The 57,671-nt window shown below is 70.2% G+C and carries 50 protein-coding genes (1 of these 50 running past the window's edge); 21 read left to right on the forward strand and 29 right to left on the reverse strand.

The features are described from left to right. Positions 1-1,578: 1,578 nt before the first annotated feature. The 7 genes from ABH941_RS22880 to ABH941_RS22910 form a co-directional block, all read right to left on the reverse strand. Positions 1,579-2,040, reverse strand: coding sequence for an NUDIX hydrolase (locus ABH941_RS22880; RefSeq protein WP_370131293.1), 462 nt, complete (start codon positions 2,038-2,040; stop codon positions 1,579-1,581). Positions 2,041-2,061: 21 nt separating this feature from the next. Continuing rightward, the gene (locus ABH941_RS22885; protein ID WP_370131294.1) at positions 2,062-2,541 is read right to left on the reverse strand and encodes a carbamoyltransferase C-terminal domain-containing protein; all 480 of its coding nucleotides are present in this window, start codon (positions 2,539-2,541) and stop codon (positions 2,062-2,064) included. Then, a complete protein-coding gene (locus ABH941_RS22890) occupies positions 2,448-3,680 on the reverse strand; it encodes a carbamoyltransferase N-terminal domain-containing protein (protein WP_370131295.1) in 1,233 nt (410 codons plus the stop codon). The genes ABH941_RS22885 and ABH941_RS22890 overlap by 94 nt, the downstream gene beginning before the upstream one ends. Beyond that, entirely contained in the window at positions 3,680-4,546 is an 867-nt protein-coding gene (locus ABH941_RS22895) for a hypothetical protein (protein WP_370131296.1), read from the reverse strand. Before ABH941_RS22895 ends, ABH941_RS22890 begins: the two co-directional genes overlap by 1 nt. Before the next feature lies 1 nt (position 4,547). After that, complete coding sequence (locus tag ABH941_RS22900) at positions 4,548-5,579, reverse strand: Gfo/Idh/MocA family protein (protein ID WP_370131297.1); 1,032 nt, start codon at positions 5,577-5,579, stop codon at positions 4,548-4,550. Beyond that, positions 5,576-6,217, reverse strand: a complete 642-nt coding sequence (locus ABH941_RS22905; RefSeq protein ID WP_370131298.1) for a sugar phosphate isomerase/epimerase family protein — start codon at positions 6,215-6,217, stop codon at positions 5,576-5,578. Before ABH941_RS22905 ends, ABH941_RS22900 begins: the two co-directional genes overlap by 4 nt. A 258-nt stretch (positions 6,218-6,475) precedes the next feature. Beyond that, complete coding sequence (locus ABH941_RS22910) at positions 6,476-7,720, reverse strand: methionine adenosyltransferase (protein WP_370131299.1); 1,245 nt, start codon at positions 7,718-7,720, stop codon at positions 6,476-6,478. A 114-nt stretch (positions 7,721-7,834) separates the two neighbouring features. Between ABH941_RS22910 and ABH941_RS22915 the strand changes: the two genes are divergently transcribed. Then, entirely contained in the window at positions 7,835-9,190 is a 1,356-nt protein-coding gene (locus ABH941_RS22915; protein WP_370131300.1) for a transcriptional regulator, read from the forward strand. Between the two features lie 12 nt (positions 9,191-9,202). Here ABH941_RS22915 and ABH941_RS22920 read toward each other — a convergent pair whose 3' ends face one another. Then, positions 9,203-9,376 (reverse strand): hypothetical protein, encoded by a 174-nt coding sequence (locus tag ABH941_RS22920; RefSeq protein ID WP_370131301.1) that lies wholly within the window; start codon positions 9,374-9,376, stop codon positions 9,203-9,205. Positions 9,377-9,744: 368 nt separating this feature from the next. After that, complete coding sequence (locus tag ABH941_RS22925; RefSeq protein ID WP_370131302.1) at positions 9,745-10,107, reverse strand: hypothetical protein; 363 nt, start codon at positions 10,105-10,107, stop codon at positions 9,745-9,747. A gap of 427 nt (positions 10,108-10,534) precedes the next feature. Here ABH941_RS22925 and ABH941_RS22930 point away from each other — a divergent pair, with 427 nt between their 5' ends. Further along, positions 10,535-10,993, forward strand: a complete 459-nt coding sequence (locus ABH941_RS22930) for a hypothetical protein (RefSeq protein WP_370131303.1) — start codon at positions 10,535-10,537, stop codon at positions 10,991-10,993. 113 nt (positions 10,994-11,106) lie between these two features. Here ABH941_RS22930 and ABH941_RS22935 read toward each other — a convergent pair whose 3' ends face one another. Beyond that, the gene (locus ABH941_RS22935; RefSeq protein ID WP_370131304.1) at positions 11,107-12,150 is read right to left on the reverse strand and encodes a serine hydrolase domain-containing protein; all 1,044 of its coding nucleotides are present in this window, start codon (positions 12,148-12,150) and stop codon (positions 11,107-11,109) included. Between the two features lie 1,302 nt (positions 12,151-13,452). Here ABH941_RS22935 and ABH941_RS22940 point away from each other — a divergent pair. From ABH941_RS22940 to ABH941_RS22950, 3 genes are all read left to right on the forward strand, one after another. After that, positions 13,453-13,857, forward strand: a complete 405-nt coding sequence (locus ABH941_RS22940) for a hypothetical protein (protein ID WP_370131305.1) — start codon at positions 13,453-13,455, stop codon at positions 13,855-13,857. 472 nt (positions 13,858-14,329) lie between these two features. Then, positions 14,330-17,167, forward strand: a complete 2,838-nt coding sequence (locus ABH941_RS22945) for a DEAD/DEAH box helicase (protein ID WP_370131546.1) — start codon at positions 14,330-14,332, stop codon at positions 17,165-17,167. Continuing rightward, complete coding sequence (locus ABH941_RS22950; RefSeq protein ID WP_370131306.1) at positions 17,164-18,444, forward strand: SWIM zinc finger family protein; 1,281 nt, start codon at positions 17,164-17,166, stop codon at positions 18,442-18,444. The genes ABH941_RS22945 and ABH941_RS22950 overlap by 4 nt, the downstream gene beginning before the upstream one ends. Before the next feature lie 66 nt (positions 18,445-18,510). Here ABH941_RS22950 and ABH941_RS22955 read toward each other — a convergent pair whose 3' ends face one another. Beyond that, a complete protein-coding gene (locus tag ABH941_RS22955) occupies positions 18,511-18,648 on the reverse strand; it encodes a hypothetical protein (protein ID WP_370131307.1) in 138 nt (45 codons plus the stop codon). A 344-nt stretch (positions 18,649-18,992) separates the two neighbouring features. Between ABH941_RS22955 and ABH941_RS22960 the strand changes: the two genes are divergently transcribed. Continuing rightward, complete coding sequence (locus ABH941_RS22960; RefSeq protein ID WP_370131308.1) at positions 18,993-19,307, forward strand: hypothetical protein; 315 nt, start codon at positions 18,993-18,995, stop codon at positions 19,305-19,307. Between the two features lie 563 nt (positions 19,308-19,870). Beyond that, entirely contained in the window at positions 19,871-20,353 is a 483-nt protein-coding gene (locus tag ABH941_RS22965) for an NUDIX domain-containing protein (RefSeq protein WP_370131309.1), read from the forward strand. Between the two features lie 304 nt (positions 20,354-20,657). On the opposite strand, the gene ABH941_RS22970 is transcribed toward ABH941_RS22965, so the two are convergent. The 7 genes from ABH941_RS22970 to ABH941_RS23000 all read right to left on the reverse strand — a co-directional run bounded on the left by ABH941_RS22970 (position 20,658) and on the right by ABH941_RS23000 (position 28,580). Continuing rightward, entirely contained in the window at positions 20,658-21,473 is an 816-nt protein-coding gene (locus ABH941_RS22970) for a hypothetical protein (protein ID WP_370131310.1), read from the reverse strand. 148 nt (positions 21,474-21,621) lie between these two features. Next, a complete protein-coding gene (locus tag ABH941_RS22975; protein ID WP_370131311.1) occupies positions 21,622-21,774 on the reverse strand; it encodes a hypothetical protein in 153 nt (50 codons plus the stop codon). Between the two features lie 111 nt (positions 21,775-21,885). Beyond that, positions 21,886-22,773, reverse strand: a complete 888-nt coding sequence (locus ABH941_RS22980; protein ID WP_370131312.1) for a hypothetical protein — start codon at positions 22,771-22,773, stop codon at positions 21,886-21,888. 162 nt (positions 22,774-22,935) lie between these two features. Further along, a complete protein-coding gene (locus ABH941_RS22985; RefSeq protein WP_370131313.1) occupies positions 22,936-23,607 on the reverse strand; it encodes a DUF6262 family protein in 672 nt (223 codons plus the stop codon). Next, positions 23,604-26,192 (reverse strand): tyrosine-type recombinase/integrase, encoded by a 2,589-nt coding sequence (locus ABH941_RS22990; protein ID WP_370131314.1) that lies wholly within the window; start codon positions 26,190-26,192, stop codon positions 23,604-23,606. The genes ABH941_RS22985 and ABH941_RS22990 overlap by 4 nt, the downstream gene beginning before the upstream one ends. Further along, entirely contained in the window at positions 26,189-27,478 is a 1,290-nt protein-coding gene (locus tag ABH941_RS22995; protein WP_370131315.1) for an integrase, read from the reverse strand. Before ABH941_RS22995 ends, ABH941_RS22990 begins: the two co-directional genes overlap by 4 nt. 16 nt (positions 27,479-27,494) lie before the next feature. Next, complete coding sequence (locus ABH941_RS23000; RefSeq protein ID WP_370131316.1) at positions 27,495-28,580, reverse strand: hypothetical protein; 1,086 nt, start codon at positions 28,578-28,580, stop codon at positions 27,495-27,497. Positions 28,581-28,967: 387 nt separating this feature from the next. On the opposite strand from ABH941_RS23000, the gene ABH941_RS23005 reads away from it, so the two are divergent. From ABH941_RS23005 to ABH941_RS23015, 3 genes are read left to right on the forward strand one after another with little or no spacing between them, the layout of a single operon-like run. Next, positions 28,968-30,332: a hypothetical protein gene (locus ABH941_RS23005; protein ID WP_370131317.1), complete on the forward strand. Its 1,365-nt coding sequence runs from the start codon at positions 28,968-28,970 to the stop codon at positions 30,330-30,332. Next, entirely contained in the window at positions 30,308-34,522 is a 4,215-nt protein-coding gene (locus ABH941_RS23010; RefSeq protein WP_370131318.1) for a DEAD/DEAH box helicase, read from the forward strand. Before ABH941_RS23005 ends, ABH941_RS23010 begins: the two co-directional genes overlap by 25 nt. After that, positions 34,519-35,706, forward strand: coding sequence for a hypothetical protein (locus ABH941_RS23015; RefSeq protein WP_370131319.1), 1,188 nt, complete (start codon positions 34,519-34,521; stop codon positions 35,704-35,706). Before ABH941_RS23010 ends, ABH941_RS23015 begins: the two co-directional genes overlap by 4 nt. Here the strand turns inward: ABH941_RS23015 and ABH941_RS23020 are convergent. Continuing rightward, positions 35,625-36,620 (reverse strand): hypothetical protein, encoded by a 996-nt coding sequence (locus tag ABH941_RS23020; protein WP_370131320.1) that lies wholly within the window; start codon positions 36,618-36,620, stop codon positions 35,625-35,627. The two genes, ABH941_RS23015 and ABH941_RS23020, sit on opposite strands and share 82 nt — an antisense overlap. A gap of 451 nt (positions 36,621-37,071) precedes the next feature. Between ABH941_RS23020 and ABH941_RS23025 the strand changes: the two genes are divergently transcribed. From ABH941_RS23025 to ABH941_RS23035, 3 genes are all read left to right on the forward strand, one after another. Further along, positions 37,072-37,524, forward strand: coding sequence for a hypothetical protein (locus tag ABH941_RS23025; protein ID WP_370131321.1), 453 nt, complete (start codon positions 37,072-37,074; stop codon positions 37,522-37,524). A 117-nt stretch (positions 37,525-37,641) separates the two neighbouring features. Beyond that, positions 37,642-38,493 carry a hypothetical protein gene (locus ABH941_RS23030; protein WP_370131322.1) on the forward strand — a complete coding sequence of 284 codons (852 nt, stop codon included), beginning with the start codon at positions 37,642-37,644 and terminating at the stop codon, positions 38,491-38,493. Between the two features lie 31 nt (positions 38,494-38,524). Next, on the forward strand, positions 38,525-39,199 hold the full coding sequence (locus tag ABH941_RS23035; RefSeq protein WP_370131323.1) for a hypothetical protein: 675 nt from the start codon (positions 38,525-38,527) through the stop codon (positions 39,197-39,199). Between the two features lie 434 nt (positions 39,200-39,633). On the opposite strand, the gene ABH941_RS23040 is transcribed toward ABH941_RS23035, so the two are convergent. After that, entirely contained in the window at positions 39,634-41,781 is a 2,148-nt protein-coding gene (locus ABH941_RS23040; protein WP_370131324.1) for a hypothetical protein, read from the reverse strand. A gap of 696 nt (positions 41,782-42,477) precedes the next feature. On the opposite strand from ABH941_RS23040, the gene ABH941_RS23045 reads away from it, so the two are divergent. From ABH941_RS23045 to ABH941_RS23070, 6 genes are all read left to right on the forward strand, one after another. Next, positions 42,478-43,842 carry a hypothetical protein gene (locus ABH941_RS23045; RefSeq protein WP_370131325.1) on the forward strand — a complete coding sequence of 455 codons (1,365 nt, stop codon included), beginning with the start codon at positions 42,478-42,480 and terminating at the stop codon, positions 43,840-43,842. Positions 43,843-43,847: 5 nt separating this feature from the next. Beyond that, positions 43,848-44,966, forward strand: coding sequence for a helicase associated domain-containing protein (locus ABH941_RS23050; RefSeq protein WP_370131326.1), 1,119 nt, complete (start codon positions 43,848-43,850; stop codon positions 44,964-44,966). A gap of 135 nt (positions 44,967-45,101) precedes the next feature. Continuing rightward, a complete protein-coding gene (locus ABH941_RS23055; RefSeq protein WP_370131327.1) occupies positions 45,102-45,353 on the forward strand; it encodes a hypothetical protein in 252 nt (83 codons plus the stop codon). 19 nt (positions 45,354-45,372) lie between these two features. After that, positions 45,373-46,167 (forward strand): hypothetical protein, encoded by a 795-nt coding sequence (locus ABH941_RS23060; RefSeq protein ID WP_370131328.1) that lies wholly within the window; start codon positions 45,373-45,375, stop codon positions 46,165-46,167. A gap of 40 nt (positions 46,168-46,207) precedes the next feature. Next, positions 46,208-46,330, forward strand: a complete 123-nt coding sequence (locus ABH941_RS23065; RefSeq protein ID WP_370131329.1) for a hypothetical protein — start codon at positions 46,208-46,210, stop codon at positions 46,328-46,330. Between the two features lie 502 nt (positions 46,331-46,832). After that, positions 46,833-47,948 (forward strand): hypothetical protein, encoded by a 1,116-nt coding sequence (locus ABH941_RS23070; RefSeq protein ID WP_370131330.1) that lies wholly within the window; start codon positions 46,833-46,835, stop codon positions 47,946-47,948. A gap of 166 nt (positions 47,949-48,114) precedes the next feature. Here the strand turns inward: ABH941_RS23070 and ABH941_RS23075 are convergent, their stop codons facing one another. Beyond that, the gene (locus ABH941_RS23075) at positions 48,115-48,285 is read right to left on the reverse strand and encodes a hypothetical protein (RefSeq protein ID WP_370131331.1); all 171 of its coding nucleotides are present in this window, start codon (positions 48,283-48,285) and stop codon (positions 48,115-48,117) included. A gap of 12 nt (positions 48,286-48,297) precedes the next feature. Between ABH941_RS23075 and ABH941_RS23080 the strand changes: the two genes are divergently transcribed. Further along, complete coding sequence (locus tag ABH941_RS23080) at positions 48,298-49,104, forward strand: phosphotransferase (protein ID WP_370131332.1); 807 nt, start codon at positions 48,298-48,300, stop codon at positions 49,102-49,104. A gap of 168 nt (positions 49,105-49,272) precedes the next feature. Here the strand turns inward: ABH941_RS23080 and ABH941_RS23085 are convergent, their stop codons facing one another. Genes ABH941_RS23085 through ABH941_RS23100 form a run of 4 tightly spaced genes read right to left on the reverse strand, consistent with a single transcriptional unit; the run spans position 49,273 to position 53,538 of the window. Then, positions 49,273-49,707 (reverse strand): NUDIX domain-containing protein, encoded by a 435-nt coding sequence (locus ABH941_RS23085; protein WP_370131333.1) that lies wholly within the window; start codon positions 49,705-49,707, stop codon positions 49,273-49,275. Between the two features lie 35 nt (positions 49,708-49,742). Beyond that, the gene (locus ABH941_RS23090; protein ID WP_370131334.1) at positions 49,743-50,534 is read right to left on the reverse strand and encodes an SDR family NAD(P)-dependent oxidoreductase; all 792 of its coding nucleotides are present in this window, start codon (positions 50,532-50,534) and stop codon (positions 49,743-49,745) included. Then, the gene (locus tag ABH941_RS23095; protein ID WP_370131335.1) at positions 50,531-51,643 is read right to left on the reverse strand and encodes a hypothetical protein; all 1,113 of its coding nucleotides are present in this window, start codon (positions 51,641-51,643) and stop codon (positions 50,531-50,533) included. The genes ABH941_RS23090 and ABH941_RS23095 overlap by 4 nt, the downstream gene beginning before the upstream one ends. After that, entirely contained in the window at positions 51,640-53,538 is a 1,899-nt protein-coding gene (locus ABH941_RS23100) for a nucleotidyltransferase domain-containing protein (protein ID WP_370131336.1), read from the reverse strand. Before ABH941_RS23100 ends, ABH941_RS23095 begins: the two co-directional genes overlap by 4 nt. 166 nt (positions 53,539-53,704) lie before the next feature. On the opposite strand from ABH941_RS23100, the gene ABH941_RS23105 reads away from it, so the two are divergent. Continuing rightward, positions 53,705-55,033: an XRE family transcriptional regulator gene (locus ABH941_RS23105; RefSeq protein WP_370131337.1), complete on the forward strand. Its 1,329-nt coding sequence runs from the start codon at positions 53,705-53,707 to the stop codon at positions 55,031-55,033. Between the two features lie 342 nt (positions 55,034-55,375). Here the strand turns inward: ABH941_RS23105 and ABH941_RS23110 are convergent, their stop codons facing one another. From ABH941_RS23110 to ABH941_RS23125, 4 genes are all read right to left on the reverse strand, one after another. Then, on the reverse strand, positions 55,376-55,756 hold the full coding sequence (locus tag ABH941_RS23110) for a hypothetical protein (protein WP_370131338.1): 381 nt from the start codon (positions 55,754-55,756) through the stop codon (positions 55,376-55,378). A 387-nt stretch (positions 55,757-56,143) separates the two neighbouring features. Next, positions 56,144-56,650, reverse strand: coding sequence for an SLOG family protein (locus ABH941_RS23115; protein WP_370131339.1), 507 nt, complete (start codon positions 56,648-56,650; stop codon positions 56,144-56,146). Then, positions 56,647-57,489 carry a hypothetical protein gene (locus ABH941_RS23120; protein WP_370131340.1) on the reverse strand — a complete coding sequence of 281 codons (843 nt, stop codon included), beginning with the start codon at positions 57,487-57,489 and terminating at the stop codon, positions 56,647-56,649. The genes ABH941_RS23115 and ABH941_RS23120 overlap by 4 nt, the downstream gene beginning before the upstream one ends. 170 nt (positions 57,490-57,659) lie before the next feature. Next, a protein-coding gene (locus ABH941_RS23125) for a hypothetical protein (protein ID WP_370131341.1) crosses the window boundary here: on the reverse strand, positions 57,660-57,671 show its end. 273 nt of this gene lie beyond the right edge of the window; only the last 12 of its 285 coding nucleotides appear in the window; the start codon falls outside the window, past its right edge — the gene reads right to left on this strand; it ends in the stop codon at positions 57,660-57,662.

Below are 57,671 nucleotides of genomic sequence, written 5' to 3' on the forward strand. Positions count from 1 at the left end.
CAGGCGCGGCCGCCATGGCGTCGACCACAGCCCTCGCCCAGCGCGGCAGGGCCCGCACCCCGCTCCAACTCGCCCCGCAGCCCCGGGAGCAGCACAGCACCGCAGCCAGCCCGCAAGGCACCGCAGGCCCAGGACGCAACGGCGACGGGCACCGCCCAGGCCTGCTCCCGCGCACTGTCGTGCCAGGCCAGCCAGAGGACACCACCTCGACAAGAGCAACGCAACCAAGCAGGCTGACCCCGCGCACCGACACGACCAGGACCAGATTCCGGAAACCAAGCCCCTCCGCGCTCCCGGCCCCGGCCGCGGCCGCCGGTACGCGTACCGGTCCGACCACCGGAACCACCATCGGCACATCGGCCCGCCCACCGGTCCGACCATCAGAACCACCATCGGCATACCGGCCCATCCACCGGTCCGACCATCAGAACCACCATCGGCATACCGGCCCGTCAACGGCCCCCGGGCCGCGTGTCGACGACGGCGTTCCGGCGGGCCCGGCGGCACGATGCCGCCACGGCGACCTACGCCCGCTGCACCGACGGCTGCACCCCGGGAGACGCACGCACCGCCTCCCGGACCCTGTACAGCAACTGCTTCAACCAACCCCGCCAACGCTGTCGCACAGCCCCGGCACCCGAACCCCCAGACCCCCGCACTCAACACCCGCCCCGGCCCTCCGACCACGAGCCGATGGAACGCGGCCACCACGAACCCAAAACCCGCGACCCGGAACACACCACCCACCACGACCACACCAACGCCCCGCCACACCCGACCCGACACCCCGCCACCAGCCCCACCAGCCACCACCCGGGAGCAGCCGGGAGCAGCCGGCCACCGGCGAGGAACGGCCGCGCGACCCGGGCGACCGGGCCCGCCCCACCCGAGCAACGAACAGCGGCACGGCAGCGCCCGCCACCACCAGCACCCGACCCCCGGACGCCCGACCACACGAACCACCCCCGCCACCGCGACCACCACCCCGGCCCGCATGGCAGCGCGCTAGGACAACGCGCTGTACCAGCACGCTGCACCAGCACGCTGGCCTGGCCGCCGCACCCGAACACCGAACAACACCACACCCCAGCCACGCCACCACCAGCACCCGACCACCACCACCAGGCCCCACCGGCCAGAAAACCCCCACCCACGCGCAACCACAACGCGCTACTACAACGCGCTATGACAGCGCGCTGTCCTGCCACACCGGCACAGCGAACAGCACCCGCGCGACCCGGGCGGCCGGGCCCGCGGCAAGCCCACCCGCGCCGCCCGGCCCGCCCGGACACACGAACCTGCGCTCCGCGCTCTTCTCCGGCGGCGTGAAAGATCCCAACACCGCCCCGCACCGAAGACGACACTCAGCACCACCAAGAACCGCACAGCAACCACGGCGACCAGAACCAACCCCGCACCGCGGACCCGACACCCGACGCCCGAACCACGACCACCACCGCGATCCGGGCAGGAGTACGCGCAGCATCATCGCGCCATGGCAGCGCGCTAGGACAACGCGCTGTACCAGCACGCCGCCACACCCCAACCCGCCACCTCCAAGCCGCGCACACGGAGCGTTCAACCAAGGACGGTTGGCTTCTCCGGCGTGCCGTGCTTAAGGAGATCAGCGATCAGGTCGGCAAGGCCGAGGGGATATATCGTCTCGCCGGTGTCGCGGAGTTCTTCGAGCGTCCACCAGCGGCTGCTTCGGATGTTGTCGGTCTGGTTCGCGCGGGCCGGGTCAAGGTCAGACACCTCGACGCGGGCGAGGAAGTATTTTTCGACCTGGCGGACCTGGCGGCCGCCCACGGGATGGACCTGACGGCGTTCAGCGACCTGAGCGACCAGGGTGACATCCGTAGCTCCGAGTTCTTCGCCGAGTTCCCGCAGGACGGCCGTGGGGTAGTCCTCGCCGGGTTCCAAGCTGCCGCCGGGGGTGGCCCAGAAGCCGCCGTTCTCGTCGTAGGCCAGCAGCAGGACGCGCTGGTGGGAATCGAGAACGACGGCTCGGGCCGCCTCGCGGAGGGGCAGAGTGCTCATGGGTTCAGTCTGGCAGGCACGTCACTCCCGCTCGACCAGATAGTCCCCGATGCACACGGCGTCCAGGTCGCAGGCCTGGAACGTGGCAAGGGCGTGAGCGGGGGTTTCCACGATGGGTTCCCGGTCGTTGAAACTCGTGTTGAGTACGACGGGGGTTCCGGTGATCTGGTGGAAGTACTCGATTAGGGATGCGAAGGCGGGGGCCGTGCTTGGATCGACGGTCTGGACACGGGCGGTCCGGTCGACGTGGACGACACCCGCGAGTTTGTCCGTCCGGCCCGCTCTGACCGGTGGCGCGAGCAGCATGAAGGGGCTGGGCACGTCGAGCTCGAACCAGTCGCGTGCGTGGTCAGCGAGGACGGCCGGCGCGAAGGGCCGGAACGGTTCGCGGTGCTTGATGCGTTGGTTCAGCGCGGCAGAACTGGACGTCGTGCGAGGGTCGGCAAGGATGCTGCGACCGCCAAGCGCGCGGGAACGAGTTCGCTGCCGCCCTGGAACCAACCGATGATCCGTCCGTCCGCGATCATCTGCGCAGCCGCGGCGGCGATGTCGCTCTCCCGTCGCCATCGGTACGGCGTCCGGCGGCGCTCGACCAGTCCGGAGCGCGGGTCACGGGTGAGGGCCTGCTCGATCTCCCCGTCCGAGTAGGTGCGGCCGAAGTAGTCGTGAGCGAGCGGGCGGCGGGGAATTTCGCCGGTCATCCGGTGCCATGCGTAGAGGGCACAGCCGAGTGCCTGGCCCCGGTCGGAGGACGCTGGCGGTGCGAAGTATCCGCTGACCGAGTCCTGGCGGCGGAGTTTGTCGGCGGCGACGCAGTTGAGGGCGACGCCTCCGGCGAAGCACAGGTTTCTCAGACCGGTGGCGGCGATGGTCTGTTCGGCCAGGGCGCCCAGGGCCTGTTCCGTCTGAGTTTGGACGTACGCCGCGGCGTCAGTGCCACGTGGATCGCCGCCCCGACTGTCGGGCGGCCCGAAGTCGGCACCGGTTCGTTCCGCGAGTTCGGCGACGCCTGCGGCGTGGGTACGGGTGAGGCGCCCGCGGACGGTAGCGCCATCGGCGTCGAACAAGGGAGTCCGGTGGGCGCCGGGGTCGCCGTAGGAGGCGAGGGCCATCGTCTTCCCGGCTTCCTGCTCGTGCCAGCCCAGCCAGTTCGTGAACGCCTCGTACGTGGCGCCGATGCCGCCCGCGCGGGGCCGCTCGGGTGGGTTCCCGCCGAGTCGTTGGATGCCGTCCCGGGTGGCTGCGTAGTACGTCTCGGTATCGTGGTTGTTGCCGCCGCCGTCGACCACCAGGACGGTCGCCTCGTCGTACGGGCTGAGGCAGTAAGCGGTGTACGCGTGGCTGAGGTGGTGGTCGACGGCGACGATCCGGGCCGGGTCGACGCCGAGGTGGGTCAGGCCGGTCTCGCCGGCGGCGGGCGGATGGTGACCGATGCCGCTGACCGTGATCAGGTCGACGTCCTGAAGCCGCACCTGGGCGGCACGCAGGCAGTACAGGAGTGCAGCCTGCCAACCGGGGCTGTAGCGGGTGCGGTTGAGACGTTCCTCGCTGATCGCGACCATCGTGGTGTCGGTGATGAGAGCTGCGCCGCCGTCGTGGCCCAAGTTGATGCCGACGACGACGGGGGCGTGGGCGGTCATCAGACGGCCCCGCGTACGGGTTCGGCCAGCAGGTCCCAGAGGCCGGTGTGGCCCGCCGGGTCGCGGTACAGGGCTCCAAGCTGGCAGAGCTGGACTGTGCCGCCGCGGTGGTCGAGCGGTTCGGTGAAGGGGTGGCCGAAGGACTCCAGTCCGCCCAGTGCGTCGTAGACGCCCCGGAATCGGGCGTCCAGTTCCGGCCGTACGTCCGGAGTGAGGGCAGTAGTGAGCTTCGCGGCGGTGTCGGTGAGACCAGCGTCCGCCAGGAGGCCGCTGACCTGGGCGAGGACGGTGTCCGGCGTGGCCCCGTCGGTCTTGATGATCAGCGGTGGGGTGGGGCACAGGGTCGGGGCGATGTCGGTGTAGAAGGTGTGCAGCCGCTCTAGCAGCCCTTCATCGAACCACTGCTTCCAGCGGGGCCGCTCGGCCACGTTCCCCCGGCGATTCAGGCTCTCACCGGGGCTGACCAGGAGGATCGCCGTCAGGACCGGCGAGGGCAGGGCGGGGGCGATGTGGCGGGCGTAGAAGTCCCGGGCCGTGCGGTACGGGAGGCTGTCGTCCGCGCGGGTCGTCCAGCAGTAGGCCAGGGCGCCGAGGTGGTTGCGGTCGGAGATCAACAGCCGGGTAGCGGGGTCGGTGGCGAGCTGGGCGGCGGCGCGGGCCTTGTCCAGTTCGTGCCGTAGGAACCACAGGCTGTGTCCGGCGGTGGAGGGGTGCACAGGGGCCCGAAGGCCGGTGCTCAGCCGTGCGTTGGGCTCGGTGAACCACAGGCACTCGTCACCCAGGACGGGCACCATCCGCGCGAGCAAGGAGGTCTTGCCGGCTCCGGGAGGCCCGTCGAGTACGAGGACAGGGGCGTCGGTGGGCATTTCAGTCCTTCCGCGGGTGCGGGCCGGGGCGGCAGATGGCGGCTAGGGCGAGCGCCAGGTCTTCCACCCGTACCGCGAGGGCGGCGCTGGTGGGCAGATCGGCCGGGTACTGCCCGGACAGCCGGTCGCTGACGGCCTGCCACATGGCGGCGAACGGGTCGGTGAAGCCGTTCTGCTCGCCAGTGGTGGTGGTGAGGCGCGTCGCGGAGGACGACTCGTAGGGGCGGGCGAAGTCGACCGTGGCTGCCTCGGACGGTCCGCTGACGTGGATCTGTTCCAGGAAGCGGCCCGGCGGGGTCGCGCTGATGACCAGCGTGAAGGTCTCGGCGGCCGGACCGTGCAGTACGGCGTGGAGAGACTGGCCGTCGGCGTCCAGGGTGCACACGGCTGGCGACACGCCGGGGACCGCCAGAACTAGCGCGGTCAGCAGGTGGTAGCCCTGCCACAGGAGGATCTGGAGTGCAGCGACCTGGTTCGGGTCACCAAGCTGCTCGGGTGCGGTCTGGGGCGGGTCGTCCGCGAAGGTGTACGGGTTGAAACCTGGCGGCAGCAGAAGCCGCCGGGCGGCCTCGTCCACGCCGTCGGCCTTGATGAGCCAGCCGCCGGACGGGTCGGGGACCGCCGCGAGGGCGGCGTGCAGGGCCGGGTCGTGGGCGCGCATCGCCCCGACCTCCAGCAGCAGCCCCGCCTCCTTCGCGCGGGCGGCCAGTTTGCGGGTGCCGACGACGTCCAGTCCGACCGGCTTCTCGGTGAAGACGTGCACGTTCGCGTCCAACGCTGCCTCGATCAGGTCCTCGTGGACGCCGGTGAGGATCACCAGCATGTCCACACCGTCGAGCAGGTCCCTCGTGATCCCCGCGACGCGGGGTACGGCGAAGCGAGCGGCGGCGGCGCGGGCCCGCACCGGGTCGCGGTCGGCCAGTGCCGTCACCTCGAAGGCGGGGTGGGAAGTGAGCAGAGGGAGGTGGAGACCGAAGGCGGCGGCGCCGCATCCGGAGACGGCCAGCCTCCACGGCCGGGTCTGCGGGCTCATCGGGATGTCTCCTCGGGGGTCCAGCAGCCGGTGGCCGCGTGGTAGGAACGGGCGGCGATCTCGTCCTCGGGCAGGGCCCTCAGAACGGGGTTGAACAGCTCCACCGAGGCGGTCCCGGTGTAGCTGACCTGGGTGAGCGCGTCGGCGAAGGCGGACCAGTTGAGGGCGCCGTCGCCGGGGAACAGCCGCAGACCATCCGTCCAGCCGTGCGGGGTGCCGACGTGGGGGATGTCCGCGACTTGCAGGTGGCCGACTCCGCCTGTGCCGAGACCCGTGATGTGACCGGGGTCGGCTCCGGCGACCGCCCAGTGGAAGGAGTCCACCAGCACCGCGGCGTTTTCCGTGCCGCTCTCGTGCAGCAACTCGGCGACGGCGGGCAGGGTGGCGGCCACCGGTTGGGGACCGTCGAGTTCGGGAGGCAGTCCGTCCACGACGCTGACCGCCTCCACCGCGAGGCGCACGCCGTAGTCGGCGGCGGTGTCCGCGAGTCGGGCGATCCGCTGGCGCGCGAGGGCCAGCGCTTCGACCTGGTCGAGCGGGGAGAGGGGGTTGAGGACGGTCGTGGCGACGGGGCAGCCGAGTTCGGCGAACGTCTTCAGCCGCTGGCGCAGGGTCAACAGGTGCTCGTCGTACGCCACGGCGTCGATCAGCAGCGGGGCGGGCAGTACGGGGCCCGGCGGGCAGGATGCCGCTAGCGGCGGCCACTATCAACCCGTGCTCGGCCAGCAAGTCGCGTACTCGGGCGGCGCCCACGGCTTGGGCCTGCTGAATAGACAGCTCGACCGCCTCGAACCCGGCGGCCGACGCCAGGGCGAGGAAGTCTGGCAGGTCGACACCGGACAGGGTCGCGGGATTCAGGCACGGCCGGAACGTGGCAGCAGTCTCGCGACGGGCGATCATGCGGTGGCCAGCTTCCCAGCCAGCAGCCGCTCCCGCAGGCCCTCCAGATCCTCCATCACGGCGGTAATGACCCGGCGGGCGTCGGCGGCCAGGATCGGGGTCGGGCCGGAGGTCTGGACGACGGCCTGCCACGGGTCGGCCAGGTCCCGGCCTGCCTGTGAGACGAGTGCGACCGCGCACTCCAGCCCGGTTTCCTCGTGTAGCCGGCGGGCAGCCTCTGTAGCGGCCAGGTTGTAGAGCTTGCCAACGTGGTAGACCGGGTTCTTACCCGAGACGCCTTCGGCCGACCAGGGGCGAAGCATTGAGATCAGCCCGTTGGAGCGGTTGCCCCGGCCGACCACTCCCTCGTCGCCGGACTCGATGGATGAGCCGGTGGCGGTCAGGTAGAGCTCGGGCCGCTGGTCCTGGTCGCGGGTGTTCACGAAGACCTCAACGTCCACGGTCGGAGCGATCCGAGCGGCCGTCTCGATGATCAGCTCCCGGGCCCGGGCCCGGCGGGCGATGTAGGTGTGCAGGTCCGGGGTGTGCCGGGCGATCTGCGGCACGCACGCCGTCAGCCGCACGCGGGTGCCGGTGCGCACGACCATAAGCTTGATGTCCGTGCCGAAGTACGGGTGCTCGGCACGGAAGCTCTCGCTGCTCAGGTGCGTCTCGATGCCAGTGGCGAGCTGTTCCCCGATGCCCAGCGGGGCATAGCCGACCCCGGCGGAGGTGTCGTTGGAGAAGAGGCGGTGCCGCTCGGCAAGGTCGTCCAGACTCCGCGGGGCGAACCAGCGCTGGCGGGACGCCTCCCGGTCGGCGCTCGCACCGGTGGTGACGCCCCCGGGACTCGACGCCTGGGTCAGCCGGGGCTTCACCTGTACCCACCGCTCGGTGTCCAGCAACGGCAGGGCGGCACCCAGGAACTGCCGCGCCGCCGTAGTGACGATGTCCTCGACGGGAATGCTCTGTTCGCCCAGCGCGGTCGTGATCCGCCCGTTGACCAGGACCTGAATCGGCGCGGTCATCTCGCCGTGTCCGAACGCGACGTCGGCGGCGCCGCCCAGCAGCGCGAGCTTGTCGGTGTTGTGGTGCAGGATGGCGCCGACGTGGTCCAGGCAGTACGCGCTGTACGCACGGGAGATCGCTTCTGCCATGCCGTCGGCGAGGGTGTCGGGGTGGCCGGAGCCCTTCCGCTCGATCACCTCGACGGCGTTCTCGGTGGCGGCGGGGTACAGTCCTACGGCCGTGATGACGTCCATCAGCAGGTCTCCTTGGTCTTCTGGGAGGGCAGTGTATTTCGAACCGGTGCCGCCGGGGTGAGCGACTGGCTACTCTCAGCAGCGCACCCCGGCCCCGGTGCGGAGGAGATCCCGATGGCCGCAACGCCGATACGCAACCCCCTGGCCGCGCTGCGCGCCGAACTCGACCTCAGCGGCGAGGAGTACCTAGATCGGCTCGATAACTCCCACCACGCGCTCGGCTACGGCCGGATGGCCAAGCGGCGGGAAAAGGTCTCCCGCTGGGAAACCGGCGTCCATGCCCCCGACGAGCCCACCCGCTACGCGATGGCACACCTCCACGGCATCCCTCCGGCCGCCGTCACCGAACTCGGCTGGCCCGGATTCCTCCTCCTGGCCTTCCCTCGTGACCGCCCGGTTCTCGACAGCCCCTGGTCCCCTGCGGGTACCGTTGCAGCAGTAGCTGCTGCCGCTCGGGGAGGGTCCATGGATCGACGGGGATTCCTGATCTCCAGCGGTGCGGCACTGTCCAGCATCGCGTCCCACTGGAGCAACGCGGTCACTGCCGCTCCACTGCCACTCGCGGCCCCCGGCCGCCGCCTCGACCCAGACCTTATGACCCGGCTCGAACGGCGCTTGGACGACCTGCGGCATCTGGACGACGTCCTCAGCGGCAGCGACCTGCTCCCGTCGGCCGTGGAGGAATACCGGCTCCTGAGCGGGTACGCCAGCAACACGACCTGCGACAGCACTATCAGCCGCCGAGTGTTCACCGCACTCGCCGAAGCCTCCCGTATGTGCGGCTGGTTGCACTTCGACGCCGACCAGCACGCACAGGCCCAGCGCTTCTACATCACGTCCCTGCGGGCGTCGGCCTCTGCCGGTGACGCTGAAGTCGGCGCCAACACCCTGAATTTCATGGCGATTCAGACCTACTCCAAGGGCAACCCGCAGGATGCCGTGAACCTCGTACGAACCGCCCAGTCCCGAGTGGCCGGGATGACCACACCCCGCGTCCGCGCGCTCCTCCACGCCCGTGCCGGCCGGGCCCTGTCCAAGACCGGCGACCTGAAGGGATGCGCCAGGGAGTTCAACGCCGCCCGTGACGCCTTCTCTCGGGGCACCCACGACGACGATCCGCCTTGGGCTTACTCGATCACCGAAGGCGAGATCGAGATGCTGGCGGGCTCCTCAGCTCTCGACCTGGGCGATCCGCGCCGTGCCCTGCACAGCTTTGCCGCCGCCCAGCAGGCCGAGTACAGCGCCGCCGGTCACGTACGCGACGGCCTCCTCTACCTCACCCGCACTGCCCGCGCTCATCTCGAACTCGGCGACGTCGATGCGGCCTGCGCCACGGCCGCCGAAGCGCTCCAGCAGAACAGCATCGTCAACTCCGTCCGCCCCTCCGACGCCCTAACTGACCTCCGCGACCAGATGGCACCGCATCGGGAGGTTCGAGCAGTACGTGAGTTTCTGAAGATGAGCGCCTGAACCGGTCAGCCGCTATCCCTCTCGGGTGACGATCAATTGGTGGCTGCCGGACACGTCGGCCCGGACGCTCGTGACGAAACCCCACCGCCGCAGCACACGGCCGATCGCGCCGGCCATCGCCGCGTCGGTCTCGTCCTGCAGTTGCACGTCGCGGTGCTCGTCGACCCGGCCTCCCGGATCGCACACATGATCTAGGCGGGTGCGCCGGGACTGGACGGTGTGGGAGCTGGAGGGGCTGGGCGCGCTGCAGAGGGCCCAGAAGCTGGCGGAGTTGGTGGGTATGCTCGCGGGACCAAGGCGGTGCCCGAGCTCGGAGACTTCTGCACGCAGTGCCCGCCGCGGCCCTCGGACGACGACGAGCCGATGGAGTGCGGCCACTTCGAGCGGGAGGTCTGCGATCTGGAGTGCACCGCCTTCTAGGGCCGAGGCCTCGTGACGCCCGACCCAGCACCGCAGCGACCCGTTGTCGTCCGAAGCCACCTCCGGACGGACGCGCAGAGTGATGGCTCGCGAGCTGAGGGCACCGGCGCCCTCGGCGGCCGAGCCTGCGGACCCTACATCCCTGTGGGGGCAGCGGCCCCCGTTTGGGGATGGAGAGGGCTCTGGGTGTGGCATCCGCAAGAGCAGCCCCAGACCATGCCCCGCTCGGTGAGTTCCAAGCGCATCTGGTGCGGGGCCTCGATGGCCGCCGCTTCCTCGACGGCGTTCAGGAACAGCCGTGCGACGCGTTGCGGGTCGAAGGCGGTGGGCGGGTGGGCATTGCTGCCGACGGCCACTGGGGTGACGTGCAGGGGGGCGGACTGGCCGGTGGCACGCAGGATGAGGAGCCCTTCGTCGGGGAGCCACTGAACCTGGTGAACGCGGTCTGCTCGGATCATCTCGTCGCCGGCGAGGATCCACACGGCCCTCTTGGACATGGCGCCTGCCTCTCGTACCGCCTGGTGGCCGTGACCTACTGTTCCAGGGCGACCCGCCACCTCCTGGATTCAGTGTTCCCGGAATCCGCCGGTGTCCGACGCAACGGCACCGGAACGTGTGAACTGTTCCCGAAGCTGCCCCGGGGGGAAGGAAATTGCTGTAGCAGTAAGCCCGTTGGTGATCATCGCCCCCGTTGCAATGACGACCGGCAGGTAGGTCAGTCTCGAAGGTGAGCAGCACCAGGCCCTCGTGGCGCCCGCCCACCCCGCGAGGGTGCCCTCTCCATGGACCGCCGCCCGGTCGGGCGGCCCGTGCCAGGCACCGCGGCGGACCGATTCTCCGGTCTCGCAAGCAGAACGTGTCGGATTCATCAGTTTGTGTGAAGGCTGGTGTGCCGAAGCCCGGGCTGTTGGGATCCTGTTCGACATGGGCACCGACCGCAGCCGTCCGGCTGGCACCAGGCAGGAACCACCCTTCGGCCTTGTCCTCTCCCGCGCCTACATCGAGCCGGCGGGCTGGCTGCTGAAACTGAGCCTGGAGCCACGCACTGCGGCTGCTGAGTCGGACGACCTGTCCGGACTCGGCTGGCCGATCTGGACGGACGCCCTGGAACGCGATCCGAGATGGGTCGTCTCCCTCGACTCCGGCACCCGCCGCCTGCAGCGGATCGTGCGCCTCAACGACGCGCAGTCCGCCGTCCAGAACGAGTTATTCGACCTGGGCGACGGCATCCCTCTGGACGACCGCCTCTGGTCGGCGGTCGAGGGGATGCGCCCGATCATCCTCTGTGGTCCCCTGCACGGCGAGCCCACCACCGAGGCCATGGAGGCCGCGAAAGCCTCCGGCGCGCTGCGCGGCATCGCCGCCCGCTGCCTGATCTCCTGAGGCCGTTCCCGGCTGTAGCAGAGAATCAAGCGATGAGCCCCACACGAGGAGGCGGCTTTCGCAGATGAGCATGCGCTGCTCGTCCAGGTCCGCACCCATACTCACAAGCGCAGTCAGCTGAAGGCGAGTTCGCAGAAGCTGTTGCGGATGCTGGTGAGCGGTTCGCGGTCGCGGGTGAAGTAGACCTTGTTGGTCAACAGGACCGCCCAGGTCCCCAGTTTGGGGGAGAGCAACATGCCGGTGCCGGTGAAGCCGTAGTGCACCCAGGTTCGTTCGGCAGGGTCGGCGCCAGGGGCCGGGTGCCAGAACAAACCGCGGACGGGCTCTATCGAGCCGGTGTGCACCCTCAGGGACTCCTCAATCCACTCGGGGCCGAAGCCGGGCCGGTGGGGCACCGTAGCAGGATCCAGGAGGTAGCGCAGGAAGACGGCAAGGTCGTCCAGGACGGAGAAGACGCCCGAGATGCCGCACACCCCGCCAAGGAGCCGGGCCGAAAAGTCGTGGACGGTGCCCTTCAGGTGAGTGCCGGTGCCCCGGTCGAGCTCGGTGGGGGCGCTTCGGGCCGCCAGGTCGGTGGGCAGGGGACCAAAGCGGGTGCCTGTCATGCCGAGCGGTCCCCATGCTCGGGTCTGCGCGATCTGGTCCAGGGCTTGGCCGCTGAGGTGTTCTGCGAGGTAGCCGAGGATGAGGGCGGCGCGGTCGGTGTACTCGACGGCCTGGCCGGGCGGCCGGTGCAGGGCCTCGTGGAGCACGCCGGTGCGGATAGTGGCTGGGTCGGTGCCGTAAAGGTGCTTCAGCTGGGCCCGCAGTGGCACTCCGGCGGTGTGGGTCAGCAGGTTGCGGGCGGTGACCCGGCTCAGAGGGTGCCCGTCCACCTCGGGCCACAGACCGCCGAGGGGTTCGTCCAGCGGCAGCAGGTCGTCAGTCCATAGCGCGCCGATGGCCGACCACACGGCGAGGATCTTGGTGAGGCTGGCTACGTCGAAGATGGTGTCGGGCCCCATCACCGCTTCGGGCCGGCGCGGGTCCAGGAGGCCGACGGCACCGCTGGCCAGGGTTCCGGCGGCGTTGCCGTGGGCCCAGACTGCGCCAGGGTATGCCCTGTCGCGGACCCCAGCGTCCAGCAGCTGGTGGATGCGGTCGGTGCTGGGTGTCATCGTCTCCCCGAATCTCGCGTACATGGGCCGCCCTGCCAGCCTAGTGACGCCACGGTGGCGGAGCGGGTTACGGCACGGGGCGGGGCGGTTCGCTGAACTGCTTGCCCAGAGCGTCAGCGCTGACCACAGCAGCGGGCCATGGGAGCAGCACGAGGTCGGGAGCCCCGCGGTGCGGGGCTAAGGCAGTGGACAGCGCCCATGGCCCCATTGCCAGCACGAACGAACCAGAAACCGGAAACCGCGTCGGAGTTCACGGGATTCGGTGAACGAGAAGCCTCGGCCGCCAGCGGAAACCGTGAACCAGAAATCGGAAACTGGGACACGAAAACCGTGAACCGGAAACCGTCGACGCTGGAAACCAGCAGGTGGGGAAACGTGCAGGAGAGTCAACCACGAGAACCGGACCACTGGGCCGGCCAACATCCCCCGCCACCGCGAACACGCTCACGACACCCCCGCATTACGGCCGACCGACATGGGCCAACCTCCGGAGCGCGGCGGTTTCCGGCAACGACAACGCCCACCACCGGTCTCCGGCGCGGGATGGCGCAACGGCGGGCTGTTCGGAAAGCCGCACGGGTGGCGCTGTCCCCACCGCGAGCACGCGGACCGGAAACCGCGAGACGCGACGACAACCACCAGACCTGCTCCCCCAGCCGCCGGAGACAGCCTCCCCTGCGCTGCCAGGCCCATCCGGCCAGGGGCACCGCAACCGCCGAGGAGCAGGCCGGACTCGGGCTCCCAACCGGCACCGAGAAGCAACCCCACGCCCGGACCAGGCCCCTGCCCTGCCCCAGGCCACCGGAGCCCCTGCCGCCCTGGCGGCCCGGCCACTCCCCCACCCGCCCGATGCCGCGGGAATCACGCCTACCTCACCACCTACCTCCCGCTGACCTGCAGTAACTACCCGACAGCTACCCACGCGCTACCAGCCCGGTAGGACACCGACGGCGGACCGCGGAACCAGTCCCACGACCGGGATCCGGGAGCCGTCCACCGCTTCGCGATCCCCACTGCTCACGGCCCCGCGCGGCAGCCTGCGGCTGAGGGGAGGGCGAAACCGTGCAGTCGAACGGGCCGGATCGGATCGGGCGAGTCGGCCCGAGCAGCCGGGGTGCTCCGGTGAGACGTCGTACCCATGGACGACGAAGGCAGTGGAACGTGGCGCGCTGCGTGAGCTCGACCGTAACTCCACGAGACGTGGATGCGCAGGCAGCCACAATGGACCCCCACGTTCATCTGCTAGTTCTACGAGGCCGACGGCTAGGACTCCGAGCACGACCCGCTGTACGGTATCCGGCTGTGACCACCGAGCTCTCCACCGCCCTGATCCCGCTGCTGCAAGCGTCCTGCCCGAAGGGCTGCGGCGGCTACGGCGGCACGTTCTCCGCGTTCATCAGCCCGCAGGCCGCCGAGCAGGCCGGCGGCATCGACTTCCTCCGCACCGCGTTGGTCCAGGCCGCACTCTCACTAGACTGGAAACCCGACACCACCGGCGAAGCGACGATGCACGGCGCAATCGGCGTCCGGGCCACCGACACGCGTAAGATCCCCGCGCCCTACGACACGGCGGTGGAAGCCCACAGGCAGCGCCAGCTGCGCGAAGCCGTGGAAGCCGTCGACGCGGGCCGCCTGGTCCCGGAGCCGAACCAGTACACCCACAACGAGAACTTCATGAACGTCCTAATCGCAACCGGTCTCCTCTAATCCCCGACACGACGAGCGGCGGCCCACCGGCAAGCTGACTCCGTCAGTGGCCCGCCCGCGACGGAACCCCAAGCCCGGTACTTCAGCTCCACCCAGGACGAGCATTGGACCAGTCGGCAGGCCCACCGAAGCTATGGCCTCGGGAAAGGGACTTCTCCCCCGCCCATGGGCGTCCTCAGCCCGGCGGGGGTGACCAGGTCCGCCGGGACCGCGCAGTGGACGAAGGCCCCCGGGCAGTCAGGGAGAGTACCCGGGTCGCCGCCGTTCCCGGCAGAGAGGGCTCGAAGGGGTGGTGTAGACGGGGGTTGTGCCGCGTGCCGATCACGCAACCGCTACGCTGCGTAGCGAAGTTGTGCGTGCTGGTACTCAAGGAGGGCGGCAAGTCGTGGTACCGGTTCCAGCCGTCCAGGCGCCGGCAGGGTTCGGCCCGCCGTCGGCGGACCAGGCGCGCAGGTGGGCCGACTGCGCGGCGGTGTTCCTGCCCGGCGATCCTCCCAGGTCCGGACGGATCGCGTTCTGGTTCCCGGACGGGGTGACGCCCCCGCAGGCCAACGAGACGCTTACCGTGGTGCGCCCGCACGGCACCTCGGCCAGGCGGCGTGAGGTGCGCGCGAACGCGGTCCCGCTGGCGCAGGCCCTGCCGGTCCTCGTCGAGGCGCGGCGGACGCCCGGGGCGGATCCGGCCGCCGCGTTCTGGGGAGCGGCCGCGGTACTCGCGCTGCACCTCGTCGCCCGCGGCAAGGTACTGCCCGGCGTCAGTGCGGGAGAGTTCGACGCCTGGAGGATCGGCCCCTACGACGACGAGGACCGGCAGCGCCTGCGGGCGCTGGCCGACGCGATGCCGCCCGAGGCACGGGCCGTTCCGCTCGAGGCGGCGGGGACGTTGGAGCTGCCGCAGGCCGAGGCTCTGCTGCGGTCCTTCCTGGATGCGGTCGCCGACATGCTGGTGCGCGCTCCGGCGGGACCGGCGGCGGCAGCGGACCGGGCGTGGACAGCACCAGAGCCGCAGGCCTTGACGCCGCGGCACCGGCAGTGGGCGGCCAAGGTCGCCGCCGGGCTGGATACGGGCATCGGCGTTTCGCTGCGGATCGAACTGCCGGACGCCGACGCCTTCGGCCAGCTCCTGGACGGGGCGGACCTGCACGAGGCTGAGGACGAGGACGACTGGCAGGAGGACCGGTTCCGGGCGGTGGTCCAACTGCACCACCTCGGCGAGGGGCAAGTCGCCGACGCGCACGAGGTCTGGTCGCGCTGCGGCACCACCTCCGGCCTGTTCGACGCCCAGGCGCGCTCGGAGGCGTTGCTGGTGATCCGCCGGGCGGCGCGCGCTTGGGAGCCCCTGGCCCGGCTGCTGGCCACGGCGGCCCCGGCCGCGATGGAACTGTCCGACGGCGAGGTGGGAGACCTCCTCGGGCAGGGGGCTGCCGCCCTGGCGGCGGCCGGGGTGGCTGTCCACTGGCCCAAGGCACTGGTCAAGCAGCTCCTGGTGCGCGGCGTGGTCGAGCCGGCCGCGAAGGCCGCCTCCGACATGCCCGCCCTGCTGTCCGCGGACACCCTGCTGGACTTCCGCTGGGAGCTGACCGCTGGCGGCCGCCAGCTCACGGCCGCCGAGGTGACCCGGATCGCCGAGGCGCAGCGGCCCCTGGTGCGGCTGCGCGACAGTTGGGTGCTCGTCGACCCGCAGGTCCTCGCGCGGGCCCAAGACCGCAGGTCCCGGCAGTTCACCGCGGTCGAGGCGCTGGGGGCGGTGCTGGCGGGCCGGGCCGAGGTCGGCGGGGAGCAGGTGGAGGTCTGCGCGGGCGGCTGGCTGGCGGAGTTGAAGGAGCGGCTGGCGGATCCCGAGGCCCATGCCCGGCGGGAGCCGCTGGTCCAGCCGGCTGCGCTGAACGCAGTGCTGCGCGACTACCAGCTGCGTGGGCTTTCGTGGATGCACCAGATGACCGCGCTGGGGCTGGGCGGCTGCCTGGCCGACGACATGGGGCTGGGCAAGACGATCCAGCTGATCGGCCTGCACCTGCTGCGGCAGCAGGATGCGGCGACGACCGGGCCGACGCTGGTGGTGTGCCCGACTTCGCTGCTGGGCAACTGGGCTCGCGAGATCGAGAAGTTCGCGCCCGGCACCAAGGTGCTGCGCTACCACGGCTCCAAGCGCAGTCTCGTCGGCGCTGACGAGGGGTTCGTGCTGACCACCTACACCACCATGCGCCTGCACGCCCCGGACCTGGCCGCCCTCTCCTGGGGACTGGTGGCGTGCGACGAGGCGCAGCATGTGAAGAACGCCGCCTCCGCGACGGCGAAGGCACTTCGCACGCTGCCGGCGCGGGCGAAGATCGCGTTGACGGGCACGCCGGTTGAGAACAATCTCGCCGAGCTGTGGGCGCTGCTGGACTGGACGACGCCGGGGCTCCTGGGCAGCTTGAAGGCGTTCCGGGACCAGTACGCGCGCGGCGCGGAGAGCGGGAAGGACCCTCACGCAGCGGGGCGCCTGGCGGCGCTGATCGCGCCGTTCCTGCTGCGCCGGAAGAAGTCGGACCCGGGCATCGCGCCCGAGCTTCCGCCCAAGCAGGAGACGGACCACGTCGTTGGGCTTTCGAAGGAGCAGGTAGCACTGTACGAGGCGGTGGTCCGCGAGACGCTGGACAAGATCCGTGAGAGCGAGGGCATCGCCCGACGCGGTCTGGTGCTGGGGCTCCTGTCCTCGCTCAAGGCCATCTGCAACCACCCGGGGCAGTTCCTCAAGCAGGACCAGGCCCTGGCCCTGGCGCAGGGCAGCGGCCGGTCGGGAAAGCTGGAGCTGCTGGACGAGCTGCTGGACACCATCCTCGCCGAGGACCGCTCTGCACTGGTCTTCACGCAGTACGTCACGATGGGACGCCTTATCGAATCCCATCTGGCCCAACGGGGCATCAGGGCGCAGTTCCTGCACGGCGGCACGACCGTGGCACAGCGCGAGGAGATGGTGGACCGATTCCAGGACGGGCAGGTCCCGGTGTTCCTGCTGTCCCTTAAGGCAGGTGGAACCGGACTGAACCTGACGCGCGCCGGGCATGTGGTCCACTACGACCGGTGGTGGAATCCGGCCGTGGAGGACCAGGCGTCCGACCGCGCCTACCGCATCGGGCAGACCCAGAAAGTGATGGTGCACCGCCTGATCGCCGAGGGGACTGTCGAGGACCGCATCGCGGAGCTTCTCGCGTCCAAGCGGGCGTTGGCGGACGCGGTCCTTGGCGGGGCCGGGGAAGAGGCGTTTACCGAGCTGTCGGACGCGGAGCTGGCGGCGTTCGTCGAGCTGAGGCGGGTGCGGGGATGAAGCAGACCCGAGGCAGCCAGGACGGGCGCCGACTGGTGTTCGGGACGCTGCCCACCATCCGCGGGCGCCGCTCCTTCGCGCAGTCCTGGTGGGGCCAGGCCTGGATTCGCGCGCTGGAGGGGCCCTCGCCCGCTGCGACCGGTCGGCTGGCCCGCGGACGCACCTACGCCCGCGGCGGCAACGTCGGCCCGATCAGCATCACCCCCGGCCGGGCCGACACCGCGGTCCAGGGCAGCGAACCGGCCCCGTACCGAACCTCCATGGCCGTGCGCCCGCTGTCCCCCGCCCAGTGGGACGGGCTGCTGGATGCCGTCGCGGCCAAGGCCGGACACCTAGCCGCACTGCTGGACCACGACATGCCCGCCGACCTGGTCGAGGACGCCAGCAAGGCCGGGGTACAGCTGCTGCCGTCCCTTGCCGACCTGACCCCGCAGTGCTCCTGCCCGGACTGGGGCAACCCGTGCAAACACGCCGCCGCCCTGTACTACCAGGTGGCCCGGCTGCTGGATACCGACCCCTTCGTCCTGCTGCTCCTGCGCGGGCGCGGCGCGCAGGAGGTGACCGCCGACCTGCACCGGCGCAACACCGCCCTTGTCCCGGCCGCGCCGGCGAGCGCGCCGAGGCCCGGTGGCGTCGCGGCGCGCACCGTCTTCGCTGCTGCCCGCGAGGGGCTGCCTCCCCTGCCCGAACCGCCGCTGCTCACCGCGGTAGGCCCGGTGGCGGACCTTGCCGGGAACGAGGAGCCGTCCCCCGGGCTGGACCCAGCGGCCCTGCAGTTCCTGGCCGAGACCGCCGCCGCCCGCGCGGCCGATCTGTTGGAGCAGAGCCTGCAACCCCACGACCCCGACCGGCCGCCGGTCGACTTCACGCTGCCCGGCCCCGACGAGGACCTCGTGCGCCTGGCGGCGGCCGACCCGCCGGCGCACATCCTCACCCGGCTCGCATGGACGGGGCACCGCACCCCGTCCTCCCTGGCCCGGGCAGCGCGGGCCTGGCGGTACGGAGGGCGCGCGGCGCTGCCCGTGCTGGACGACAGCTGGGAGCCGGAGCCGGCCTACCTTCGTGCCGTCCGCGAGGAGGTCCGCCACGCCTTCGACGGGCAGGTGGGCCTGCGCATCGCAGGGAACTGGCTCACCGTGATCGGCAGCGACGCCCAACTACGCCTGGGCACCGAAGGGCTGTGGTATCCGTACGTCAGGAAGCACGGCGGCTGGTGGCCCGCGGGCCACCCCCACCGGGACGTCACCGCCGTACTCGGCGCCCTGGTCGATCCCTAGACGCGCCCAGCGGCGAGGCCGGGCGCCCGGTCTCCAGGGACAGGTCGGGCTACTCGGGCTCTCGGGTCAAGTCGAGCGTGAGGCGAAGGGCGGTGGAGCTCCGGACCAGGTCGCGGTGTCGTCGACGCTGCCCGGGAACGCCCCGGCATGCTGCCGCTGGCCGACCAGGGCGGTGAGGTCGACGGCGACGGAGGCGCCACGCACGGGCTGTTCCTCGGGGATGGTCACTACGGTGTCCGGTGCGCCATGGTGCGCCGTCGGCCTGCCTGGTGAAGCTGTCCTCGGGGCCACTCGACATGCCACCACCCGCGCTCTCCCGACCCGATCCGGAGTCACCCCGCAGTACACACAGCCGCGTCGTCGTCGAACCTACGGTTGTCACCGCCCGCGGGTATCGACCTCCCCGCGCCGCTTGGTCTAACACATCGCCGAGCACGAGGAGTTCGCGCCGCAGGTGAGCACATCCAACGATCTGACTCGAAGTCCAGCGCGCTCCCGCCGGGCTCTGTGAAGCTGGAAGCGATCACTCCTGACATGAAAGGGACAACATGACCGCCAGCCCCGAGGACAAGCCCCTCAGCGCCTCCGAAAAGGTCAGCCTCTCCGAGTTCGCCGGCACCCTGGTGATTACCGCCAGCGAGCAGAAGGGCGTCCCCTTTCCGCGGGCTGCAGTCTCCGGCACGCCCCAACCACTCAGCGCCCGCGAACGGCGCCAGTACTTCGAGCGGCTGATCCAGCGGGCCGTAGACGCGGGACTTGGCACCAACCCGCACGCACACAGCTTCCTCGCCCATGAGCTCGACTACTTCTCCGGCCGCCCCCGCATCCTCGGCTTCGAGGACGATCCCAGTGCCGACGAATAGCCGCGCGCTCACCCTCAAGTGCGATAGATCTGTGCGAAGTCGGCCTCAGTGAGCAGCCCTCCGATGGTGCCCAGATGGCCCGCTACAGGGCTGGGGACCCCGAGCGAGCCGGGCATCGGCGTACACACCCAAGGCAGCCAGGGAGGGTGCAGCCACCCATCGGTGTCGGAAAAGCTGCCGGGATCCGCGAAGCGGGCCGTCTGAACGCGGAACCGCATCTCCGACAGCGCCGTCGGCCCGGTGGGGGTAGACGGGCGAACCTAGCGCGCAGTTCCTGACTTCGAGCGAATCGCCTGGGACACTATGTCGGCTTTCGCATGACAGCAACGTCTATGTCGTCTTCCCAGGAAAGGTGCTTCCAGCAACAGCCGAGGCGACCCGGCTGGCCGCGAGCAAGCGACCCGCTAGGCCCACGCCGCTGGCGTTCCCCACCTCCAACTGGACTGGGGACTGAATCCGGAAAGGGTCCGATCCTGAGATTGACTACACAGGGAGACGGTACAGTTGCCGCTGCTGATCGTCGCCGTAGCCGCTCAGATCATCATCGGGGAGTACCACCACTCATGGGCGCCACACGCCTGATCGTCTCCGTCATCGTCCACGACAAGGCCGCGGACCGGATCGCTGCGCTGCACTTCGCAAAGACTTCGTGGTCTCTGGAATCCAAATGGACACTCCCCGGCGGGAAAGTCGACGAGGAGCCCATCGACGCAGCAGCGGTTCGAGAATTGCACGAAGAGACTGGGCTGGTCTGCAAGCCCGGCGACCTCAGCCTCGTCCATGTCATCCACGTCGGGGAAGGATCGGACGGGAAGGGCCCGTTCGTCCTGTTTTGCTTTGCAACGAGCACATGGTCAGGTGAGCTGACCAATACTGAGCCCACTAAGCACCTGGCCGTCCGCTGGGTTAGTCCCAGCGCTCTTCCCACCCCCATATTCCCCTCAGCAAAGAAATGCATCGACGCCTACCTCGACGGCGGTCCCGGGTTCGCGCTGCATCTTTGGCCACCAACCGGAACGGGGGGCGACCAAGCCCTCGACCGGTGAGGCGGAGTCACTATGGCTTGGCACGTTGAGAGTGCGATTCCTCCCACGAGCCTTCATCCCCGGTTCGCTCAGGACACCGGCTACAAGGCCAACCGCCTAGTGGAGCCGGGGACCCGGGGCTGACCGGGTCGCTGAAGCACAACAAGAGTGCCCTGGACCAGGTCAAGGTGCGCTGGATCGAGCAGGACGGCTGCCGACGACGTCATGGCCACGCTGGCCAGGCTCGGCCGCCGCGGCATGTTCTCCTGGCACGGCTCGTTCTGCTCACCTCCAAACACAGTGCGTCGGACCTGATGGGAGTGGGTCACAGCCCCAGCAAACTGACCAGCCCCATGAGGCCGTCCAGGCAGGATTCGGCGATGGCGCGACGCTGGCGGCGCGTAAGTGAGCGCAGGTACGGATCGAGCCTCCCGGCATCCAGGTGGGCGTAGTCGCGGGCACCGGCAAGGTAGTCCACCCGCTTCGCGGCCTCCAGGACCGGGCGCGGCACCTCGCCTGCGAGCGTGGAGCGCCAACGCTCGAGGGCCGCCTGCCCCGTCTGACCATGCGCCCGACCTGTGACTTGAGAGCAATTGGCTGCCCAGTTGACCACCAGGGCGATCAGTGCGGGCAGCGACTGTACCGATTCGATCTGCGCGATAGCAGCCTGCTGGCATGGTGAGCAGCGTGCGAGGGTGGCAGCGACGAGCCGGTCCGCCAGGCCCTCGCCCGTTGCCAATCCGTCACGGACAGGGTGGAGGCCACCGGCCGGGCAGCCCACGACAGGGTGGGGAGGCATCGGCTGGGACTCTGGGCGGCCGTGGACCTTCCCGTCCTGGACGACGGTGCTCTCTGAGGCGACCTGGGCCCCGTCGCTTCGAGTGCGCTTGGCAGTGATGGCGTCGAATCGCTCCTTCGACAGCACAGCGGACGGGCTGCACGCCGCGTGCGCCAGGACGACGATCTGGGTGTCCGTACCAGTGGCAAGGACCGAGGCGACGGTGGCGTCCGTATGGGCATGGCCGATCCCGCCACACGCGTAGCACTCGAACTCGGCGGGCAGGCCCTGTCCCGCTCGGAATGCGTCAGCGTTGGGCTTGCCGAGAACGTGCTCCACCTCGGGTGAGATCGTCAACGACACCGTGGCATCTCCTTGTTGAGTAGGTAAGCGATCGATATCCCATCATGCCGCAGCCCTCTGACAGGCCCAACGATCAGCCCATCGGCATGACCGCCGGCCAGTGCGGTTCATGCGGTGGCGCAACCCCTGAGCGGTCATTCTGCGCGGCTCAGGGGTTGCGGAAGCCGCGGTCTGCGTCGCGGGCCTGGTCGGAGTCGAATTCGGAGAACCAGTCGAGGGGGGCAAGGTTGACCATGCCCATCGCCTGGTTGAGTTCACTGCCTGGGTCTTCGAGCCCGTCGAGTCTGTCGTCGAAGAGCATGAGGACGTCGTGGTCCAGTTTTCTGAGTCGCGAAGTGTTCGTGACGCTGTTGACCTGCGAAGGAGCGTCGCGGGCATGTCCGCGACGCTCCTTCGCAGGTCAACGATTCATTCAGGCCGTCTGCGCCGCTCGGGCCCATGCGGTGTAGTCGACGACGATGCTCTTCAGGCGGCTGAGGGCCAGGTCCACTCGGGGGTCGCGCGGCCGGGAGCGTTCGCCAGCGTCGAGCACGTCCTGGATCGCCTTGACGAACTCGGCGGTGGTCCGCACTTCCCCATTCTGGGCGGCCGCCGCGGGGACGCTCCGTGCCTGAACGTGGGCCGCCGTCTCGACCAGCTCGCGGAACGTGGGGTCGACGTCCGGGCTGTAGATCGCCGCGTGGACCAGGGCGGTCAGCGCCCGGCGGAGCGCCGTCTGTCCGTCGCCGAAGAGCATGTTCAGGATCTCGTCGGTGACCCTCACCCGGCGCTGGGTGCCGTCCGCCTCGACCAGCAGTGCGGTGTGGAACGAGACGTCACCGGTCCAGGGGCCGTAGCGGGCCCGGAGGGTCTGGGCGGCGAAACGGTTAGTCTCCGGGTCGGGCGGGTTGAACGGCATGAACGCCGTCTTGTACTGACCCTCGGGCAGCATGTCCTCGGAGCCGAACCACTCGCCGCTGTCCGCCTGGAAGGCATAGACGGCGACCTCGGGCTGCAGGCTGCTCGCGTTGGCACTGGCCTTGGACTGGGCGGCCTTGACCGTGACGATCGGGCCCTGTGAGTCGTACTGCCGCCAGGCGCTCTCCTTGGACAGCCCGAGTGCCTGTCCGATCTGCGCCCAGCTGTGGTTGCCGAGGCACTCGTCGACCGCAGACCGCACCGCCCACGCAAGCTGCGCCTGGGCGTCGGCCAGGATCTGGGCCCGGCGGATCGGGTCCCGCGACGCGGCGGCCATCTGGATCATCTCGGCGACGTTCTGCGCCCGTGCATTCGTAGTCGGGATGTGACTGGACAGCGACATACTCGTCTCCTTAGAAAATCGGGGCAGGAAGCCCCACAAAGGCAACGGTATGCGTTGTGCAGACACAACGCAAGGCATTACATGATTATCGCTGCCCGCCGTCTCGGCGGCATCGGAACGGGCTCGACGGGTTGCTGCCCAGCAAGTCGCGTCACCCTTCCGCTAAGGCGCCTCGTTGACGAGTTGGCCAGCGCGCTGTCGTCGACCGGCTGTTCGCAGAGCCGTCACCTCAGCCACGGCGGCAGCTGACGCGTCCGTGGGTGGGGGTTTCTGCTCCAGGATGCGGATTTCGAGTTCGGCGATGCGCTTGTCGGCGAATCGGAGGTTGGACCGGGCGCCTTCCAAGCGCTCCTGCAGGGTGCCGTGTTCGCGGGTCAGCTGTTGGACGCGGTGCTTGAGGGTGGTGTTCTCGGTGACGAGTGCTTGGACGGACTCGCCGGGGACCATCTGGTCGAAGTCACGCAGTTGCCCAAGGAGCTCCCCGATCCGCTCCCGCTGGGTGAAGACCTCGTTCTGGGTTCGGGTCAGTTGTGCCTCGGCGTTCAGCGCCCTCTCCCGCCAGGTGGCCTCGACCTGGTCATGTTGCTGCTGCTGGTGAATGTCGTGGCGGCTGCGGGAGTCGGCGACGGCGTTCTTCACCAGGGCGCGGGCTTCCGCGTTCTCGTAGAGGAACGTGGCGGACACGCCGGCCCGGGTGGCCAGGCCCCTGACGGTCAGTCGGCCCCGCTCTCGCCGGAGCTGGCCGATGGCGGTGGTGACCTGGCTCAGCTTCTGCTCAGTCTGGCGTCGGCGGGCCTCGATGGCCGCCGCCGTCGGGCCCGTCTCGGCTGTCATGCCACCGCCTCGATGTCTTCGCGATCATGTTGGGCGAGTTCCTGGGCGCGGAAGGCGGAGCTCCAGACCCGTCCGAAGTAGTCCTGCGGCCTGCGCAGGTCGAGCCCGAGTGCGTCGTCGAGCAGTCCGAGTGCTTCCAGGGCGCGCTCCAGGCCGTTGATGGCCCGGGCGGTGGGCTCGAACACCTCGTGCAGGTAGTCGGCGGTCGCGCTGTCGGGGGCGCGTTCGGCCAGCATCCGCCACTGCTCGCGTTTGCGAATCCAGTAGAGGAGGTCGGCCCCTGACATGACGAACTGATCGCATGTGTGGCAGTTCAGGTTCCAGGGGCAGGCGTCGCCGTTGACGACCGGCTGGAAGGTGCAGAAGCCGCCCTCGGCTGGTGTCGAGGTTCTGGAGAGGTCGATCAGGAGGGCCTCAGCGCGTTCCCGGCTCATCGGCTCGGCCCCGGACAGCAGGATGCCGGGTTCGGGTGCCCCGGGCCCGCTCACCCAGACCGCTTCAAGGGCAGCGTTGAGCCGGGGGTCGGTGTTGGCGATGTGCACGTAGTGCTCGGCCATCGCGTCCGAGATCTGCCCGAGGTAGCGCTTGACGTGCGACAGATTCGCGCCGGCCCGCAGAAGGTTCGTGGCCAGCGTGTGGCGGGCCTGGTGGGGAACGGCCCCTCCGACGTCCAGGCCCTTGACCCAGGTGGTGAACAACGTTGAGAACCATCCGTAGGAGACGCCCTTCAGGCCCTTCCGGTTGGAGGTCGCGCGCGGAAACAGCGCCAGTTCCCGCCGCTCGGCGTCCGTCGGCGGACGGCCGGTGCGCTGGATGAACCGGTCGCAGGTCTTGACCTGGCGGGCCTGCAGTCGCTCGAAGAGGTGTTCGGAGATGCGGATGCCCTCGTCGAGGTTCCCGACCTTGGTCTGGTCGTGCCAGAACATCGGGATCGTGCCGTGGCGGTCGATGCACTCCAGGCGGACCTTCAGCACCTCGCTGCAGCGACGTCCGGTGATCACCAGGGCCTCCCAGGCGTCGCGCAGGCCGCGGTCCTCGCTGTCCATGGCTTCGAGGGCGACGAGGTTGTCCGGTGCGGCCAGGGCCTTGGCGACGTCGTCGGAGAACGGCTTGCGGCGGCCGACCTTCTTCTGGACGCGGGGCACTGCGACGATGAAGGCGCGGTCCAGGCCGATGCTCGCCGAAGCGCCCGTCTCCATGGCGCTCCGAAGCAGGCGCCGGGCGCCGTTCAGGTTGTCGCAGGCGATGCCGTCGGTCATCACGCCGGTGCCCTCGCGCCCCTGCTTGCGAAGCCCCAGCGACGGCAGGCCGTTCTGGGCCCGGTGCCGCTGGTCCGCGACGAAGTCGACCATGTGCGTGCCGGTCAAGACGGTGGGGTCCTGTCCGCCTCCCGGAGCGCGGGCCAGTAGGAACGCGGACAGTTCGATGCAGCCGCGCCGCCGGAAGTCGACCGGGTTGCGGGACCGGGACGGGCTGGTGGTGAACTCCGCTGCCAGGTCGTCCCAGAGCAGGTCCCGCAGCCACCGCTGCGAGATCCCGGTGAGGTCGATGTGGCTGTCGGTATTCGGAAAGCGGAACCCGAAGTGCTCGGTCTCGATGAAGCCGGCCTCCTTGGTGTCCTCCCGGCTGAAGTAGACCAGCCGCAGATGCTTGAGCATCGCCCTCGTCACCTGTCGAACGTGCTGGGGGCAGGACTCCAGATCGAGGTCGACCAGGGAATTCACGTCCTGGTCTCGACTGCGGTCAACGACCAGCTGGATCCAGGACAGCGGCCAGGCCGCAGCCTCCTCACTGCCCTGGGCGTGGTCGAAGAGCGTCCACTGGATCTCAGCCTTGGCCAGCGGTCGCAGGCCCAGGAGGGACACAGTGCCGTTCGCGCGCCGCGCCGGGGCCGTTCGCGCGCACCAGCTCCGGAACTCGCCCTCGTCGTCATAGAGAGTCTCGACGTGCCCGTCCTTGGCCAGCGACCTGGACCAGTTCGTCGGCATCCGGGCGCCCCCGGGCCGGCTCTCGCGCTGGTACTGGGCGTGGTGGCGGTAGCACAGACCCATCGGGAAGCCCGCCAGCGTCGGGCAGGACGTGACCTGGCAGTCTCCGAACCCGGGGTAGCTCCTGGCCTGGCCCAGCCAGGTGTCGAAGTCGAGGTCCTGTCCCGTCCGCCGTTTGTAGTCCGTGCGTCGCTGGGACCACTGCTTCTCGTGCAGGTAGCACAGCTGCTGGCCGCTGAAGCACGGGATGCCGGGGCAGACCAGGCAGTCGGGGGGCGCGTGCCATGAGTGCGCCTTCAACGGCTGGACGACTCTCAGGAAGTCGGTGATGGTGCCGCCCGACGCCTTCACCCGCATCCACTCCTTCGTGTGCGTCTGGCAGTGCTCCCTGGTGCCCTCCGCCGCCCGTTGGCAGCCCGCGACCTTGCAGAGCCAGCCGTAGGCGTGGTGGTCGCCCGGGACGCGGATCAGGTCCTCGCGGAAGAGCGGATCGAAGGACGGCCCCGCGATCAGTGCCCGCAGCAGTTCAAGGCGGTCGGTGATCGTGCGCGATGTCCTGCCGACCGAGGTCACCGGCAGCAGGCTCAGAGCCCTCATTCCTCACCCCAGACGCTCTTCAACGCGGCGCCGAACTCCGGTGAGTGCAGGTCCGGGTGGCCGTAGACCTCATCGACCATCTTGGCCGAGGCCCAGTTCCCGGCGGCCTTGGCGACCAGCGGGTCCCCGTCGGAGGCGTCCATCACGTCGTTGGTGAACTGGTGCCGGAACGCCTTGGGCGTGATTCGGCCCGGCAGGTCCGCGCGGCCGCCGGCCCGCTTGAGCACGCCGCGCGCGGCATCCGCGGTCCAAGGCTCGCCGCGGTTCGGCCCCGCCAACTGGATCAGAAGCATCCCGTGCCCAGCGGCGGCGTTCGGCGCGTACTCGGTGGTCATGTACTTGAAGTAGCTGCTGATCATCGCCGGGCTCGCCCGGTAGATCTCTCCGCCGGTGATCACGCCGTCCACCAGGCGCCAGTCCGGCTTGATCTTCGCTGCCGCCCTGTTCGGGTTGCCCCAGCGGTGGCAGACGTGCAGGTGCGGGCTGGGGCACTCACCGCAGTCGGCGTTGTCCCGCAGGTGCAGGTCGACCAGGTGCAGACCGGTCAGGCCGCCGATACGCAGGCTCGTGTCGGACAGCCACGTCACCACCATCTCGTCACGGGCCGTGTTCACCACACCAACCAGCCCCGGCCGGGCCCCCTCGGGCAGCATCTTCGGGTGGCGTCGCCGTGGGCGCCCCTGGGTCTGCCCGTTCTTCGTCAGCGGATTGGCCGGCATCTTGGAAAGCGTGTGCCCGAGCAGGGCGCGATCGCGGTCCGCCTGCGTGGGAAGACGGTGGAGGCTCAGACCGAGGCGCAGTTCAGCATTCACCCCGGAGGCCGTGCAGGAGTGGACGTAGAAGCCCTTCAGGCAGGCCGCAGCCCCCTGGAGCGCCGACGTGCCGTAGGGGCGCTTAGGCGGCAGACGCCACGGCTGCCCGAACGGCATCGGCACGACCGCCCCGACCGCCCCCATGTAGCGCTGCAGGTCCAGCAGCCTCACCGACGCAGTGGTCAATCCCTCGCGAAGGCGCCAGCGGAGATGGTCGACAAGGTAGTAGGCGTAGGTCCGCTGCGTGCCCTGGCCTTCGAACAACCGCAGGAAGCTGTCGGCCTCGTCGACCACGGCTGCGTCCTGATCCAGGATCGTAAAGGTCGCACCGCCGCCAGCGCGCTTCAGTGCCTGGACCCTCAGGTCCTGCAGAACCATCGAACTACGCATCATCGCTCCTGCCCGTACCCCGACCAGTACGTTCCGGATGGTTCCGCCGTAGTTGGTAAATGATGACGTATCAGACCAAAACATCACCCCAATGGAACACCTATGCAGCTACAGCACAGTCGGTAAAGTCCTCGAACAGGACATCCGAGCATCCCTCCCAGTCGTAGTCGCGAGGATCTTCCAACAAGCCAGTCACTGCCTCGGCGACCAGCCGGGGCCTGCCACGGGTGAGGTTCTGGGCCCTGGCGATCGCCAGGTGCAGCGCCATTTCCTCTCCGGTGCTGCGTGGCTCGACAGCGGGCCCGAGCGCGAGATCCGCCGCGAGGTCGTCGAACGTGCGCGCCATCCGCCGCCGCCACTGGTGATCTTGGCCCATGGTCACGGCCGGCAGCGATCCGAAGACACCGCCAGTGCCGCGTGCGATTCGCTCTCCGCCAAGAGCCGCCACTTCCTGCCATGCTTCCGCCGACAACTGCTCCAGGGCCAGGCGCATCACTGCGGCCGTTCGGGCTGTGAGGACTTCGTACTCCTCATCGTCCTCATCGTCCTCGTCTTGCCACCCGTCTTCGCCCCACACCCCGGCGCCGGGCGCGTGAGCGCGGAAGCGCAGTTGCTCGCCTACGCGGTGCGCGGCCTTCTCGATCGCGGCCAGGCTGGTGTCGATGATCTGAAGGTGCTCGGAGAAGGCTTCGGCATCCAGCAGAACGGCGGCCTGGGCGAGCAGCCGCTCCAGGGCAGGGCCATCGGCGGCGGGATCGCGGGGCAGGACGACGGCGTAGAAGTTGTCGGTCAGCCGGTCGATGATGCAGGAGACCACCCCGGCGAGGATCAGCGGGTCTTGCCAGGGCGCTGCCAGATCCAGCAGCTCGACAACGAGGACGCTGCCGGAGCCCTCGGTGAACTCGTCGAACTCACTATTGAATGAGCCGTCTGGGTCGAGCAGTTGCTCGGCGACCAGGGCCAGGAACTCTTGCTCGTCGGTCAACCGGTCGCGCAGGTTGTTGGACTTCCAGTACAGGCCGCGGGTCGCGCGCAGGGCCCCCACGGGCTGCCCCTGGTCCGCCAGGTTGACCTGCCAGGTCTGGACACCGCGATCGGAGATGTCCAGGAACTGGTGGGTGTGGGTGAAGGCCACCGTCAGCCGGGTCGGGTCCACCCTCTCTGTGGCGGTCTGATTGTCGGTCATGGACGTTCCCCTCGGCCTTTGTGTCGCAGTGTGATGCGGCGCGGCCAGCATAGGCGTAGGTGCACCCTCTGGGTTTAGTGACTGCCCAGGGTCCACCCGTCGGTGTGTCGATCCAGCCAGGTCATCCTTGCCAACGGCAAGGGGCTCCCCCCTTTCGAGGGGTATTTCGCTGTTTCTTCGCCGACCGTCACGGTGGAGTGCTACGTTCTGAAATCAGATCCGATCCGGGTGGCTGGCCGTACCAGCCGCACCAGTCGTGGCCATTCCCTGAGTCGATGCCCTGCGGTGTCGGTTTTCCATGCGCCGTCGTCGAATCCGTGCCGCCCGGTCGGACAGCGCTTTGCCGCGTCGTCTGCTCCGGGTGCCCTGTCCCCTCTGGAGCCGGACATGTCTGACCCTGCGGACGATCGCCGAGTTCTGGCCGTCCTGCGCGACTTCCACTGCGAGCACACCGCTAGCAAGAGCCGGGTGCTGGCGCTGGTGGCCCACCCGGACGGACCGCCCTCGCTGAAGGCGGTATTGACCTGCCGTGACGCGGAGCAGGCCCAGCGATCGGCCGAGATCCTGCGGGCGGTGCTCGCGTGCGGCTCCCCGATCGCTCCCGACCTGACAGCCCAGGCGGACGCGCTGGCGCTGGAGATGCCCGCTGCGGTCGGCGCGTCCCTGCGGCAGGCCCTTGACAGCGCGCGCACCGGCGGCTGGCTCGTCGAGGAGGACCAGCTGTCGTGGGAGCAGAGCGAGGAAGCTGAGGCGGCGTTGAACGTCTGGCGCACCCGCCCGGAGGAGTACAACCTGTCCCGGCTGACCAACCCGGTGGTTCGGGTGGTGGGCTTCGCCGAGTATCTGGTCACCGATCCGGTTGCGTTGTTCAACTCGGCTACGAGCATGGGCTGGCGGCCTTCGGGGAGCCTCCAGGGCGGAATCGGTGACCCGGTGCACTTCATGGAGGCGACCGCTTTGCTGGCCGCCCCGAGCGTCGATCTCCCCGGCGCCCAGGTCATCGGGGCCGGCAGCAGCCTGCACGTCCTGGACGCGCAGCGGGGCGACGAGTTGGCTGACTGGAGTCCGGACGGCTTCCAGGTGGGCTTCGGCCCCGGCTGGCGGCTGGAGCGAGACCCCTCGGGTCCCGGGATGACCACCGAGGAGTGGGAGCGGCTGGTTCCGTTGCCGGACTATGCAGGTCTGTTCCAGCTGCAGCGCGCCGCCGACGCGGCTTGGCAGTTCACGCCCCGTACCGCTTACGTCCTGGACGGGCTGTTGTCGACGATTGCCGACGAGGGCGCCCAGGCGGCGAGGGACTTCGGCGAGGAGGTTGTTCGAGAAGAGCACCGTGACCACATGACCGTCTTCACCGATCTGCCCGAGGCCACCTGGGACCAGGGGTATGCGTGGCGGCGGGACTTCGCCCGCGCGGCTGACGATCTGAGTGAGGACATCGCCGCCGGCCGGATTCCCGCACCGCGGTGTGTAGCCGAGCGCGTCGCACTGGACCTGGCCCTTGACGGTGCCCGTGCCCACGCCAAGGGGACCGCTGGCATCACTCCCAGCTACGACCGGCTCCCCCGACACCGCGACGACTCCTGGGATCTGGTCGAGGATGCCCTGCTGCACCCCGACGACGAGGACGTGGAGGGCCTTCCGCCCCTGTGGGACACCGCAGCCGACCAATGGTTCGTCCCTCTGCCGGGCAGCGAACCCCGCAACCCTGACCGCGGCTACCCCGAGCAATGGTCCTCGAGCGAGCAGCAGTGACGGCCGGCCCCAAGGCCGCTCCGGCGCTCGGCCCGGGTGAGGCTGCGGGGTTGCCTCCCGCCGCGGCCGGCGTTGGCGGGCCGCCGCGGTGGGAGCACGCTGAGCTGCTGGCCCGCCTGTGCGCGGCTCCGTCGGCACCGCCGGAGGCGGTCCGCTCGGCTGTGCGGGCCATCTCGGGCGGCGAGCTGGACGCCGATTCTCTGGGGGAGGTCCTGTTCGCGGTGGACCGCACCGGGTGGGAGCCCGCCCGGCGGGCGGCACTCGCCGCGCTGGCCGGGCACGGTGAAGCCGTGCGGATCCTGCACTGGGCGGCCGACCGCCAAGGCGTCACAGACCTCGACACCACGCTCGTGTTCGATTCCTGGGGGCCGACCGGCCTGTTCCGTGCGAGCGTCGCATTGCGGCGAGCCGGGCGGCGCGAGGTCGTGCGCAGCGCGGTCCACCGTTCGCGCAGCGAGGCCCTTCGCGATGCCGCCGTCAACGCGCTGGGGCGCCTGGCCGGGGTCGAGGACGACGGTGCCGGGGAGGTCCCGCCTCCTCTGCACGGGCTGGACTTCGTCGCGAACCCGGCCAAGTCGCTGGATGACTTGCGCCGGGCCGGCGTCCTGGATTCCTTGGAGGTGGTAGCTCTTCCCGCCGGGTCGGGGGCGGCATCGGGGTTCCGCGTCCGGGCATCGTGCTCGGTCAACTCCAGCGTCTTCCGCGCGGAGCGCGTGGCGGTGCTTGAGGCAGAGGCCCGGTGGGGAGCGGTGTACCGGCTTGCCGAGATCCTCCTGGGCCAACCGCATGTGCCGGTCCCCGTTGACCGGCGCCTTCGCCAGCACGCCCGCAGCACCCTAGCTGCGCTGCAGAGCGAGGGGGTGCTGTGGGGACTTCGGGACGCGGCGGAACAGCGGGCCACGGGCCTGGAATTCATTCCGTACCGGCAGGTTCTCTGCGAGGCGTCCGCACAGGCACGCGGTCGCCAGCTCACGACGCGCGCGTGGGACCATGCGGAGAGCCTCGCCCGTGCGGCGGCCTCGTTACGGCTGCTCGGTAGCCTTCTTGGCGAGCAGCCTGCTGCGCTACTCGAGACGGTCGTGCGCCGCTCCCCCGAAGCGCTGCGGGCGCTCGAACAAGAAGGCTTCATTCGCGCGCTGAGCGTAAAGTCCGAGCCGGATCCGGTGGGCGGCGCGGTGGCGGCCTGCGTGGTCTCGTTGGAGACGGCGCAGGGCGATCCGATCATCTGGCACCAGCGGGGCCGGTCCTCCCATCTGAGGGCCGAGGCGGCGCAGGGGGCGCTGCGATGCCTTCGCGCTTGGATCTTCACCGGCTCGCTGCCTGCGGCAGCCGCCGTTGAGCTGGCCGATTCCCGCTCTGTCCCGCCGCGCGGGGCGGGGGCCGCGGATGCCGTCCGCCGGGAACTAGACGCCGGTGCCCGACTGGTGTTCCAGGCGCACCAGCGCGCCGTGTTCCGCCTTGAGCACGGTCGGGCCACCACGGTGCCCGGCAGTGCGGTTCCCCGGCCCGGGGACGGCATCGCGGCCGGTGACTTGAGCGGGCAGGCGGGTGCCGAGCCGTGGCTGGTCACGCTGCCGGTCGCGGCTGCGGCGCTGGCCGGCGAGCCGGGCCCCTGGTCGCAGCACGCGATGGTGTTTCGACAGGTGGTGCTGTTGGCGCTGGAGGCGGTGGCAGCCGGGCAGGTCTACCCGAGCGCCGACAGTTCGAGTCGCGACTCATGGCGTCTGGGCCCCTTGACGGACCACCAGCTGGGTGCGGTTGCCGACATCGCCGCCGTCCTGCCGGCCGATGCCGTTCATCCGCTCCCGATTCATGCGCACGGCGACCGGGGCGCGGATGCCCGCGAGGTGGTCGTGCGGGTCCTGGACGCGGTCGCTGACACCCTGGTCCGCTCTCCGGGCGCCGCCGCCGTGTTCGGAGTACGCCCGTTCACCGCCGCCCAGCCTCGTCCGCTGACCGACGACGCCCTGATCTGGCTGGACACCGTCAGTGAGATCGCCGACGCCGTTCCACCGCCGGGCGTGGTCGTCATGATCGAGCCGCCTCCAAGAGCGCCCGGAGGCGGCGCGCACCTGCTCCACGCCTCGGTCCGGATCGTCCCCGCCGACCGGCCCGGCACCCGGTTGCGCCTGGGCGAGATCCTGGCCGGCCCACTCGCGGACACCCCGAGCGGGCTGCGGGCGCGCCGCGCCCTGCGCAAGGCCGCCTCGGCCTGGCCGGCCCTGCAGTCCTGCCTCGATACCGGAGGCGACTCCTTCCAACTCACCACGCAGGAGGCCGCTCTCCTGCTCGGACGGCAGGGCCTGGCCGTGGGCCGGGCCGGGATCGAGATCGAGTGGACGCACCGGTGGGTGCACCGCCTGCGCACCCGACTGGTCACCGGGCAGGGCTGGGTGCGGGCGAGTGAACTGGGGCTTCGCGGCACCGTCGACTACCGCTGGCAGGTCAGCGCCGACGGTCAGGACCTCACCGCGCAGGAGATGGACCAGGTCGCCCTGCAGCCGGGCGACCTCACGCTGATCCGAGACCGCTGGCACTTCATCGACGACACCGCCGCCGAGCGCGCCGGCGAGCGCACCCACCAGCGCGCGGTCCCGGCCGCCACCGCGGTCGTCTCCGCCCTGCTGGGCACCGTGGACGTCGACGGCCAGCCGGTGGAGCTGCAGGCGCAGGGCGGCATCGCCGAGCTCGTACGTCTCCTGCAGGTCGGAGCCTTCGAGCCGGTCCCCGTGCCGGCCGCCCTGACCGCGCGCCTGCGCAGCTACCAGGAGCGCGGCTTCTCCTGGCTGGCCAACCTGAGCGACCACTTCGGGTGCATCCTCGCCGACGACATGGGGCTGGGTAAGAGCATCACCGCCATCGCGCTGCACCTGCACCACACGCAGCACAGCAGCAACAGGCTGCCGACCCTGGTGGTCGCCCCGGCCTCGATGCTCACCACCTGGGTCCGTGAAGTCGAGAAGTTCGCCCCACAGGTCCCCGTGCACACCTACCACGGCCCCAGCCGATCGCTTGCCGGCGTCCCCGCCGATGGCCTGGTCGTCACCACCTACGGCACCCTGCTGCGCGACCAGGACGAACTGGCGGGCAAGGCCTGGGGCCTGGTCGTCGCGGACGAGCTCCAACAGGTGAAGAACTCCGCGTCCCTCACGGCCAAGGCCCTCGCACGCCTCAACACCCTGCGTCGGGTCGGGCTGACCGGCACGCCTCTGGAGAACCGCCTCAAGGACCTGTGGAGCCTGCTGGACTGGGCCAATCCCGGCATGTTCGGCACGCACGCCGCCTTCCGGACCCTGTTCAGGACGTTGGAGAGCGACCCCGACAGCGACAGCGCGAACCGGCTCATGAAGCTGGTCGGTCAGGTCATGCTCCGCCGCAGGAAGACCGATCCCGAGATCGGCGCCGAACTTCCCGCGGTCATCACCACCGATCGCCCCCTGCAGTTGACAGCCCGCCAGCGCCACCTCTACACGCGTACCGCCGAGAGCGCGCTGTCCGCCATCGCGGGCAGCACCGCCGCAGCGCGCCCCGGCCAGGTGCTGCGGCTGCTTCTGCAACTGCGTCAGATCTGCAACACCCCCGACCACCTCCGCTTCGGCAACGCCCGCGCCGCCGGCCTGCAGACCGCCCTGGCCCACTACGACGCCGCCCTCGCCGCCGAGCAGTCGGCGAAACTGGCGGCACTCGACGACCTGGTCCCCGACATCGTCGCGGCCGGGGAGTCCGCGCTGGCGTTCACCTCGTTCGCCACCATGGCGCTCCTGCTGCAGGCCCACGCCCTCAGCTGGGGAGTGCAGGCGCAGCTGTATATCGGCGGCCAGAGCACCCGGCAGCGCCAGGCCACCATCGACGGCTTCCGCGCCGGGCAGAGCCCACTGCTCATCGCCACCTACGGCGCCGGCGGGACGGGCCTGACCCTGACCAACGCCACCCACGTCATCCTCGCGGACCCCCCGTTGAACCCCGCCCGGGTCGATCAGGCCGTCGGCCGGGCCCACCGCCTGGGGCAGCAGCGAAACGTTCAGGTGCACCACCTCACCACAGTGGGAACGGTCGAGGAGAAGATCATGAGGATGCTGCAGGGCAAGCGCGCACTGGCCGACCTGGTCCTTCCCGACAAGGAGATCAGCCTGGCGGATCTCACCGACCAGGAACTGGCCGCGTTCGTCACCCTCGGGGGCACCTCTTGATCGCCTCGTGGAGGAATCAGTGGGCAGACCGGTTCCAGGAGATCATCTACGGAGGGGCGCCGGGCCACCGGACGGCCGCCGGGCCCGTCCGCAACGTCCAGGTCGGCCCCGGATTCGCCCGCGCCGCCTTCCTCTGGTCCCAGACGGCCCACGAGATCGAGATCACCATGGCCTGCCTGCAGGCCGCAGACGAGGAGCGCTTCGCCCGGGCGCTGGCCGCATCACCGGCCTCCACACCCTGGCTCGCCGGCACCGTGACGGCCCAGGTCCTGGCCCCGGACGCTGTCGGCGGCGTCCGACTGCTTCCCCGACCCGAGGAGGTGACCGCCTCTTGCAGCTGCAGCCCGGACTGCGCGTACCGGTTCGCCCTCCTGCTCCGGATCGCCCAGGACTCGGTGCTGAACCCGGCTCTCATGTTCGAGCTGCGCGGACTGTCCCTGCCCCGCATCAAGCGCAGGGTGGCCGAACTCGTCTGCGCCGAGGAGATTCCGGCCCTGCCAGCGCCCGTCCACCCGCTCGCACCACTACCTGCCGACAGCACCGCCGGACCGTCGGGCACCGCGCCCGCGCCATCCCTTCCGATTCCTCGCGCCCGACAGGCCCGTGCGGTTGCCGTCTCCGTTGCGGTGCCCCAACTGCTGCACGACCAGCCGCTGCCTGCCGTCCCCGGCCAACTGCCGCCCCTGGCGACCCTTCGGGCCCTGGCCCACGCCGGAGCGCGAAGGGCCCGCAGTTGCCTGGAGGGAATCCCGCCTGAGGAGGACCCCCTGGTGAACGCGGTACACCTGGCCGCCACGGCCCACAGCGACCTCGTCCTCGTTGCCCACCACCTGGGTACGGACCCGGACTACCTGCGGTTTCTGGCCACCACCCACCGCAGGGGCGGCTGCGCGGCCGTCGCCGCTACTCACTGCCGGGGACCCGCTGAATCGGCACTCGTCGCACGAGCCGGGTTCCTCATCGACGCCGGAGCCCCCGCTGGAGCCCATCGCCTCCAGCGGGACGCCGACCGCCTCACCGACGTGGCAGGGGGCATCCAGGTTCGCCTCGCACGCGACCACAGGTGGTACGCGTTCCGCCGGGACCGGCTCAGGCGCTGGAGCTACGTGGCAGGGGGCTCGACCGACCCGCTGGAGATGTATCTGGCAGCATCCACGTGCGACCCCCGATGGGCCGCCTGGTGAGCCGGTTCGTGCGCTCGGGAGTCAGGGCCGGATTCTTCAGCTTCAGTGGAATGGGGATCACGCCGTCCCAGGCGGACGTAGGTCCGGTCGTCGAAGCTGCTCGCACCGAGCGTCACCGCCTTCGTCGCGGCGTGTGCGCCGATCCGCAGCGGGTCATCCGCTAGGGAGGTCGCCAGCTCCTGCTCCGCCGCTTGCAGGTTAGGAGCGGGCGAGAGGTATCCGTCGGAGGCCAGGACGATCTCGGTGACGTGCTCATCGAGGATGATCACCTCCAGGTATCGATCCGGGACGCGGCGGCCGTCCAAGACGCCGAATCCAAGGGGCGTGCCCTCGCTGTTGGCCAGGACGTTCTGGTCCCGCAGGATCGGCATCACCATCGCGCGGCCGGGATCGGTCCCGGCCAGCAGCTCGGGACTGTGGCCCAGCGCGAGAAGGCAGTGCAGGAGCGCCGCCCTGGCGGCGGCTACCACCGCGTCGATCTTCTTCTCGGCCGGATGAAGTTCCCACTGGTCGTGGCGCCGGATAGCCACATGTATGTCACCGACACGCCAGATCAAGCCGCCGGGCAGGTCGACGGTCGCCGCTACCGCGCTGGGGGCCATCAGGTCGTCCTCGGGGATCTCCCATTCGTGGCGCAACTCAGCGAGTGCGGTGGTGACGGACTTCAAGGCGGCGGCGGGGTCGGTCAGCGAGGGCAGTTCGCGGAGGACGTCGGCGACCCGATCAGCTGCGAGCGCTCCGCCGGCCCGGTCCCCGTAGCGACGCCCGGACTTGTCTGTCGCACCGTCAACAATCGCGCAGCCACGTACCGCAGTCGCGTCATCGTGGAACAGAAGAACAAGCCGGTCCTCACCGTCACCAGGACGCTGCTTGGGAACCTCGGACTGCTCGATCAGTTCCCATCGACCCTTCATGCGCTGCTCTCCATCCGAGTGCGGTGCTAGGTGTTCCCGTCGCGAGCTGCGAGTCCCGAAATGAAGGTGTGACGACCGCGGAGGCGCCCTCAGCACTCCCAGGCCAGCTGCACCGAGGAGGACGTCGCCGCGGCGCGGATGCCGATGGCTCGTCTCCTCTCCGAGACCAAATGCCAGTCTGTCGGACCGGACAGCAGGTTCGGCGGCCTTCTTGCCGAACTGATGCAGTTCCCGGGGGGTGAAGGTGACCGGGTATCGGAGCAGTCCGAGTTCCCTCCGGTTCCGCAGCGGCAGACGGGACAGCCAGCCAGCCGCCGCACTCAACGTCGGGCAGCGCTGAGGAGCAGCGCGGCAGTATTCCGTCTACTTGCATGAATAGCACATTTTAATATAGAGTATGAGCAGTGAGCAAAACCAGTGCCCCCCGCCACCACCGCTGAGGAGCCCGAAGATGCAGCAGACCTCCACCCCCGGAGCCCGGATCGGTACGACCGGCTGGACCCTGAGCGGCATCACCACCAGCCCCGGCGGCACTTCGTGCGACCACTGCGGCCGACTTCTCAAGCACCTCTACGACGTCGTCGACCATTCCACCGGCCGGGCCATGACGGTCGGCCGCGGGTGCTGCAAGAAGGTCACCGGATGGTCCCTCAGCGCTGCACAGGCCGCTCAGCTCCTGCGCGCCGCCGCCAGCGCTGCTCGTAAGGAAGCGGCCTGGAACACCTTCATCCACGCCCACCCCGAGGCTGCCGCCAGGATCACCGCTGACATCGCGCACTGGAACCGGACCCGCCCGCCGGCGCTCGGGGGCGGACCCGCACACGAAGTCAAGCTCTGGATCACCACCGAAGACCCCGCCAAGTGGGCCCACCGCATCAGCCGGTACCTCAGCCACGCCAACTAGCCCACCCCCGGCACCCGGGGCCGGGGTGCGTTCCCGTTCCTGCGCCATGACAACGAAGCCAAGGAGCTGATCATCACCAATCCCTCCGCCCTCCGTCTCACCAAAGTCGAACAGGCGATGCTCGCCTACGCCCTCGATCGCGCCCAGGATGACCTCTTCCAGTCGGGCGGCTTCAGTGACGAGGACCAGGCAGCACTCACCTCACTGCAGGGCCGCTTCACCCACACCCCGACCCCCGGGAGCCCCGAGGGTGGCTGCCCAAGCCGCGTGAGTCTCCTGCGTGACGCCGCCGAACCCGCTCCCGGCCCGCTGCCGCCGCTGGCCGTCCACGCGGCCGCCGCCGCGATCGCACGCGACACCGCCCGGACTGTGGCCCGGCTGATCGCCGACACCCTCACCGCGATGCTGCCCACCGCGGCATATCTGGTTCTTGACGAGAACCACTACGAGATCGCCCTCCACAGCGTCCTGGACGCCAGCGGCGCCACCCTGCGTACCTTCACCACCCGCCCCGAAGCGCCGCTGCCGCCCTTGGACCCTGCCAGTGCACTGCGCTCCGCGTGGCAGGGTGAGGACCCCGGCGACCCGCAGACCATCGCCAGCGTTCTCCTGTACCTCCTGAACGACGGCATGGTGCTGGACATCGTCCCCGACGACCTGCCGGACCGCGACGCCCCGCTCGACTACCCCTGCCTCCTGCTCTCCCCCGACGCCCGCCCCGGGAGCATGAGCGACCTCGACGACGAGCTCCACCGTCTACTACGCCTGTACGGCCCTGCGGAGCGGCCTGTGCACAGCCATGAGTCCCCCCTGTCCTCGGTGCTGACCCACCTGAGCCCCGACGACATTCTCAGTATCCTGCGTCACGCGGTAGACCCGCACAACGGAGCGGACGGCACGGAACCGCCGACCCGCGCGCTCGACGTGGCCCACCGCTATCTGACCCGGAACACCGAGTCCCACCGCTGAGGCCGGGCCAGGTCGACTCCGGCATGCTCCCATGAGCGGCAGCGCCAAGGAGGCCCGGCTCTCAGCGGAGCGAGCCCGGATGCGACCAACACGCCGCAGCGGCACTCCGTTTAACCCGCAGGAGGACCGAACTTGGACCGACAAGCCTGTCCCGGCCGACTATGTCCACCGCGCCGCCATCGCCAGCATCCGCGACCTCATCAGCGACCCCGACTTCGTTGGGCTCCTGGAACGCACCGAGAACGCCCCGGGGACTGCCGCCTTCACTGACGAGCAGACCGAGCCCCTTGGCCGCGCGATGCTCGACGCCGTTCAGGGGCACCGACGAATCTCCGGGCACCACCGACGCTTGGCGCTCCGAGTAGCGGTCTCGGCGAGGTGCCGCGAGACGCGGCTATATTCGAAAACCTGCCTGACAGATCCCGGGGGAAGAGAGATGGCCAAGAAGTGGATCCGTTTCACGGATCGCATCTACTACGAGGTGCCTGTTGGTGACGGTGGCTGGGAGATGCGGCATGTCGCCTGCCCGGCGTGCAGCATGGACTTGGGCCTGACCCTTGAAGGGGAGCCCGGCGAGAACCCGGATGCGATCTGTCCCTGCGGTACCAGGTTCGTCCATCCAAACCGTTGGGTGACCTGGTGGGAAGAGATTGTCACGAAGCCTACGTTCGAACCGCAGCACGAGGTACGGCGCGAAGAGCCATGAGCTGACTCGCACGACGGTGGCCTCACATACGGTGGGAACGCATCATCGTCGGCACGGGGAACGCTCCCCGACGGGAGCGCATCGTCCCAAGCCACAGAGTTTCATCGGTGCGCCTTCAGAGCGCCGCGGTCACCGCTGCCTGGCCGCCGCCGCTGCGCTGACTCGGCCCGAGCATCGGCACGGCACCGTCCCGGTCGTCCGCCCGTCCACGAGGCGTCACGGGCGGCCTGCGTATTGGCCGAGATCGCGGCCGGTCAACTGTGCGGACCCACCCGATCGGTCCTGAACGGGCGCCGGGCAGTCTGTCCACCCCATGCTGCGGCGCCGGCGACGGTGGCCGCGGAGGCGGAGCACCCTGACGGTCGCCGAGTCGGCCTCGCGGCCACCGGTCGGCGTTGCGTCCGTCGCGGCACCCCCCGCGCGCCCCGCGGAAGTCAGTGGGTCCCGTCTTCCTTGCGTCGTTCGTACCACGCCTCAAAGAAGTCCTCGATGGCGTGGACGTCGGCGGGGAGTTCACGGATGATCTCGGTGATGTCCTCTCCCGGCGGTGCTGGGCGCGGATCCAGGCAGCGCAACGCTTGTGCGTCGCAGGACCGCAGCGCGGTCAGACCGGCCAGGTGACGGGGGGCCAGGGGCGTGGTGTCCGGGAGGGCGTCGGCAGCCGCCAGATAGACCTCGGCGAACGGATCCAGGGCGACCTGGTGGGCGGCGAGGTGCTTGCGGTAGTCCGGAGAGTCAGCGGCGGCGGTATTGGCCACCTCGCCGATCCGTGTGGCGGCCAGGACGATGTCCTCGCCCACGACGGCGGTCAGCGAAGCGGCCTCTTCCCGCCCGTCGTCGCCGAGGTGCCAGTGGCCGTGCGAAGCCGGGTAGTAGAGATGCGGGTCGTCCGGGTTGTCGTATCTCGCCAGGGTCCTGAGGCCGCCGGTGAGCTCGAACAGGCCCATGACTCGTTCGTGCGGTGCTGCGGCGGCAACCAGTTCCGTGACCTGGGGGTGGGCGTCAGCGGGGACCGGTCGCGGGATCAGCAGTCGGTGGTCGGCGCTGCGGATATGGCGGGCGCCCGACGCGATCTCGGTGCCCGCGTTCTCGGCCAGCGCCATCGCGGCGGCCAGCGAGGGAGCACGGCCGAACCGCAGTTCCGGCGTGGCGCAGTGGACCCACCGGGGTACCCCCTGCGGTCCGGGCTGCACCGCGTAGCTGAAATCGTCGCCCGGTCGGTGCTGGTCCACGCGCAGTTGCAGCGGTACGGGTCCGTCCGGCAGGGCGAGGGCGGCGGTCCAACGGGCATGGGGCAGTTGGTTCGGATAGAGGTCGTCGTATGCCTGTGGGGTGACCTGCCGCCAGCCGGTGTGCGCTGGGGCGCGGTGCGTGGCCGCGGCCAGGGTCCAGTCGAGGAGGCGCAGCAGGATCTGGGTTCCCTCTCCCGGCAGTTCAGGGAGCATGTCGCTCCATCTGGGGGTCAGGTGGGCACCCGGGAGGTAGGCAAGGCGGCCGAGGGCGGTGAGGTCGACGCGGCCGGGCTCCAGGAGTCGATCCGTGCCGGGCGGGTCGACCGGTCCGCTTTCTCCGAGGAAGTCCTCCGCGACGCGGCGCCGGTTCGCTGTCCATCCGCCCTCGTCGAACAGGTAGCCGACGCCTGGGCCGGCGAGGACCTCGTCGGCCACCTGTAGCGCCCATCGGGCGGCTGTGGTTGCGATCGGTTCGTCCCGCAGGCCGGTCAGTGTGACCAGCGCCTGGGCCCCGTCGGCCGTCCGTCCGGCATTGGTAGTACTGGGGTAGCGGCCCAGGAACGCGAGGACGGCCGCTGGTGCGTCGTTCAGTGCGGAGCTTGCCCGCGCCGGCCACAGCGTGCGCGGTGCGTGGAGGAGCACCCAGGGCGGCGTCAGGCGCGGACGCCCCGTGGAGCAGTCGACGACCTGCCCGTCTGCGACCTCGTACTCGAGGTGGCCGTTGTGGAACGGTAGTTGGATGAGGTCCTCCAGCAGCCGGACCCGGCGTACGAGGTCCGACAGCGAGGTCGCGCAGGGCTGGGTCCGTGCCTGCTGCGTGCGGGCGGCTTCCTTTTCACGGGCGTCAGGTGCCTGGGTCGGTACCGTGTCGCCGACCTGGACCGCGGCTGCCACCGCCCGGTTCCAGTCCCGGCTGAAGGTCCGCGCCAGCACGATGCGGGATCCGCCGGAGGCCGGGTGCAGGACGATGGATTTGTCCTCCGCGCTCCAGCGCAGCCCGGCCACTCCGGTCATGACTCCGTTGCTGTGGTTCATCGGGACCAGTGCGTGGGCCCAGCGCGCCAGTTGGCCGCGGTCCACGTGCAGGATGAGTTCCTCAGGGCGCGGGGTGAGGCGGCTGATCCCGAACGGCCCGCCCGTCTGTTCGGGGCGGTGTGCCCCGTACTCGCTCATCAGCGCTGCCAGCAGCAGGCCCTCCCAGAGTTCCTGCCACGCGTTGACGGCCCCGGGTAGGAGGGTGCCGTGCGTGCGGATCTCGGCTTGCGCGAGTTGGCGGGACTCGCCGGTCGCGCTGGCGCGCACCGTTGCGGGATCCATCGGGCGGCGGGCGGAACGGGGAGTGGAAGACATCGGGGCTCCTTGGAGCGCTGCCCGGCCAGCGCGTCGAGGAGGACACGCACAATGATCAAGGGGGTCTACGCAGGGTGTGCAGCGGAGGCTGCACAGTTCTGCCTTCCCGGTGCCGCACAAGGCCGGGAGCGGCACCCCGGCACGGCCGCAGCGGGCGACCGTGAATCATCTTAAGGGGTCTGCGGCCGACGCTGCGCCACCCGTGCGGGTGAACCATCGGCCCTGATCGGAGCGCGGTGGCTCGTCGCGCTCCAGCGCCTTGGTGCCCGCGGGGAAATCGTTCTCCTCGCCCCGGTGTCGCAGGTCGCATCGCCAGCCCGGGTCGCTCATGACCCGCTGATCCCATCGCCAGGGGACGGATAAGCCCCCGCCCGGAACGACCGCCCGGGCCGACAATGCCTGTCGATCGTGGAGTTCGGCACGAAAACGGAAACCTTCGACCACTCACCGAACAGTTTCGAAGGTTCGCCGGGTCATTTCCGGTGTTCCGTAGAGAGCCGTGCGGTCCGCCCGCTAGGATCCGGTCAGTGCACTGTCGCCAGTGCGCGCTCAGGGTCGACCCCACCGTCGGCCTGTAGGAGTGAACCACGCGGCCGCGCGGAGGCGATGGCGGATCAGGCGTACCCCTGACCTCCGTACACTCCGGCTGGAATCGCGGTGGGGCGTTCCGGCCGACGTCGTGTACAGGAGCCGGTCATGTCACAGGGACGCAAGAGCACGCCCTCCCTCTCCCATCATCAGAAGATCGCCCGCGCCCTGCACCAGGTGTGCGCATGCGGGCACCAGGAAGCGCTGCGCCGTGTCGCGGCGGCCGCCGACCAGGGACTGCTGCCGCCGGTGTTGGACCCGGCGGGCCGGGCCGCGGCGGTGGAACTGCTGATCGCCCTGGACCGCCGCGGTTCCGGCTCACTGGCCGGCTCCGGGCCGATCCTGGCCGAGCCCCTCCAGCAGCGCATGCTGCGGGCCTTCCGCGCTGCCCACTGGCCCGTCGAGGCCGACGAGGCACCGCGGTCGGGGACGTGGACCAGCTGGCCCGGCCTCGTTCACGCCATGCTCTCCCGAGGCAAGCGTCCGCTGTTCAGCCCCGGCCCTGACGACCCCGACTCCCCGGCGGGCAACGACCTCGCTGTGGAACCCGAGTGGGTGTTCATCGCCCCCAGGATCATTGGTGACGACCAGGGGCCCGAGGCGATGGTCCTCACCCTCGCGGGCAGCACCCCCGCCGTCGACCTCGTGCGGAAGGTCTCCGCCGCCCTCGCCCGCGCCCGCGCCGATGAGATCGCCGCACGACGCAACCGCCAGGCCTGCGGAGTCTGCGGCGACCGTTACCCGTCCGAGCACCTGCTCGCCGTCACCGACGCGGCCCACCCCCGCACCTGCCCGGCCTGCGCCTTCGACGACAGTCTCAGCGACCTCCACCCGCTGCGGCTCGCGATCGAACTGGACACGCTCTTCGACCAGGACATCGCCCTGCCCGCCGGTTGGACCGCAGTGGCAGCCCTGCTCGCCTGCGCCGGCGGCAAGGAACTCCTGGAACGGCTGCAGGGGCCGGACTCCCCTCAGATCGTCTACGGCCACTGGGCCGACCCGGGAACGCTGTGGATCCCCCTACCGCCGACCGGGACCGCACGTCCGTCCGCGCTGGCCGGCTTCGGAGCCGGGGCCCACCTGGCCGCCGTCGTCGAGGCAGTCGACCGCTCCCACCCGCAGCTGCGCGACATCGTGCGTTCGCGGGTCGGCGCCGAGGCCAACGCCGATCGGCACGAAAGCGAGGACGCCCTCGACCCGGACGACTACTTCGCACCGCAGCTGTGGCCGGCGGTCGTCGCCTACGCGGTGTGCCTAGGTACCCAGGCACTGGAGCGACCCGGGCAACGCCCGCCCTGGCACGCGGTCGACCAGTTCGCATTCGATTCCCTCGAGGACGCCTTCGAGCAGGTCAGCAGCAATCTGGCCGACGGGATTCCGGGCGTGTACTGGACGCTGACGTTGGGGGTGGAGGTCGTCGCCGCAGCCCTGGGCTGGCCCCTGCCCAGCAGCGTTACGGAAGGCCGGGGGTGAGGGGGATGCCGGACGACGTCGAGGTGTCCCCGCAGTGGGCACAGGGTCTGGCCCTGCTGCAGTCCTGGGTGCAGGAGAACGGTGACGCCGACGTTCCCCAGCGCTGCCGTTACCGGGGGCTGCCCTTGGGCCGGTGGGTGAACAAGAACCGGCAGCGCCGCGAGCAGTTGACTCACACCCAGGCCAAGGCCCTGGAGGAGCTGCCTGGATGGTCCTGGAACGCCCGCCAGGACCGGTGGGCGGACCAGCTCGACGCGCTGGAGGACTACCTGGAGACGCACCAGCGGATGCCTCCGCGCGGGGAGATGGTCGACGCGCTGCCGCTGGGCGAATGGATGTACGAGCAGCGGCGCCGCCATCGGCAGGGCCGGCTGCCCGTCGAGCGGGCACTCGAGTTGGAGGCCGTGCCCGGCTTCAGCTGGCTGCCCGCTCCCCGGGCCGGCAACCCGAAGCTGGCCGCGCCCCGTACACGCGAGAACGACCGCTCCCGGGCCGGGCGGAGCCTGCGGCAGCTCGTCGAGGCCGACGAGCGGCTGTGCCGTGCGCAGAAGGCGCCGCGCATCCATCGGTTCGAGGATCCGGACCCGGCCCGGGGACTGGTTGTGCTGGTCAGCGGCGACTATCACGCGCCGCAGGGGGCCTTCACCCTGGTCCTGGGACATCGCCATCATTGGATGGACCTGGCTGCCGCCATCGACCGGGTGTATGCGCGAACCGACCCGTACCGGGGCCGCTTCATCTTCACTCCCGAACGCCGGCTGTACCGCGAGAGCTGGCCCTCCTGGGGCGGGATGGAGGCGACGACCATCGAGCTGCCCTGGGACTTCTGGAACCTGACATCCACCTCCGGGGCCTGCGCCGACCAGGACAGCGCCGGCGGTGCGGTCGCCTCGTTCCTGGCTCCCGGTCACGCGGGCACCTACGCCTTTGACGGATGGTGGTGGTGCCACTCGATTCGGGTTCTGCGCTGGACGGTGCCCGAGGAGGACGAGCAGGCCAGCGGCGGGCCGCCGCTCCTGGCGGTGTATCCCGGGTGCGACCTTCCCCCGCAGTACGACGGGGGCAAGGCCCCGACGCTTGACCACTTTCTCAGTCTCGACTCCCTCCAGGTCTCAGGGGAGTAACCAGGGCGGCAGGGGCGGTTGGGGCGGCCGGTCTTTGAGCGCATTCGAACAGCATGGAGGCGACGGCCTCATCGCCGAGCAGGGCGAGTCCCTGCGCGACCGCCGGACGCGGTCCGGTAGCCGAGGCTGCACGTCATGGCCTCCGCCCCGCTGTCCGGGGGCGAGCCCACCGACCTGGTCGGACCCGAGCTGGCCTACCTGATCGCTCCCGGGCAGTCCCAAGCCCCGAGCGCGCTCCTGGCCGTGGCGTCCGTCCCCGGCATCACCACGGTCCTGCTGTCCACCTCCGGTGCACCAGACTGGGACGAGGCCCAAGCCGCGCTGGTTGGGCTCTCCTTGACCGCCGCGCAGCTCCGGGACGTCACCGATGCCCTCTCCACTACCTGATCCAGCCACTGTCGACCGTATGACCACCGCCCATCGGCTCGCCGCCGCTGCCCTGGGTGTCACCGCATCCGGGGCAGCGGCCTGGGGCTGGGGAGGCCGGACGCTGGGCCGGCGGGTCACCACTGCCGAAGGCCGAGCGGCGTGGCTCCGGCTGCTGAGCGCCCCTGTCGAACGCGCCAGCGGAAAGCTCTGGGAAGGGACCACCAGCGCCAGTCAGGCTCTGCCGGAGGCCCTACGCCGCCCCCGCCTACTTGCCGTCCACGACTGGACTGCCGGCCTCCTGGCCTATCGTGCGGAGCTGACCAGCTACCTGACGGACCCGATCTGCTCACCCGATCCCATTCTGCGGGCCCCGGTCGAGCTACCGGACACCTGGTGGACCGGCCTACGAACGGGCCTCGCCACGATCGCTTCCACGCCAACGGACCGGATCGCGGTCCGCCAGGTCTGGATCGACCGCTCCGTCCCCGAGTTCACCGGCATGGAACCACCGCAGATTGACCACTGGACGGCAGCGCACGGGGATCTGCACTGGGCGAACCTGTTCGGACCCCGCTTCGCGGTCCTGGACTTCGAAGGCTGGGGCCTGGCCCCCGCCAGCTACGACGCCGTCGTACTCCACACCTACTCGCTGCTCGTCCCCGACGTCGCCGAACGCGTCCGGAGCGAACTCGAGGACTTCATCAACAGCCCGCAGGGGCGGGCCGCCGAGTTGGTCGTCCTGACCGAGATTCTTCAGACCATCAGCCGCGGCGACAACCGCGAACTGCAGGTCCCCGTACAGAGACGCCTGGCCGCACTCCGCGAGCAATAGCCGAATGGACGAGTCGCCCAGTCAGCCAGGCGACGCGGTCTTGGGCGAAGGAGAGTCCGGAGGGCCCTCGTTCAGCGAGGATCCGGATGTGATCAAGCTCTGTACCTCGTCGTTCGAGGCCGTCGGGGAGCGCAGCATCCCGCACGGCCAGTTCACCGTCTGACCTCTACGCTGCTACGAGTACCGGACAGCCAGAACCTGCCCTCAAGGGGATTGCCGCACCCCTGGCGAATCCTGGCGAATACGCAGCTCCTCTATCTCGCCGACGTCGTGCCGCACTAGCGTCGGAACTAGACCAGCACATCCTGGGGGCTGCTATGGCACGCGAATCGACGCCGAACGAACTGCTTCTCGAGCATTTCAACCTGACCGGTTGGAGCATGGGTGAGTTCGCGCGGCTGGTCAACCGACAGGCGAACCTCCTGGGAGCGGGGCATGTGTCGACGGACACCTCCCGGGTTCGCCGCTGGCTGGCTGGGGAGTGCCCGCGCGATCCGGTGCCACGCATCCTGGCTGCCCTGCTTACGGAGAAACTCGGGAGCCCGGTGTCCGTCGAGGCCATCGGTCTGGCGTCCCCGGCTGCTGCGGCACAGAGGGAATATGACGCTGCGGGCGAGCAAGCAGGTCCAGGTGAGGCCCTCACCAAGTACACGGAAATGGACCTCATGACACGACGAGTGGGATCCCAGCAGTCGCCGTCCGCCCTGGGCCCGGCGCTTGTGGACAGGGGACTTCGCAACTGGCTGCTCGACGGCACCGGGTCCCCCGGCGGCAGGCGGGCGCTGAGCGTGGTGGGCATCGAATCGCGTTCCGCTGCCGCCAACACAGCATTCGGCGCCATCCCGCTGAGCGAGCCGGAGATCCAGGCCCTGGAGACCTCGGTCGAGCGGTTCCGCGCGTGGGACGCGGAGCGAGGTGGCGGTCTGCAGCGCAAGGCTGTGATCGGGCAGCTTAACGAGATCAGCCCCTATCTGGACCACACCTACCCAGCGGCCCGGGCCGACCTCGGCCGCCGCCTGTCCGGCGTGGTCGCCGACCTGGCCGTCCTGGCCGGCTGGATCTCCCACGACATCGGCCTCGAAGACCCAGCCGAGAAGTACTTCCTCTACGCGGCCAAGGCCGCCCAGGTCGCTGGCGACAGACCCCGCGCGGGCGAGGCCCTGTCACGAGCCGCCCGGCAGCGCGTGCATCTCGGGCAGCCCCAGAGCGCGCTGGACTACCTGCGCGTCGCGGTGTCCGCGACGCCGCAGAGCATGCCGAGGGCACTGGCCATGCTGGAGACCGTCCGCGCCTGGGCCCATGCGTCTATGGGCGACCACCGGGCCACCACAGCCAGCGTCCGGGCGGCCGAGACGTACTTCGAGCGCGACGACGGCGAACCTGGCCCCGCCTGGCTCGGGTTCTTCGACGAGGCCGACCTGCACGGCATGGAGGCGCTGATCTACCGCACGCTGGCTGACACGGACCCCCGGGCGGCGGCTCTGGCGCAGCAGCACGCGGAACAGGCGATGAGTCTGCGTCCGAGCCTGTGCAGGTCGCACCTGTTCGACCAACTCTCGATGGCCTCCGCCAGCCTGATCGGGGGCGACCTCGACCGCGGCGGCGCCTACGCCTCCCGTGCAGCACTCGGCCTGGCGCAGACCTCCTCCGCCCGGCCCCGTCAGCGGGCGAAAGCCCTGGTCAAGCTGATGGACCAGCACAGGGGCGAGCCCACCTTGGCGGAGGCCCGCGAACAGATCGGCGAGATGGTGTCCGCCCCGACCCGTCTGCGATCCGCCTGACCCTCGCCCGCATCAGCACCCACCGCCACCACCGGCACAGCCCGATCCGGACCGACGCGGGCAAGGGTGCCACCGCCACCTCGCCCGACACTCGCCACCGCCGCTCTGCCCCGCGCGCCACCGCACCCGGCGGCGCGCCGCCACTGGAAAGTCCGGATCACCCTTGTCACGAATCGGCTATCGCGACCACGTCGGCGCGGCACAGATGGCTGCCCAGCAGCTCCAACTCCCCCACGCTCTGCGCCTGATCCGCGTAGCGAACGCCGCCGTCTATCAGTGCGGTCCCGTAGCCCTGCGCATCACCGTCGAACCGAGCGACCGGTCGGCCCGTCTGCACCGTCTCCTGTCCTTGGCAGGCCTCGCGGTCCCCGCCGTCCTGGACACGCTCGCCGTCAGCGACCTGCACATCACTGTCCTGGAGTGGGTCGATTCCGATCCGTGTGCCACTCCGGACTGGTTCGGTGCGGGGCGGCAGGTCAGGGCACTGCACCGGCTGCTTCCCCCTGATCTCGGGGACATCCCGGCCCCGCTCTGGTTCAGCAGTCGTCTCGCCAAGGCCCGACGGCGACTGGCTGCCGTCCGCGGCGGCAGCCTGGCCGAGGCTGCCGCAGAGGTCATCGAGAGCCACCTGAACCGGGCCGCCGCCGACCAGACCCGACGGCCCGTACAACCGTCCACCGTCCTGCACGCTGACCTCCACAGCGGCAACCTCCGGCAGGGCAGCGCCGGTCCCCGGGTCCTGGATCTCGACAGCGTCTCCACCGGCCCCGCTGTGTGGGACCACGGACCGCTCCTGCTCGAAGAGCGACACTTCGGCACCCCGCGGAGCACGTACGACAAGTTCGCCGAAGGCTACGGTGCCAACCTCCGCGACAGCTGGTGTCTTGAACCCGCGCTCCAGCTCAGGGCGCTCGCCTGCACTGTGTGGGTGCACACCTTGGCGCCGACCGTGCAGGTACTCGAGCAGCGGCGTACCCGGACCGCCTATTGGACGGACGCGGACACCACCCCCTGGTCGGGAGTCGGGCAGATGACCGGTGACCCGTCAGCTCCTCGCGCTGCCGGGCCCGCACCGGACCGGAGCGAGCGTGGCCTCGGCGCCGTGGAACGGACCGACCGGCCATCGGTGCTCGAGGTTCTTGGCCCTCCCTGCTGACCGCCGGCCCCCTTGCTGCCGCGCTATGCCGGCCGGCCTTCGGCCAGCGGCCCGTGTCAGCATCCGCTCCCCGGCCCGATGGCCGCCGCCGTCTGCCTGGCCCTCCGACGAGCAGGGAACGGCCGACGGGTCGAAGGTGGCTGTGCCGAGCCGGGCCTCGTGATGGCGCTACACCGTGGTGTGGAGCTCACCGCGGCCGACTGCCTCGCGGAGGACGGCTGCGAACTGCTCCGGCAGGAGGTTGAGCTCGCTGAGGGCGTCGACCGTGAGCGGCACCTCCTGCAGGATGTACTCGCCGCGGTCGGTCCGGGAGAACTCGGGCCCCGTCCGATCGTCGAAGTTCCAGTGGTCGATCCTGGCGAGGTAGAACAGCTCGGTCTCGCCGTTGTCGTTCTTCAGTTCGTGGAGCAGGCGCAGGATGTGGGCTGTGCCGGCGATCTCTTCCCTGATCTCGCGCAGCAGAGCGTCTTCACGGCTGGCGTCGGTGTGCTCGACGCCGCCGCCGACGATGACCCAGTAGGGGGCGATGCCGGGCCGGACCCGCTTGATCAGCAGGGTGGTGCCGTGCGCGGTGATCAGGACCGCGCGGACTCGTTCCTTCACGGGGTCGCTCTCCTTGGGGTGTGGGGCCGGGGTGGTCAGTGGAGGATCCAGCCGCCGTCGATGTGCAACGACTGACCGCTGATGAACGATGCGGCCGGGCTGGCGAAGAACGCGACCGCTGCCGCGACGTCCTCGGGTTGGCCTCGGCGGGGCACGCATTGGCGGTTGATCTGGTCTTCGGGTCGGCGGCGGTGGTGCGCGGGCAGGTCGTTCTCGGCGGGAACTTGGATGGCTCCTGGCAGGACAGTGTTCACGCAGATGCCGTGGGGGCCAAGTTCCCTGGCCAGCGAGCGGGTGAGTCCGGTCAGGCCGGCCTTCGCGGCGCTGTAGGCGGTCAGTCCGGTGCGTCCGGCGCGGGCGTTGACGCTCCCGATGTTGATGATGCGGCCCCACTGTCGCCGGACCATGCCGTCGGTGACGGCCTGACAGGTGCGGTAGTGGATGGTCAGGTTGACCTCCAGTGCGTGCGCCCAGGCATCCTCGTCGGTCTGAGCCCAGTTCAAGCGGGGGTAGGCGCCGGCGTTGTTGACGAGGATGTCGACGGGGCCGAGTTCGTTGGCGATCTGGCTGGTCATCATGGACACCGCGTCGGGGTCGGTGAGATCAGCGCTGATCTCGATCCCCCGGCTCCCGGTGCGGCGGATCTGGTCAAGCGCCGTTCGGGCCTGCTCGATCTGGGCGAAGTGGTTGACGGCGACGGCTGCTCCGGCGGCTGCCAGTGCCCTGGCGGTTGCGGCTCCGATCCCGGTCGCTGCTCCGGTGACCAGGGCGACCCTGCCCTGGAGGGGGCGGGCGACGAGCGGCAGGTCGAGCAGGGGTGTGGTCACGGGCGCTCCAGGGGTGCGGTGAGAGCGGGCAGCGGGTCGGTGCGGGTGAAGGCGGGGTGCTGGGGTGCTTGCGCTTCGGCGAGTTTGGCCAGGAGCAGGAGCAGGTCGGTGGCCGTGAGTCGGCTGGGCGGGATGACCCCGAGGATCCGCAGCGTCAGGAACGGGGCCAGGGTGGTGAGCGGTCGAGCGGGGTCCAGGCCGGCGGCCGGGCCGAGGTCGTGGGCGAGGCGAGCGAGGAGTTGGGTGAGGGCGGCGTGGCGGCCCGGACCCAGCGGCCATGTGTAGTGGATGTCGAGTCGGCGGTGGCGGGGGGACAGGTCGACGTGCTCGATCCGGGGCGTGGCGGGGGGCGGATAGTGCAGGGGGAGGGTGCGGGCGTAGACGTCGGGTTGGTAGACGGGGACGAGCCAGCCGCCCATCGCCAGCAGGTACCAGAGCAGGTTGGCGATCTCGCCGGGCAGGGTGTTGCGTCCGGCGTGCTCGAGGTCGAGCCAGCAGGCGCCAGCCGCGCTGGTGGCGATGTTCGGTTCGGTCGGGTCGCCCTGGGTGATGGCGGAGGTCCAGGTGCTGCCGGGGTGCAGGGCGCGGCGTGCGGTGCGGATGGCCTTGGGGACGTCCAGGTGCAGCGGGGTGCCGTTGGCGGTGAGCCGGTAGCCGGTGAGGGTGCTCAGGGGTAGGAGTGCGTCGGGGTGGGGTGCGGCGATGGCGGGGTCGTGCTGGAGGTACCAGGTGTCGACCCGGCCGCCGGGGCGGATGCGGTCCTGGTAGAGGGCCGGGGTGCACTGGTCGAGTGTGGTGGTGCGGCCGGTGGTGGCGGCTGCGGTGATCAGGTCGTCGCAGACGGCGTTGATCATGGCGGTGACGCGGTGGGTGGTGGAGGGGTCCTGGTCGGCGATGGCGATGAGGTCGCCCAGCAGGTACTGGCAGCGGCCGGAGACGAACACGTCCTCGTAGGTGACCACGTGCTCGCGGGGGCTGCGCTGGGCGTGGCCGATCAGGGCGGGGACCTGGAGGCGGCCGGCGACCTGCTGCCAGCCGCCGATCTCCGCGCGGGCCTGGGCGGCCGGCATCGTCTTGTGGAAGACGGGTGTCGTGGTGCTGTTGGTCATGTGGTCGTCCGGGCGGTGGGCATCGTGGCCAGCCAGTTCCCGAGGACGAGCTGGGCCAGGTCCTGGGCTGCGTCACGGTCGGCGCGGGCGTCGTGGGCGAGGCCGGGTGCCGCGGTCGGCTCGCGCTGGAGGAACAGGCGCAGGGCTTCGTCGTCGCCGGGGCATTCGGTGTCCTCAAAGCGGAGCATCACCTTAGCCAGGAGGGCGGTGATCTTGAAGAGGGCGCGCAGGTCCGGTGAGCCCTTCAGGAGCTGGCGGCGGATCTCGACTGCGGCCAGAACCCCGGCCTCGACGCTCGCGGTGACATCGTCCTGAAGAGGTGGGGCCGGGATGGTCAGGCCGGGGCTGGCCCACAGGGGGAGCAGGAGGCCGCTGCCGAGCAGGGCCAGGACGTGCAGCAGGCGTGAGGTGACCGCGCCGGCGCGGCACTCGGCTTGGCTCAGGACCGTCAGGCCGAGTTTCACTGCGCCGAGCTCGCTCTCCAGTTCGGCCAGGACGTTGCGCAGTTCCCCGGTGCGCTCGGGCTCGGCCATCACGAAGATGTCGAGATCGGACCAGCCGTGCTGGTACTTGCCCCGGGCGCCGCTGCCGGTGACGGCGAGCAGGTCGATCAGCGGGTCCCGGGTGCCGGTGGTGCGCTCCAGGAGTGCGGCGAGGTAGGCCTCCAGCTTGACCGGCAGACCCAGGGAGTTGACGGGCGTGGTCGCCGGGGCGACCGTCGGCCATGAGACGTCCAGGGCGATCCGGTCCAGGGCGCGTTCCAGGGCCAGGCGGGAGCCGTTGTTGTCGAGGACTGTCTGGGCGATCTGTTCGATCTTGTCGGCGCCGCGGTCGGCCTTGACCACGTCGCGTTCGGTGACGTCGGCCGGCCCGGCGGTTCCGCGCTGCTCGCGCACGGCCGTCGAGGTCCGCACAAACACGACGGTCAGCTGAACTCCGAGCATCCGTTGCAGCTCGATGGTTGCATCGAGTTCGTGCAGCGACTCCAGGGTGAACCGGTCATGGAAGTGGTGGGCCGCGGCGTATCGGTCCAGGCCGTCCAGGAGCAGCTCGGCCCGTACGACCGGGGCGAGGGCGTAGGGGTCCGGGACGCCGGCGCGGTGGGCTGCGTCCTCGATCAGGTGGCCGATTTTCAGGCGGGCGTGACCGTGCCGGGTGCGCAGGTACTCCCCGGCGGTGCTCTTGCCGCTCTCGGACATCCCGCCCAGGGCCAGAACCCGGACTGCGGACAGGCAGCCCGCGGGCACCAGGGGCGTGCGCGGGTGCAGGCGGCGGCGCAGGTCGTCCTGGACGGCGACCACCGGGCGCCCGTCGACGACGATGACCTCAGTGAAGCGGTCCTCGGCGACCAGGCGGTGGATCTGCTGATGCAGGTGGTGCTGGAAGTCCGCGTAGGTGGGGGTGTAGCTCTGTTCGTGCGCGAGGCTGCGGGCCGTGCCGATGGCGGGGTCCAGGTCGTGGAGCAGCACGATGCCGAGCTCGCGGGCTTCGGCTGCCTTCAGGTCCTGGTCGTACGGGAGGAGCAGCGTGCGTGCCCGGTCCGCGGCCGCGTCGCGGTCCAGGTCTTCGCGTACGGCGACGGTCGCGGCCAGTGAGGCCTCCAGCATCGGGATGCCGCGGTCCATCAGCCGCAGGCCGGCCTCGCCGGCCGGGTGCTGGGCTCGTGTCAGGTAGGAGCTGGCCAGGACGTCGGCGACCTCCTGTACCGGGCCGGTGTGGAACCACCAATCGGCCATGCCGTGTGCCTTGATCGCGGTCCAGCGCGGGTCGTGGGCGTCCAGCGGTCCGGTCGCCAGCGCGGCGGGTCCGATGCGACGGCCCACGATGCCCAGGTGCGTGGTCTTGCCGGTGTTGTCCGCCCCGCTGAGTGCGATCGTCGTTGCCTCGCCGCCCATGTCGGGCCTCCGATCTGGTGGTCATCGCGTCCCGTTGCCTGTGGGCCCGGGAAGTGCGAGTACACCCAATCGCCACGGCTAGCACCAGTGTTCGAGAGTCATGGAGGGGTCATGCGACTGCCGCGATTCGTCCCCGTTGGGGCCCTGACGGTGCTGTGATGGTGGGGTGGAAGCGACTATCCAGCACCCCCTCGCCTACGCCCGCCGGCTCAAGGGGGGGATGTCCCAGAGTGAACTCGCCGCTGGGATCAAGGAGGCCGCGCGTCGTCGTGACCGCAGAGCCGGGACCACCAAGCAGCAGGTCTCCGTGTGGGAGCGGTCCGGCGCCCGGGCCCCGGACCGCTGGTACCAGTTGCTGATCGCCGATTGCTTCGGAGTCGATCCCGCCCTGGTCGACGTCTTGGGGTGGCCGTACTGGCTGCCCGGCTGCGAGGCACCGATCCCCCTGGGAACAGGGGAGACGGTCGCCGCTCTCAGAGAGGCCCAACGCCGCGCCATGCTCGACCGTCGCTCCATTCTCGGACTCGCCCCCGCCGTGCTGGCGGCACTCGCCCAGCAGTGGGCCACCCTGGATCCGGCCCTGGCCGCTTCCGCCACCGCCGGCCAGGTCGTCGACCCCCAGTTCGTGTCGTGGCTGGAGACCAGCGTCAGCGAACTGACCGGTATGGCCACGGCCGAGCGTCAGCACACCGCCCAGCTCCTGGACAGCTACTACGACACGGTCGTGGGCCTGCTGGAGAACGCACGCTACAGCGAGCCGACCGGCGTCCGGCTGCACGTGTTGGCCAGCTCTCTGGCGCAGACCATCGGCTGGCACAAGTTCGATCATGAGCACCATGCGGCCGCGGACCACTACTGGAACGCTGCCCTGCACGCAGCCCATCAGGCCGGCGACACCGACCGCGGCGCCGGCGTCCTCTCGGACCTGGCCTACCAACGCATCTGGCTGGGGCACGCCGCCCCCGCCATCGAGGTCCTGGACTACGCCCTGGCCCGCACTCAGGACCCCACCGCTCGCTCCCTGCTGGAACTGCGCAAGGCGAGGGCCCACGCCATGATCGGCGAGGCCCGGGCGTGCCGCCGGTCTCTGGACGCAGCCGAACACGCCCTGAACACGGCCTCCGCCACGCCGCCGTCCTGGTGTTCATGGATGAGTCCCGCCGACGTCGGCGTCGATTCCGGCCGCTGCCTGATCGACTTGAACGAGCCCGGGCCCGCGCACCACCAGATCACCCAGGGTGTGTCGCTGCTGCCCACCGCCCGGGACAAGACCCGGGCAGTCTTTCTTTCATATGAGGCCGAGAGTCTGTTGCACCAGGGGGAAGTTGACCACGGCGCCGCCACCGCGCTCCACTCGCTGCTCCTCGCCCAGCGCATCGGCGCCAGCCGCTGCGTACGCCAGATCAGCGCCCTTGCCCCGGAATTCCGCCGGTACCAGGGCGTCGAGGGCGTCGACCAGTTCATCGCCGCCATCGACTCTGCAACCGCAGCCTGACCGGACGCCCCGCAGCGGCAGGAAGCGCAGTCTGCTGTACGGGAGCGGCGGCGAAAGCTCATCCGGCTGCCGGGGAACGGGTGACCGGGCTCAGTGGCCGATCCGCGTCCCGGCGCCGGGCGACGGCCGCGACCAGGTCGTCGCCGAGCTGTGCGAAGGACGGGCCCCTCCACGTCGGCGCGGCCGGCACGACAGCCAGGGCCACCCCCTGCCGAACCGGCCCGCGCAGGCAAACAGGTCGGATCAGGACTCCGCGCTGATGTCAGCCATGCCGGGGGCGCGGGCCGCTGGTGGATCACCGCTGGCCGCACCGAAGCGACGACCTGCTCCATGTCGGCACGCTCAGGTGCCGGTCGGCTCCGCCAGCGGCGACTTGATCGCTTGTCGTTGGGCTGCCTCGGTAAGGTGGCTGCGGGCCTCGGCTTCCAGCCGAATCGCGTTGCGAAGGTGCCACATCGAGACGGCCGGGAGCAGGCCGCCGAGCCGGGCTACCGCGTTCAGTGCCTCGACGGCCTCGGCCAGGGGCTCGGACGCCCTCCGCAGCCGCTCATCGCGCTGATCGCCGCGCAGGCGCTCCACGACTTCGTCCAGCAGCTCGGCCAGTTCGCCTGAGCCGGGATCCTCCGGAACGTCAGCTCCCCACCATCGGGTCGCGGTGCCCAGCGCCGCGAGTGCGCCGGCGCGGTCGTGGATCGGTTTGGTCTCGTCGTCCCTGTACATCACGATCACATCGTCCACCCCCGAACCGCCGGTCCGGACGGATTCAGCGAATCAACACCTCTTCCGAGGCACCGAGTTCATGACAGCGACGCCGCAGTGCGAGGTCTCGGGCGCCCTGGACCACGACCAGCCCGCCGTCCACGACTCCGAGCAGCCGTTGGCCGGCAGGTCCGGCCTATGAGGCCAGTGCCCACCTGCCGACGGATGGGCCCCGGCGGAGCCATCGGGGGTAGAGGCTCCGCCGGGGCGGCCGCAGGGTCGCCCACGGGTGACACTCCCTATCTACCACCGGCTGGAGTACTGGTGTCGGGAGTTCGGGTATTCCGGCGCAGGAACGCGGCCGGTGTGGGATGGAATCTCTCAGGCCGTGTTGGGGCGACTCGGTGCTTGCTAGACGGCGGCCGCCAGTTCGGCCCTGACCCGCCGCACCCGATCCCGCGGAAACGCCTCCAGGTTCAACCAGGTTCCGATCCCGACGTCCTCGCCAGGGACGAGCCAGGTGGGGACCTGCTGCAGCAATCCGCGCAGACACATGTCGGAGGTGCCCCCGCTGGCGGGCGCGAAGTGATCGTGGAACGCGATGATCAGCCGAGGGCGCTCCTCCAGCAGCATCCGGGTGTTGCGCTCAGGGCCGGCCAGGCGCCAGGTCGCGGGCCGGGCACGGCGTTCGGCCTTCCAGTCGACCGGGTGGCAGCGGTGGCGTTCAGCTCCGAAGCCACGGACCTGACACCACCGGTGAGCGGAGTGGTCCGCGCCGGTGGCTGCACCTTCGATGATCACCAGGCGGTCACCGTGGCGGTCGAGGAGGCGCTCCAGGACGGTCTCGACAGCCTCTGGCCACGGCCAGCGGCGGCTTCCGCAGATCAACACGCGCGGCTCGTCGACGTTCACACTCACCCTCTCGACCTGCCTGGTGAGTCGAGGAGCAGCGAAACTCGTCGGCGCAGGGGGCCTTCCAGCTCCAAGTTGTTGCCGCGCTGCATCCCTTGGAGGAATTCGCTCGCCACAACGAGTTGTGAGAAGCGACCGGCGGGTGAGTCCAGTACGGGTGCGAACGCCTGCTGGACGCGTTCGGCGACCTCGGGGTCGGTGAGGCTGGAGATGTAGAGGGTGGCCTGGTCATAGCCGGCGGGAGCGCGGCCCCAGCGTTCCCAGTCGAGGACGAGCAGGTCGGGGCCGGCCAGGTTGGACCACTGGATGTCGGCGTGAGCGGTGGTCCAGGCGGGAGCTTCGGTGGCGACTCCGGGGCCGAGGAATTGAGGCATTGCCCAGTCGAGACGCTCCTGCCGGATCGCTACTCGGTCCGTGCCGGTTGCGGACAGCTCCGAGAGAGAGACCTGGAGAGAGTTCCACCACGCGTCGGGGAGTCGCAGTCCGGCCGGCGGTAGCGGTCCATCGCTGAGCGCGATGCCCCGGATACGGTCGTACAGTTCCGCGCGGTAGCGGTGTTCTTCGCTTGCCCATTCGTGGGCGGCGTGCAGCCGGGGGCGCGGGACAGTGTCGGGGACGGCGTTCTCGGCTGCTTGTGGACCGTCCCACGAACCTCCGCGGGTGCGCTGCACGGGTGCGGTGAGGAGGCGAAGCCACTGGTTCCCGGCGACGGGCCCGCTGAGGCTTCGGCTCTCCCAACCCCAGCGCTCCTCTGCTCCGTCCGCCGCGACGCCGAGGACGGTGGCGGCCTGCTGGAACGCGTGGCGAATTCTTCGCGCGGTGGTATCGTCAGGCGGCGAAGGCATGAATGATTCTCCTGAGGCATGTGCTGCCGAGGTCGGTCGCCCCCTGGCCCGGGGCTCGGAGCCAGTGTTCGCCAGTGCCCGCTGAGCGCAAAATCCCGATCACCCCGGGAGTGCCGGGTGAGCCTGGCTGGCCGCTCGGGCCCGCGCCGGAGCTGCCGACCTGCGGGTCTCTAGGCCGTGTC

Origin of the sequence: Streptacidiphilus sp. EB103A (assembly GCF_041261405.1) — a bacterium.
Lineage (GTDB): Bacteria > Actinomycetota > Actinomycetes > Streptomycetales > Streptomycetaceae > Streptacidiphilus.

Excerpts from the sequence above, each read along its gene's own strand:
- ABH941_RS22890 (WP_370131295.1), bottom strand. The coding sequence starts at position 3,680 with ATGACCGCCCACGCCCCCGTCGTCGTCGGCATCAACTTGGGCCACGAC.
- ABH941_RS22910 (WP_370131299.1), bottom strand. The coding sequence starts at position 7,720 with ATGGACGTCATCACGGCCGTAGGACTGTACCCCGCCGCCACCGAGAAC.
- ABH941_RS23055 (WP_370131327.1), top strand. The coding sequence starts at position 45,102 with ATGGCCTCCGCCCCGCTGTCCGGGGGCGAGCCCACCGACCTGGTCGGA.
- ABH941_RS23050 (WP_370131326.1), top strand. The coding sequence starts at position 43,848 with ATGCCGGACGACGTCGAGGTGTCCCCGCAGTGGGCACAGGGTCTGGCC.
- ABH941_RS23045 (WP_370131325.1), top strand. The coding sequence starts at position 42,478 with ATGTCACAGGGACGCAAGAGCACGCCCTCCCTCTCCCATCATCAGAAG.
- ABH941_RS22915 (WP_370131300.1), top strand. The coding sequence starts at position 7,835 with ATGGCCGCAACGCCGATACGCAACCCCCTGGCCGCGCTGCGCGCCGAA.
- ABH941_RS23095 (WP_370131335.1), bottom strand. The coding sequence starts at position 51,643 with ATGACCAACAGCACCACGACACCCGTCTTCCACAAGACGATGCCGGCC.
- ABH941_RS23070 (WP_370131330.1), top strand. The coding sequence starts at position 46,833 with ATGACACGACGAGTGGGATCCCAGCAGTCGCCGTCCGCCCTGGGCCCG.
- ABH941_RS22980 (WP_370131312.1), bottom strand. The coding sequence starts at position 22,773 with ATGTCGCTGTCCAGTCACATCCCGACTACGAATGCACGGGCGCAGAAC.
- ABH941_RS22930 (WP_370131303.1), top strand. The coding sequence starts at position 10,535 with ATGGGCACCGACCGCAGCCGTCCGGCTGGCACCAGGCAGGAACCACCC.
- ABH941_RS23020 (WP_370131320.1), bottom strand. The coding sequence starts at position 36,620 with ATGAAGGGTCGATGGGAACTGATCGAGCAGTCCGAGGTTCCCAAGCAG.
- ABH941_RS23120 (WP_370131340.1), bottom strand. The coding sequence starts at position 57,489 with ATGCCTTCGCCGCCTGACGATACCACCGCGCGAAGAATTCGCCACGCG.
- ABH941_RS22895 (WP_370131296.1), bottom strand. The coding sequence starts at position 4,546 with ATGCCCACCGACGCCCCTGTCCTCGTACTCGACGGGCCTCCCGGAGCC.
- ABH941_RS22935 (WP_370131304.1), bottom strand. The coding sequence starts at position 12,150 with ATGACACCCAGCACCGACCGCATCCACCAGCTGCTGGACGCTGGGGTC.
- ABH941_RS22950 (WP_370131306.1), top strand. The coding sequence starts at position 17,164 with ATGAAGCAGACCCGAGGCAGCCAGGACGGGCGCCGACTGGTGTTCGGG.
- ABH941_RS22985 (WP_370131313.1), bottom strand. The coding sequence starts at position 23,607 with ATGACAGCCGAGACGGGCCCGACGGCGGCGGCCATCGAGGCCCGCCGA.
- ABH941_RS22880 (WP_370131293.1), bottom strand. The coding sequence starts at position 2,040 with ATGAGCACTCTGCCCCTCCGCGAGGCGGCCCGAGCCGTCGTTCTCGAT.
- ABH941_RS23060 (WP_370131328.1), top strand. The coding sequence starts at position 45,373 with ATGACCACCGCCCATCGGCTCGCCGCCGCTGCCCTGGGTGTCACCGCA.
- ABH941_RS22995 (WP_370131315.1), bottom strand. The coding sequence starts at position 27,478 with ATGTTTTGGTCTGATACGTCATCATTTACCAACTACGGCGGAACCATC.
- ABH941_RS23000 (WP_370131316.1), bottom strand. The coding sequence starts at position 28,580 with ATGACCGACAATCAGACCGCCACAGAGAGGGTGGACCCGACCCGGCTG.
- ABH941_RS22960 (WP_370131308.1), top strand. The coding sequence starts at position 18,993 with ATGACCGCCAGCCCCGAGGACAAGCCCCTCAGCGCCTCCGAAAAGGTC.
- ABH941_RS22975 (WP_370131311.1), bottom strand. The coding sequence starts at position 21,774 with ATGCTCTTCGACGACAGACTCGACGGGCTCGAAGACCCAGGCAGTGAA.
- ABH941_RS23025 (WP_370131321.1), top strand. The coding sequence starts at position 37,072 with ATGCAGCAGACCTCCACCCCCGGAGCCCGGATCGGTACGACCGGCTGG.
- ABH941_RS22965 (WP_370131309.1), top strand. The coding sequence starts at position 19,871 with ATGGGCGCCACACGCCTGATCGTCTCCGTCATCGTCCACGACAAGGCC.
- ABH941_RS22990 (WP_370131314.1), bottom strand. The coding sequence starts at position 26,192 with ATGAGGGCTCTGAGCCTGCTGCCGGTGACCTCGGTCGGCAGGACATCG.
- ABH941_RS23010 (WP_370131318.1), top strand. The coding sequence starts at position 30,308 with ATGGTCCTCGAGCGAGCAGCAGTGACGGCCGGCCCCAAGGCCGCTCCG.
- ABH941_RS23040 (WP_370131324.1), bottom strand. The coding sequence starts at position 41,781 with ATGTCTTCCACTCCCCGTTCCGCCCGCCGCCCGATGGATCCCGCAACG.
- ABH941_RS23035 (WP_370131323.1), top strand. The coding sequence starts at position 38,525 with ATGAGCGGCAGCGCCAAGGAGGCCCGGCTCTCAGCGGAGCGAGCCCGG.
- ABH941_RS23100 (WP_370131336.1), bottom strand. The coding sequence starts at position 53,538 with ATGGGCGGCGAGGCAACGACGATCGCACTCAGCGGGGCGGACAACACC.
- ABH941_RS22925 (WP_370131302.1), bottom strand. The coding sequence starts at position 10,107 with ATGTCCAAGAGGGCCGTGTGGATCCTCGCCGGCGACGAGATGATCCGA.
- ABH941_RS23005 (WP_370131317.1), top strand. The coding sequence starts at position 28,968 with ATGTCTGACCCTGCGGACGATCGCCGAGTTCTGGCCGTCCTGCGCGAC.
- ABH941_RS22900 (WP_370131297.1), bottom strand. The coding sequence starts at position 5,579 with ATGAGCCCGCAGACCCGGCCGTGGAGGCTGGCCGTCTCCGGATGCGGC.
- ABH941_RS23030 (WP_370131322.1), top strand. The coding sequence starts at position 37,642 with ATGCTCGCCTACGCCCTCGATCGCGCCCAGGATGACCTCTTCCAGTCG.